A 55,684-nucleotide genomic window follows, 5' to 3' on the forward strand; every position below is an offset into this window, starting at 1 on the left:
TTGGTCCAGACGCGCCCGGCCTTGATCGCCCGGCCCATGCGGTAGGCGCGGTTGATGTCGCGGGTCCACAGGCCGGCGCCGAGGCCGAACTCGCTGTCGTTGGCAATCGCCAGGGCTTCGGCTTCGTCCTTGAAGGTGGTGATACCCACCACCGGGCCGAAGATTTCCTCCTGGAATACGCGCATTTTGTTGTGGCCCTTGAGCAGGGTCGGCTGGATGTAATAGCCGCTCGACAAGTCGCCTTCAAGACGCTCGGCCGCGCCGCCGGTGAGCAGTTCGGCACCCTCCTCCTGGGCGATCTTCAGGTACGAGAGGATCTTGTCGTATTGCTGCTCGGACGCCTGGGCGCCGACCATGGTTTCGGTGTCCAGCGGGTTGCCGCGCTTGATCTTGACGATCTTCTTCATCACCTCGGCCATGAACGGCTCGTAGATCGATTCCTGCACCAGCGCCCGGGAAGGACAGGTGCAGACTTCGCCCTGGTTGAAGAACGCCAGCACCAGGCCTTCGGCGGCTTTCTCGATGAACTGCGGCTCGGCGTTCATGATGTCTTCGAAGAAAATGTTCGGCGATTTGCCGCCCAGTTCAACGGTGCTTGGAATGATGTTCTCGGCGGCGCAATGCATGATGTGCGCACCGATCGGGGTGGAACCGGTGAAGGCGATTTTGGCGATGCGCTTGCTGGTGGCCAGCGCCTCACCGGCTTCGCGACCGAAGCCCTGGACGATGTTCAGCACGCCGGCCGGCAGCAAGTCGGCGATCAGCTCGGCGAACACCATGATCGACAGCGGCGTTTGTTCGGCGGGTTTGAGCACGATGCAGTTGCCGGCCGCCAGGGCCGGGGCGAGTTTCCAGGCGGCCATCAGCAGCGGGAAGTTCCACGGGATGATCTGCCCGACCACGCCCAGCGGTTCGTGGAAATGATAGGCGGTGGTCAGTTCGTTGATCTCGGCGGCGCCGCCTTCCTGAGCGCGGATGCAACCGGCGAAGTACCGGAAGTGGTCGGCAGCCAAAGGCACGTCGGCGTTGAGGGTTTCGCGCACGGCCTTGCCGTTGTCCCAGGTTTCGGTGACGGCGAGGATTTCCAGGTTCTGCTCGATGCGGTCGGCGATTTTCAGCAGCACCAGCGAGCGATCCTGCGCCGAGGTTTTGCCCCAGGCATCGGCGGCGGCATGGGCAGCGTCGAGGGCTTTTTCGATGTCGGCGGCGCTGGAGCGCGGGAACTCGGCAATCACTTCACCGGTGACCGGTGAGGTGTTGGTGAAGTACTCGCCGTTGATTGGGGCAACGAATTCGCCGCCGATGAAATTGCCGTAGCGCGGTTTGAAGGAAACGATAGCGCCGGCTGTTCCGGGTTGTGCGTAGATCATGGTGGGCCTCTGTCTGGGTCGATGCCTGTCGAGCCAACAGGCGATGAACCGATAGTAGAGAGCCCCGCCTGCCAGACGAATGCGCCGTTGGCAGGGGGATTCTCGTTATTTGGTAGTAGGTTTCACACAAACTAATGTGGGAGCGGGCTTGCTCGCGAAGGCGGTGTATCAGGCAATACATGTGCTGAATGTAAGGCCCTCTTCGCGAGCAAGCCCGCTCCCACAGGGGGTTAGTGTTTGGCTACGAGATCTTTAGGCAGCTTGAACGTCCAGAGCATGCCGCCCTGGTTGAAGTCCTTGACGCGCTTGGCCACTTCGCCGCCCCACAGTGGTACTGCGCCGCCCCAGCCGGAGAGCACGGAGACGTATTGTTCGCCGTCCATTTCCCAGGTGATGGGCGAGCCGAGCACGCCGGAACCGGTCTGGAATTCCCAGACTTTCTCGCCAGTCTTGGCATTGAATGCCTGCAGGAAACCTTCCGGCGTACCGGTGAACACCAGGTTGCCCTTGGTGGTCAGCACCCCGCCCCACAGCGGCGCGAAGTTCTTGTGGCGCCAGACTTCCTTGCCGGTTTTCGGGTCGATGGCGCGCAGCACGCCGATGTAGTCTTCATTCAACGGTTTGATAGTGAAACCGGCACCGAGGAACGCCGCGCCTTTCTTGTAGGCGATGCCTTCGTTCCAGATGTCCATGCCCCATTCGTTGGACGGCACATAGAACAGGCCGGTGTCGCGGTTGTAGGCCATCGGCATCCAGTTTTTCGCCCCCAGGAACGCTGGCGCGACGAACACCGAACTGCCTTTGGCCTCGGAGCCCGGCGCACCCGGACGGCTGGCGTCGTTGTAGATTGGCCGACCGTTTTTATCCAGGCCGCTGGCCCAGGTGATCTTGTCCACGAACGGGAAGCCACGGATGAATTTGCCGTTGGTGCGATCGAGCACGTAGAAGAAACCGTTACGGTCCGCCGTGGCTGCGGCTTTGATTTCCTTACCGCCTTCGTTGTAGTTGAACGACACCAATTCGTTCACGCCGTCATAGTCCCAACCGTCGTGGGGCGTGCTCTGGAAGTGCCATTTGATCGTGCCGTCATCCGGGTTCAGCGCCAGGCGCGACGACGAGTAGAGGTTGTCGCCAGGACGCAGGTGCGAGTTCCACGGCGCCGGGTTACCGGTGCCGAACAGCAGAAGGTTGGTTTCCGGGTCGTAGTAGCCGCCCAGCCAAGGGGCCGCGCCGCCGGTTTTCCATAGATCGCCCGGCCAGGTCTTGCCGGCTTCGCCGCCGGAGATGCCGTTCTCCACAGCCTTGCCGTCCTTGTAGACATAACCCATGTGGCCTTCGACGGTGGGACGAGTCCACAACAGGTCGCCGTTTTTCGGATCGTAGGCTTCGATCTTGCCCACCACCCCGAACTCGCCACCGGCCACACCGGTGATCAGTTTGCCGTTGATGACCAACGGCGCGGCGCTGATGGAATAGCCTTCCTTGTGGTCGGCGACTTTCTTGCTCCAGACGACCTTGCCGGTGTCCTTGTTCAGGGCCACGAGCTTGGCGTCGAGGGTGCCGAAAATCACCAGATCGCCATACAGCGCAACGCCACGGTTGATCACGTCGCAGCACGGACGAATGTCATCGGGCAGGCGCGCGTCGTATTGCCAGAGCTTGCGGCCGGTGCGTGCATCCACCGCGAACACCCGCGAGTAGGAGCCGGTCATGTACATCACGCCGTCCTTGATCATCGGCTGCGCTTGTTGACCGCGCTGTTTTTCCCCGCCGAACGAAAAGGCCCAGACCGGTCGCAGGTCCTTCACGTTGTCGACATTGAGGGTGTCCAGCGGGCTGTAGCGCTGACCCTGGACGCCCAGGCCGTTGGTGACGATCTGCTCCGGGTTCTTCGGGTCCTGGAGGATGTCTTGATCGGAGACTGCGGCCAATGCCTGGCCAGACAACAGCATGGCACTGAGCAGCATGCTCAAAACGAAAGGTTGGCGACGTGCGGGTTGGGTCATGACGGCTGCCTCTGCGGTTTTTGTTATACCCGGGAAATTTTCCCGGTCTGGTGCAGATTCTTGGGCGCCGCCGCCCTTGCAACAATTACCCGCAGTGCGGAGATTGCTAGTTCCTTAGTACCGGGTCGGTCGCGGATTTTGTGATCGACATCGGTCCCTGTGGGAGCGGGCTTGCTCGCGAAGGCGGTATGTCAGGCAACATCAGTGCTGAATGTGAATGCCTCTTCGCGAGCAAGCCCGCTCCCACAAGGGATCTTCGGCGCACACAACATCTGCGTTCACACCGCTCAAATGTGGGAGCGGGCTTGCTCGCGAAGGCGGTGTGTCAGGCAACATCAGTGCTGAATGTGAATGCCTCTTCGCGAGCAAGCCCGCTCCCACAAGGGATCTTCGGTGTACACAACATCTGTGCTCACACCGCTCCCACAGGGGATCTTCGGTGTACACAATATCTGCGTTCACACCGCTCAAATGTGGGAGCGGGCTTGCTCGCGAAGGCGGTGTGTCAGGCAACATCAGTGCTGGCCCGAATCCACCCGCCTCATCTGCCCCCGTTCGTAACGCGGGTACAAATGGCTGACGCTGCGGATCAGTTCATAGCGACTCAGGCTGATCCCGGCGAAACGCTCGGGGATGGGGCTGCGGATCATCTCGGCCATGTCGCTGCCATTGGCCGCGCCGTCGCGCATCAGCTGGTCCAGCCAGGTCAGGTAATCGTGCATCTGCTCGAACGGTTTTGTATCCGTGGCCACCGGCCCATGGCCGGGGACGATCAGTGTCCACGGCAATCCCTGCAGGGTCGCGATCTCGGCCAGCCACACCGACAGCCCCGGGCTGTTGGGCGTGGTCAGGGCGCGTTGATAAAACACCAGATCCCCGGCAAACAACACGCCGGTTTTCTGGTCGAGAATAGCCAGATCCGCGCCGGTGTGCCCACCCAGACTCAGTAGGCGCAAATCGTGGTTCCCAAAACTGTGCATGCCAGGCGTCAGCACCTGCGTCGGCAACACCACTTCGGTGCCGCGCATCCAGTCACCCACTAGCCGATACATGTTTTCAGCCATGGCATCACCCTGTTGCCGCAACAGTTCGGTGGTACCGGCCAAGGCGCCAATCGGCACGTCGGTGAAAGCCTGGTTGCCCAACACATGATCAGGATGGTGATGGGTCAGCAGCACCTGGATCACCGGCTTATCGGTGGTCGCCGCAATCGCGTTGCGCAGGGCCTCGCCATAGCGTTTCGACGGCCCGGTGTCGATGACCACCACACCCTTTTCCGTGACGATGAACGCGGTGTTGACGATGTTGCCGCCGTTGCTCTTGGCGAAGTTGTCGGTACTGCCTTCCAGCAGCCAGGTGCCTTCGGCGATCTGCCGGGGCTTGAGTGCGTAATCGGGATCGGCCAGGGTCGGCAGGCTCAGACTGATGAACAACAGCAGCATCCAGCGCATCACTCGCTCCTTGGGTCAGGGTATGGCCGCATCGAATTGATTGCCGCTGTTGTCGCGCAACACCAGACGCGTCTGCCCTGCTCCTTCGATGTCAAAGGCCAGATTGGGGTTTTCGCTGACCGCCGGGAACAACTCCAGACGCGCCAGCAATTGATCGTTTTGATCGCGCAGCTCGGCCTGGTTGATGAAAAACTCCGGGATGCCGCTGACCATGCCGTTGTCCATCGGATGCGCCACCTGCAAACGCACGCGACTGAACTCGCCCCGGGGATAACGGCCACCCAGCACTTCGCCGATGCGTTCCTCCCAACCCGGTTGCGTGCGCACCACGCTTGGCGCCGTACAACCGCCGCCCGCCGCATCGATCAGGGTCGAGCCGACATGCCACAGCCCATCGCGGGTCAATACCGCCGCACGCAACGGCGTGGCTTGTTCAACGCGGATGCGGATCGACAGCCATGGCAGCACACCGGTCAAGGGTTCGAAGTCGACGATTTTCGGCAGCGGATTGAGTTCGGCCCAGGCGAGGATGCGCACCACTTCGCCCTTGAACGCCCGGGCGTCGATTTCCAGCGGCACTTGTCGGGCGTCTTCGGCAAATGGCGGCGCGAGCAACTTGACCCGCTCGTCGAACACGAACGGTGCGTCGCCGAGCATCTGCTTGTGATAGAACCCCCACATCACCGACGGCACCGGGTCTTTACCCGGCTCGACATCCGCCGCGTTCGCGGCCAAGGGTAACCAGCAGGCCAACAGACAACTCGCTCGCCAGTTCACTATTGATACATCTCGGGCACGTCATACCGCAGGCCGTAACGGGCATAAATGGCTTTCACCGAGCCCTCACGAATCAACGCTTCCAGCGCCTCTTCCACGGCGTAGGCCAGTTGCCGATTGCTTTCATGCACCGCCATGCCGATCTCCCAAAGCTGTTTGCCCATGTTCGGGTAGGCGTTTTCCGCCAGCGCCACTTGCGGGTCGGCGGCCTGATGAACTTGCCAGTCGATCTCGCCGCGCATGGCCATTACCGCGTCGACTTCACCAGCCTTCATCGCGGAAAAGGCCTGGGGCACGCCCGGGTAGTGATGGGTCTTGGCGGCGAGCATGCCGTTGAACACCGAGGTCAGGTAAAACGACGGCACGCTGTCGACTTCGACGCCGATCGGGTGTTGCTGGAACACCGCGACGCTGGCCACTGAGTCCAATCGACGACGGTCATAAGCCACTTGCCATTGTTCGGTCTGGTACGGCCCGAACATCACCACATGGCCGTTTTCCAGCTCACCCAGTTCATTGCGTTTCTGTGCGTAATCGCGATCGTAGGGCACGCGCATCATCAGGTCGGCCAGTTGCTGATTGTGCAACTGGCTGGCCCGCCAGATGTAATCGCGCAGGTCGTCGTCGAGCTTTTCTCCGGCGGGTGCCCAAATCAGTTTCAGGCGTACCCCCATGGCCTTGGCCAGCGCCTGGGCGAGTTCAACATCGACCCCGCGAGCCTGACCAGCGTCTTCAAAGCTGTAGGGCGCGAAGTCCTTGTACACCGCGACTTTCAGCTCGGCGGCGGCGATCATTTCGTCATAGGTACGGACCTGCGCCTGCGCTGCCTGGCAACACAGCCACACAGCGCTGATCAACACCGCGAGCAAACGCATGGGTCACTCCTCGACATGCACGCTGTCCAGGTAGGTGCGTACCGCCCACAAGGCTTCCTGACTCAGGTAGTCGGCCATCTTCGGCATGTACACCCGGCCGTCACGCACGGCGCCATGGCGCACACGTTCGACGAACCATTCATCACCGGCCTCGCCGACGTCGAGCATGCGCAAGTCGGGAGCGATGCCGCCGGACTTGGCTTCCAGGCCATGACAGGCCGCGCAGTTCTGGTTGTAGGCCGAAGAGCCGATTTGCACGGCTTTTTCGCGTTCCGGGGAGGAACGGTAAGGGTTCGCCGCCGCCCAACCATCGGCATCGACCTGCACACCGGCATCCTTGATCGGGGTCAGTCCCTGGGTTTCGACGGCTTGGGGGACCACGTTGCCGTGGGCCCAGACGGAACCTGCGTTGATGAAACCGGCCAGCAGTCCGGCAACGAGCAAGGCGCTGCGTTTTGTTGTCATTGTTCTGCCCTCAAGATTGCACGCAAAACCTCTTTGAAGAGGCTATGGCACCCATCTTAGGAACGGCTTTGCGCCAACCCCATGCTGCTTTGGTGGCCGCGGCCTACTCCCTTGGTAGTAGGGCTTGTGGCGCAGGCCCAACCAATACGGGGCGGGCGCCGTGCAGCTTGTCGATGCCGATCAGGGTCAGGATCAGCAAAAACGGCAGGAGCAGTGCTTTGAGAATTCGCATGGTCAATCTCCCCCCTTGAGTGATGGCCGTTGCAATCCATGCTAAAACCGCGCCGCCCGGGGTGAGTTACTACCTTGGTACTGGCCCATCGGTACTTTCTGCATATTTCCCCGCCCGTCCAGGGTTCCTATGCTGACGCTACCTGTGATGGAGTGCCTTTATGCGCCAGCTCGCCCCTTACGCCTTGATCTACCTGTTGGCGATTGCCTGCGCCGCCGGGGTGGCGACCCAGACTCAGGCGGCGGATGCACCGCTGCAAGTGCAGATCGGCTACCTCGGTTATCGCCCCGATCCCGGCCCGTTGCTGTCGAATGTCATTCCCGAACCGACCGATGCCGGCCTGCGCGGCGCCGAACTGGCGATCACCGACAGCAACAGTACCGGGCGCTTTCTCAACCACAGCTACAGCCTGGTCAGCGCCAGCGTCGACAATCCGGATGCGCTGATCGAAGCGGCCAAAGCCCAATACGAACAAGGCCTGCGCCTGTTTGTGGTGAATGCACCGGCGCAGACCCTGCGCCGACTCAGCGCCGTGCTACCCGATAGCTTGCTGTTCAATGCCGGCAGCGCGGATGACAGCCTGCGCAGCACCGATTGCTTGCCGAACGTGCTGCACAGCCTGCCAAGCCGCGCGATGCTGGCCGATGCGCTGGCGCAATTTCTGGTGCTGCGCAAATGGCAGCGGGCGCTGCTGATCGTCGGCCCGACCGCGGACGATCAAGCCTATGCCGCCGCCCTGCGCCGGGCGGCCAAACGCTTCGGCCTGCAACTGGTGGCGGAGAAAGCCTGGAGCTTTGATAACGATCAGCGGCGCAGCGCCCAGGCCGACATGCCGCTGTTCACCCAGACCGCCGAGTACGACGTGGTGCTGGTGGCCGATGAACGCGGCGACTTCGGCGAGTACGTGCCCTACCAGACCTGGTATCCACGGCCGGTCGCCGGCACCCAGGGCCTGACCCCGGTGGGCTGGCACAAGACCGTGGAAACCTACGGCGCCGCGCAGTTGCAGAAACGCTTCGAAGCCGTGGCCGGGCGCTGGATGAACGACCGGGATTTCGCCGCGTGGATTGCCGTACGCAGCATCGCCAGTGCGGTGGGCAAACTGCGTCAGGCTGATGCCATGGCGATTCGTACGCTTGAGATCAGCGATCAATTGCCGCTGGACGGCTTCAAGGGTCGCAAGCTCAGTTATCGGCCGTGGAACGGTCAGTTGCGCCAGCCGATCCCCATCGTGCAACCCCGGGCGCTGGTCAGCACCTCGCCGCAAGACGGTTTCCTGCACCCCGTCAACGAAATGGACAGCCTGGGTTACGACAAAGCCGAGGTCCGCTGCCGCTTTCTCTGATCCTTTTTTTTCGACAACAACAATAAGGAATCTGCCATGCGCCGCACCCTGCTTTCCTGTGCCCTGCTTTCCTGGGCCCTGCTGCTCGCCGCCGGGCACGCCGCTGCCAGCACCGCCTGGGTCTCCAACGAAAAGGACAACAGCCTGAGCCTGATCGATATGCAGACCCTGCAAGTCACCGAGACCCTGCCCGTCGGCCAGCGCCCGCGCGGCCTGTTGCTGTCCCACGACAACACGCTGCTGTACATCTGCGCCAGTGATTCGGATCGGGTCCAGGTGATGGACATCGCCACGCGCAAGATCATCAAGGAACTGCCCTCCGGCAAAGACCCCGAGCAATTCGCCCTGCACCCCAACAATCGCTGGCTGTACGTCTCCAACGAGGACGATGCGCTGGTGACGGTGATCGACACCGAAACCTCCAAAGTACTCGGGCAGATCAACGTCGGCGTCGAGCCCGAAGGCATGGCCGTCAGCCCCGACGGCAAGTGGGCGGTGAACACCAGTGAAACCACTAACATGCTGCACTGGATCGACACCAGCACTCAGACCCTGGCCGACAACACCCTGGTCGATCAGCGGCCGCGTTTCGTCGAATTCAATCCCGATGGCTCGCAGCTCTGGGCCTCGGCGGAAATCGGCGGCACGGTGACGATTCTCGACGTCGCCAGCCGCAAGGTACTCAAGACCCTGACCTTCCAGATCAAAGGCGTGCACCCGGACAAAGTCCAGCCGGTGGGGATCAAACTCAGCGCCGACGGCAAGTACGGTTTCGTCGCCCTCGGCCCGGCCAATCATGTGGCGGTGATCGACGCCAAGACCTTCGAGATCCTTGATTACCTGTTGGTGGGCCGACGGGTCTGGCAGATGTCGTTTACCCCGGATCAACGGCAATTGCTGGCCACCAATGGCGTCAGCGGCGACGTATCGGTGATCGATGTCGACAGCCTCAAGGTCACTAAATCGGTGAAAGTCGGGCGCTATCCGTGGGGCGTGGTGGTGACACCATGAACGCCCTTGAAGTCAGCGACCTGAGTTTCGCTTACGGCGCGCGCGAGGCCTTGCGTCAGGTGAGTTTCAATCTGGCAGCGGGGCGTTTTGCGGCGCTGTTGGGACCGAACGGCGCGGGCAAGTCGACGCTGATTGCGCTGCTCACCCGCCTTTATGATGTGCAGCGCGGTGATATTCGGGTCGGCGGCTGCTCCTTGCGCACCTCGGCACGTCCGGCGCTCAAGCAATTGGGTGTGGTGTTTCAGCAAAGCACTTTGGATCTGGACCTCAGTGTTGAGCAAAACCTGCGTTATCACGCCGCGCTGCATGGCCTGTCCCGGCGCCAGACCAACCTGCGAGTCGACGCCGAACTGGCACGCCAGGCCCTGACCGAGCGCCGTCGCGAACGGGTACGCGAGCTCAATGGCGGCCATCGCCGCCGGGTGGAAATCGCCCGTGCGTTGTTGCACGAGCCAAGCCTGTTGCTGCTCGACGAGGCCAGCGTCGGCCTCGATCCGGCCAGTCGCCTGGCGCTCAACCAACACATCCGCAGCCTGTGCCGCGAGCACACCATCAGCGTGCTCTGGACCACTCATTTGCTGGATGAAGTGCAGCCCAGGGACGACTTGCTGATTCTGCACCAAGGGCGGTTGGTGGCCAGCGGACAGGCTGAGGCGTTGAGCCTGGAACATGGCGGCGACCTCGGTTCGGCCTTCACTCGACTGACGACTTCAGGAGCCGCCCAATGAACGCCTACTGGCAATGTTTCAGCGGTATCGTACTGCGCGAATGGCTGCGTTTTGTGTTGCAGCGCACGCGGTTTCTCAGCGCTTTGGTGCGGCCGTTGTTGTGGCTGCTGGTGTTCGCTGCCGGTTTTCGCGCGGCACTCGGCATCGCCATCATCGAGCCCTACGACACCTACATTCCCTATGAGGTTTACATCATCCCGGGCCTGGCCTGCATGATCCTGTTGTTCAACGGCATGCAAGGTTCGCTGTCGATGGTCTACGACCGGGAGATGGGCAGCATGCGCGTGCTGCTGACCAGCCCCCTGCCCCGGACCTTCCTGCTGTGCAGCAAATTGCTGGCGACGTCGCTGATTTCACTGTTGCAGGTGTATGCCTTTCTGGCGATTGCCTGGCTGTACGGTGTGCAACCGCCGGCCATGGGTTTGTTGCTGGCCTTGCCGGCATTGCTGCTGGTGGCGTTGATGCTCAGCGCGCTGGGCCTGTTGCTGTCCAACGCCATCCGCCAGTTGGAGAACTTTGCCGGGGTGATGAACTTCGTGATCTTCCCGCTGTTTTTCCTGTCGTCGGCGCTGTATCCGCTGTGGAAAATGCGCGAGTCCAGCGAGTGGTTGTATTGGCTGTGCGCCTTGAACCCGTTCACCCATGCAGTGGAACTGGTGCGGTTTGCGCTGTATGAACGCTTCAACCTGGTGGCGCTGGCGGTATGTACGGGGCTGACACTGATATTCACTCTGCTCGCCGTACTCACCTTCAACCCCCAGCATGCGGCCCTGCGCAAAACCAACTGACAACACAATTCCCCCTGTGGGAGCGGGCTTGCTCGCGAAGAGGCCAGTACATTCAACATCTCTGTCGACTGGCACACCGCTTTCGCGAGCAAGCCCGCTCCCACAGTTGATCTGGTGTTCACAGATTTTGTGTTCACACACTATTCAGTGTGGGAGCAAACCTTGCGCAAAACCAACTGACAACACATTCCCCTGTGGGAGCGGGCTTGCTCGCGAAGAGGCCAGTACATTCAACATCTCTGTCGACCGGCACACCGCTTTCGCGAGCAAGCCCGCTCCCACATTGGATCTTCATTGAACACAGCATTGGTGTACGACGCGGGTCCCATAAAACCAGACAAATTACTACTTTAGTACTGGTTTACCTGTCTATCGTCGCATTCACAACGCACCGCTACTGGCATGTAATGGGTTCATAACTATAAGGACTGAACCCCATGCCGCGTGCACAACGTGTTCTGCTGTGCCCTTCTCTCGCCGCACTGTCGTTGAGCCTGTTGCTGGGCGTTGCGAAGGCTGAAACAGCGCTGTTCTCCGCCGAAGGTTATCGCATCGGTCTATACCGCAGCCCAACCCCGACTCAGCTTCAGGGCGCGAGTATCATCGACACGCCTGCCCTGCAAAACCTGCTCAAGCAGACGCCCCATCCGCTGCTGATCGATGTCTACCGCCGGCAATGGCTGCAAGGCCGTTTCATCGAAGATGAGGCCCATGAAAACCTGCCCGGCAGCCATTGGCTGGCCAATACCGGTGACGGTGACCTGACGCCCCCGTGGCAGGATTATTTCGCGCGCCACCTGCAGCAATTGACGGCGGGCGACCTGACGCGACCGTTGGTCTTTTACTGCCGCTCCGATTGCTGGTTGAGCTGGAACGCGGTGAAACGCGCCGCGTCCATGGGCTATAAAACACTGTATTGGTACCGCGACGGACTGGATGCCTGGCAAGCGGCAAATCTGCCCGTGACGCAGGCAAAGCCCGAGCCCTTTCCCTGACGTGAGCGCTGCGTGTTGTTGCCACACCCGAATCAAAAATAATGAGGTGAAAGGCCATGTACAAAATTCTGATTGCCGACGATCACCCGCTGTTTCGCGAAGCCATTCATAACGTCATCAGCGACGGTTTCCCCGGCAGCGAGGTCATGGAAACCGCCGACCTCGACAGTGCCCTGGCCCTGACCCAGGAACACGACGACCTGGACCTGATCCTGCTGGACCTGAACATGCCCGGCATGCACGGCCTCAATGGCCTGATCAACCTGCGCAACGAGGCGCCAACCATTCCGGTAGTGATCGTTTCGGCCGAACAGGACAAGCAAATCGTGCTGCAAGCCATCACCTATGGCGCGGTGGGCTTCATCACCAAGTCCTCGCCTCGGGTGCAGATGACCGAAGCCATCCAGCAGATTCTCAACGGCAATGTGTACCTGCCGCCGGACATCATCCGCACGCAGAAAAGCGGCACTCATCGCCGGATGAATGACACCCCGAGCTTCCCGCCCGAATTGCTCCAGGCACTGACCCGCAAACAACTGCTGGTGCTTGAGCGCATGACCAAGGGCGAATCGAACAAACAGATCGCCTACACCCTGGAAATCGCCGAAACCACGGTCAAGGCCCACGTCTCGGCGATATTGCGCAAACTCAATGTGCACAATCGGGTGCAGGCGATTTTGAGTGCCGGGGATATTGATTTCGGGTCGTATTTACGGCGCTGAGACTCACAATCGATCGTTCCCACGCTCCGCGTGGGAATGCAGCCCGGGACGCTCCGCGTCCCAAGAGCGGACGCAGAGCGTCCATTGAGGCATTCCCACGCAGAGCGTGGGAACGATCAGACGATCACCTCAAGGCCGACCAAGCAAATGACTCATCGCCGTCTTGAGTTTCATCGGCCGCACCGGTTTGTGCATCAGGGTGTGGCCCAGTTCGCGGATCTGCTGTTTGAGTTCGTTGCTGTAGTTGGCGGTGATCATCATTGCCGGGATCGCTGAAGCGCGACGGGCGTTGATGCGGGCCACGGCGTCGACACCATTCTTCTCGTCATCCAGGTGATAGTCGGCGATCAGCAGGTCGGCTTCGTCGTGATAATTATCCACTTGCCGCGCCAGGTCCTCTTCCGACAGCGCCGTGATCACCCGGCAGCCCCAACCTTCGAGCAAGGTGCGCATCCCCGCGCAAATCGCCGCGTCGTTGTCCAGCACCCACACCCGTGCACCGCGTAGGCGCTCGAGCATCGGTTCGCTCATCAGCAGGTTCGGCAACGCCTTGGGCGCCGTGGCACTCAACGGCACTTCGACGGAAAACATCGAGCCCTTGCCCGGCCACGAACGCACATGAATCCTGTGGCCGAGAATGCGCGCGATTTTCTCGACGATCGCCAGGCCCAGCCCCAAGCCGCGATCCTGATCGGGACGCTGCACGTCACCGCGTTTGAACTCCTGAAAAATCTCCTCCAGACGGTTTTCGGCAATGCCCATGCCGCTGTCCCAGACTTCGATGGTCAGCCGCTGGTGATGACGTCGGCAACCAAGCACCACGCGCCCGCTGTAGGTGTAGCGAATGGCATTGCTCAGCAGATTACGCAGAATCCGCGCGAGCAACTGAATGTCGCTGCGCACCAACGCCGAACAGGGGATGAAATGCAGCTCGAGGCCTTCGCTGCGGGCCACTTGGGTGTATTCCGCGGCGAGGTTTTCCAGCAATTCGCTGAGGGCGAATGGCGCAATGTCGGCCTTGATCACCCCGGCATCGAGTTTGGAAATGTCCACCAGCGTGCCCAGCAGGTTTTCCACGTCTTCCAGGGAATTGCTCACGTTGCGCACCAGAGTCTCGTTGGCCACCGGCTCCCGGCGCTCCAGCAAGGCACTGGTAAACAACCGCGCGGCATTCAGCGGTTGCAGCAGATCGTGGCTGACCGCCGCAAGAAACTTGGTCTTCGACAGGTTGGCCTGCTCGGCCTCGAGCTTGGCCTCGCGCAAGCGTGACTCCACCCGGCGGCGTTCTTCGATTTCGCGCAGTAATTGGTCATTGAGGGTGGTCAGTTCGGTGGTGCGTTCACGCACCCGCAATTCAAGGTTCTGATAGGCCTGATGCAGCGCTTCGGCGGTACGGCGGCGCTCGGTGATGTCGCGGATCAACACGAAAATCCCCACCACTTCCCCGGTGGCCAGGCGATTGGGCACGTAGGAGCGCAGCATGTAGCGCTCCTGATTGTTGATATTGGTTTCGGCAAACTCGAACGTCACGCTCTCGCCGGCCAGGGCCCGGGCCACGTAGGCTTCCAGGCGTTGGTAATGCTGTTCACTGTGAACTTCGCGCAGGCTCTGCCCGAGCATCACGCCCCGGGGCCAGCAGTACCATTCTTCGTAGACTTTGTTGGTGAATTCATAGACCAGATCGGCATTCAAGTAAGCGATCAGCGCCGGCACATGGTCGGTGATCAGGCGAATCCATCGCTCGCTTTCGCTGAGCGCTTCGGCGTGCTGGTAGCGTTCGGTGATGTCGGTGAAGGTGTTGACGAAACCGCCGGTAGGCAACGGATGGGTGCGGATTTCCAGCACCCGGCCATCGTAGAGGCGCTGCTCGCATTCCTGCACGTGCCGCCCGTTCGGGTCGCGACTGGCCGGGGTCAGCAGGTTCAGTTCGCTGTCGGCAATCACTTCGGCGAACGGTCGATGAGCCGCCACCGGGGCCAGGCCGCTGAGTTCCAGGAAGCGCCGGTTCCACAGTTCCAGAATGCCCTCGGCGTTGACCATCGCCACGCCTTGGGACAGGTTGTCGACCGCCCGTTGTAACAAGTGCGACTTCTGCGCCACCGCCTGCTCGCGGCGCAGGGTTTCGCTGAGTTTGACGTCGGTAATGTCGGTGAACAGGATCACCCGCCCGCCTTCCTGAGTCGGCCGTTCGCTGACTTGCAGCCAGCGGCCGTTGTGCAGGCGATAGAGCAGGTTTTCGTCGGCATGCCCGCGGGGTTCTTCGCTGAACAGTCCGGTCGCGGTCATCAACCGTTTGACCTCGCGCAGGCGCATGCCGGCGTTGATCCGCACCCGACTGTTGCCCCAGAACGCCTTGAAGCGGCTGTTGAACAACACGATCCGCTGCTCGGCATCGAACAATACAAAGGCGTCGGAAATACTTTCGATGGCGTCGATCAAGTGTTGATGGGCGGTTTCGGCCCGCAGCCGTGCCTCACTGAGCAAATGATTGCCGGCCTTGAGTTCGGCCATGGCCTGGTTCAGGGCATCGGTGCGCTCACGCACCTGTTCGGCCAGCACCACCGAATGCTGGAACGCCGCGTAGGGGTCGTTGCCCCGGGTGATGCCGGATTCGATGCGCTCGATCAGCGCGCCATTGATGCGCTGCAGTTTGTGGTTTTCGTGGCGCAGGCTGGCGATCTGCGCCTGCAGGTCAGCGCTGTCCAGGGGAGCGGCCTCGGGCAATGGCAACCCCGGTGAAGGTCTGGTTGATGTGCATGCCATTGAACTGTTCTCCGTAGGTGTTGAAACCCATCACCCGCTGCTCCCGCAGAAACGCGCCGATCTGCTCGAGATTGCCGCCGTCTTCCAGTTCCAGACGCCTGAGAAAACAGTCGCAGCCGATGGTCAGCAACAGGTCCCCGAGACGCTCCTGCAAACCATCGAACAGGCTTTGCAGATTTGGCAGCATGGGGCCGGGGGTCATGACGGTGAGGACGATGCCGTTTTCCACCGCGCAATAGAAACTCAGGCTCAGGTCCGGATGAACCTGCTGGATCGCCCGCACGTAATACTGATCGTTGATTCGCACCGCCAACGGGTGCGCGGCAAAGATCCGATAGTCGAGGTCGGCCACGGCTACGCCGATGTGCCGGGCGTATTCCTCGGCGGCGGGTTCGGCATTCAGTTCGAACACCCGGCGCGAGGTGCTGTCGGCAGCGGTAACCACCAGTTTCTCGGCCCTGGGCAGGATGTGGTGGGTGGTGAAGACTTCGAAGTCCAGCCAGGTATTGACCAGCACCACCACCGCCGCGCCGCTGTGAAACTCGCCGCCGAAATACACGTGGGTGTGGGTCAGGTAGTTGTCGTCGCCGGCCGATCCGCCGAAATGCGGAATGTCGCCCAACGCCGCGCTCAAGGCCGCCAGAACCATTTCTTCACGGCTGGACAAGCCATCGAGCAGGGTCAGGGCAAAGCTGTTGCCCTTGATCGGTGCCAGGGTGTTGCTGCGACAGCCGCTGACCAGTCGCTCGACCATTTGCTGGGCATCGATCAGGCTGAAATGCTCCATCTCGTCGATCAGTTCGGTGGAGATGGAAAAGTGCCGATGATCGAAGCCCACCGCCGTCACGCAGCTGCGGCCATAGCCTTGGGGGGTGATCTCCCCGGCACTGGTGCAGCCCACCAGACGAATGCCGCCGAAGCTCTGTTGCAACGCCTGCCCCAGCGCCTGCAAGTCGTACTCGGCGGAACAGAAGAACAGCACGAAACCCAAGTGCGGGTGCAAGAGTTGTCGCGCCAGATCCTGAGCCGCTTGCTGGGCATCGGTGGCCTGGGACATGCCACTGACCACACCGTCGTTCTGAACCTGCTCCATCCTCGCCCCTCGCCGGTGCGCCTGTATGAGGCACGAGTGTACGAAGCCTGCGGGGGGCGGCGAATGCTACTTGGGTAGTGGGTGGGTGGTTCGATGGGATGAGAGCCGGATGGCATCTGCAAAACAGCACATTCCCCCGTAGGAGCGAGGCTTGCCCGCGAAGAGGCCGTCACATTCAACATTAATGTCGACTGACACACCGCTTTCGCGGGCAAGCCTCGCTCCTACAAAGGATTTGCGTTACCAGGTCAACACCGCCCCCACCGCAAACGTATCGGTGTCTTCATTCTGGGCCGAGGTGTCGTGGCCATTGATTTCGAACTGGTTGTACTCGGCCACCAGCTTCAGGTTGTCGTTGACGTCATGGAACAGTGCAATGCCGCGGGTCTCGTAATCGGCACCGCTGCCGACCACGCCGTTGCCGTCGTCCTCGGTCTTGCCGTAAGACAGGGCCAAGCGGTTCTTGCCCAGTTTGTAGGAGCCCTGCAACAGGTAACCATCGCTGTCGACATTGCGCAGGGTCGGTTCGCCGGCGTTGTTGGTGAAGAACGGGTTGATGCCCTTGGCCTGGAAGCCGGAGCCGGTCAGCGACAGCCCGCCCATCTTCGCCTGCACGCCGTAGCCGACGCCTTTGGAGGTGACGGACTCGACGCTGGAATCGGTGTTGTCCGAAGTCTGGTAGCTTCCGTTGAGCCAGCTGTAAATCTTCGCCCCGCCGACGTCGAACTGATAGGTGATCTCGCTCTCGGTGCGCGGGTTCTCCTGATACGCCTTGCCCGTCGCGCTGCTGTCGTTGGTGTCGACCGGGTCCATGATCCCGACCGCTACCCGTAAGCCATCCATCACCGGGGTGCGATAGGTAATCTGCGACGTCGGGAACGGGTACGGGTAGCCGCTGCCGATGTTGCCGAACGACACCCCGCCGCCGTCCACCAGGCCCAACGTATCGCTGACCTGACCATAACCGGCGAGTAATTCGTCGAGCAGGATGTTGGAGCGGGCAAACAGGCCGAAGTCCTTACCGATCAGCACCTCGCCCCACTCTGGATTGGCTACCGTGCCATAGAACTGCCGCACGTCGATGGCGGTGTCGGTGCCGTTGGTTTCGCTGTCGTTGATGGTCACCCAGAACGAGGCGCGGGCGCCGAGCTTGAGGTCATCGACCTGCTTGCCCATGTTGAAGCCCAGGTAGTTGGGCAGAAATCCCATCTTCACCCGGGCCTGGCGCCGGTCGTACTGCTCGCCGGCCCGGTCCACGTCACTGTTCACGTAGAAGGCGTTGATGTAGCCATCCGTGGAGAACGTGGTCTGGTCCTTGTCGTACAGCATGATCTCGGCCTCGGCCATTGAGCTCAGGCCAAAGGACGACAGGCTGGCGATGAAGGCCGGCAAGAAACGATGCTTGAAGTTCTTATTGTTGTGCATGACGCGCTCCGCAACGGGGGACTTGATGTCGGAGGCGATTATCGAAAGTGGACCGGCGGCGTCATACGCTGCCTTGGGGGCGGTTGTGAGCTGCTTTGGACTGGCGGGTAGCGCGCGGCAAATTCGGCGTAAGACCGCTGGTCGGCAAGGCTCGGAACTTAGGGTGTAGGCCTATGCACCCCAGGTGCCGCTTTTTGTAGGAGCCAGGCTTGCCGGCGAAGGCGTCCTTCAGTCCGCCCTCGCCGACAAGCCCGGAGGCTATCGGTCAGAAACTCGCCCTGAACAGCATGTAAACGGCAATCACCACGCAGACGCTGGCGAAGCCGATCTGCAGCCCTCGGGCCGGCACCCGCGCGCAGAGTTTTCGACCGAGGATCATCCCGACGATGCTGGCAACAATGAACGCCCCGCCCAAACCATCGATCCGCACCCCGGCATGAAATGCGCCGATCACGCCGATCACCGAGATCAGGCTGATCACCATCAACGACGTGGCGACGATGCCGCGCATCTGCACATCGGTCAGTTGCTTGAACGCCGGCACAATCAGAAAGCCGCCACCGACCCCGAGCAGCCCCGAGACCACACCGGTCACCGCGCCGAGTGCCGCCAGGGTGGCGGTGCATTTGGCGGTCCAGGAAAAACGCCCGGTCTGCTGATCGAGCATGCAGTTCTTCTGGCCCCAGTTGGCGTGGCCGTGATCGCTCGGGCCATCGTCGGGCTTTTCCCGGCGCAGCATCCGCCAGGCCACCATGACCATCAGCAGACTGAACAGAACCATCAGGATCTTTTCCGGCAACTGATGGGCGAAGTAGATGCCCACCGGCGAAAATACCGCGCCCAGCAGTGCAATCAACAACGCGGCGCGATAGCGCACCAGGCCATGGCGCAAACCGTCGATCGCACCGATCGCCGCCGCACTGCCCACCGCGAACAAGGCGACGGGCGCCGCTTGGGTCATGGTCAAACCCAGCCCCAGCACCAGGGCCGGCACCGCAAGAATACCGCCACCAGCACCGGTCAAACCCAGCACCAGACCCATGACAACGCCGAAAAAACTGGCCAGCAACATAGGGTTCTCTCAGTCAACCTTGGACAGATGGGTCAGCCATTCACGGCCCTTGAGCAGGCCATTCCAGTAGAACCACGGCAGCAAGGTCGCCTTGAGGAACCAGGCTGAACGGCGCGCCACCGTCGGGTCGAGGGGAAAGGTCGGCAACAACTTACCGGCGTAACCGAACTCGGCGAGAATCACCTTGCCCTTCTCCACCGTCAGCGGGCAGGAACCGTAGCCGTCGTACTTGAGTGGCAACGGCTGTTGCTTGCGCAGGGCCAGCAGGTTTTGCGCCACCACCACGATCTGCTTGCGCGCGGCGGCGGCAGTTTTCGCGTTGCTGGTGGAACAGACATCGCCCAACGCGAACACATCCGCATAGCGCACGTGTTGCAGGCTGTGCGGGTTCACTTCGCACCAGCCAGCGGCATCGGCCAACGGGCTTTGGCGGATGAAATCCGGCGAGACCTGAGGCGGTACGACGTGCAGCAGGTCGAAGGTTTTTTCTTGTACGGTCACGACACCTGCAGCGTCCTTGACCTCGAACCACGCGGTTTTCGATGGCCCGTCAACCTTGACCAGATTGGAATTGAAGGCCAGCCGGGCGTTGTACTTTTCGATGTACTTCATGAGCGGCGGCACGAATGTCGCCACACCGAACAACGCAGCGCCGGCCAGATTGAACTCGACGTCGAATTTGTTCAGAACGCCGGTTTTACGCCAGTGATCGCAGGACAAGTACAAGGCTTTCTGCGGCGCACCGGCGCATTTGATCGGTACCGCTGGCTGAGTGAAGATCGCTTTACCGCCGCGCAATCCCCGGACCAGTTCCCAGGTGTAGGCCGCGTGCCGATAGCTGTAATTGGAGGTCACGCCGTTCTGGCCGAGGGTGTCCTGCAAGCCTTCGATTTTCTCCCAGGCCAGGCGCAAACCGGGGCAGACCACGAGGTTCTGGTAACTGACGGTGCGGCCATCGTCGAGGGTCAGCTGTTTGCTGTCGGGGGCGATGTCAGTCACGCACGCCTGCAACCAGGTGGCCTGGCGCGGCATCACTGAGGACATCGGGCGCGCGGTGTTTTTCACCGAGTAAGCACCACCGCCGACCAGCGTCCACGCCGGTTGGTAGTAATGCTGGCTGTCGGGTTCGATGACGGTGATGTTTAAACCAGGATCGCGTTTCAGCAGGCTGGCAACCAAACCAATGCCGGCGGTCCCGCCGCCTATTACCACGATGTCGGCACTGATGGATGGGCCCCAGTGTTGATCGTTCATCATTCATTCCTTGTTATTGCACGCATGGCGCCGGGTTCAGCTCTAATGCCGGACATGTAGGAGCCAGGCTTGCCGGCGAAAGCGTCCTTCAGAGCGCCTTCGCCGGCAAGCCTGGCTCCTACAAAAGGCGGCTCAGCCCCAGCTTTTCAGCACCGCTCCGCAGTACAGGCCGGACAGCGTTTTCATCACCTGAATCACTTCGTGACTGGCTAAACCATAGAATATGTACTTGCCTTCACGACGGGTGGCGACCAATCCCTCGTCGCGCAGGATGCCCAGCTGTTGGGACAGTGTGGGCTGGCGCACGCCGGTCATTTTCTCCAGTTCGCCGACATTGCGCTCGCCCTGGGTCAATTGGCAGAGAATCAGCAGGCGGTCCTCGTTGGCCAAAGCCTTGAGCAGCGCGCAAGCTTTGGAGGCCGAGGCCCGGAGTTGGGCGACTTCACATTCGGTCAGACTGGATTGCATTTGCAGGATGCCTTCGACGTCACTTAAGCTGCGGACATTATGTTTAAACATAAAGTGTTGCAACCGGTTATTGTCCTCCCGCCCCTTTCCACAGGTTCGTCCCCATGTCTGCGTTGATTGAAGCCTTCCTCGACCCCGCCTCGTCGACTTACAGCTACGTGATCTACGAGCACGATGGCGGGCACTGCGCGATTGTCGACCCAGTGCTGGATTACGACCCCGCCGCCGGGCGCACCGCGACCGTCCAGGCCGACAAAATCATCGCCTTCGTGCGCGAACATCAGTTGCAGGTGCAATGGCTGCTGGAAACCCACGCCCATGCCGATCACCTGTCGGCGGCGCCGTATCTGCGTCGGGAATTGGGGGGCAAGATTGCGATCGGTGAGTCGATCAGCAAGGTTCAGGGGGTGTTCAAGACGCTGTTCAACCTTGAACCGGGATTTAGCGTCGATGGTTCACAGTTCGATCACCTGTTCGCGCCGGGCGAGTCATTCCGGGTCGGCAATCTCAAGGCCACAGCCCTGCATGTGCCCGGCCATACCCCGGCGGACATGGCCTATTTGATCGACGGCGATATGATTCTGGTGGGCGATACGTTGTTCATGCCGGACGTCGGCACCGCGCGTTGCGACTTCCCTGGCGGCAACGCCAACCAGATGTTTGCCTCGATCCACAAACTGCTGGCCTTCCCCGCCAGCGTTCGCCTCTACGTCTGCCACGATTACCCGCCCCCGGGCCGCGCCCCGCAATGCCAGAGCACGGTTGGCGAGCAGCGCAAAAGCAACATCCATATTCACGATGGCATTGATGAGGCCGCCTTCGTCGCCATGCGCACCCAGCGCGATGCCGGATTGTGCATGCCGACGCTGTTGCTGCCGGCGATTCAGGTGAATGTGCGGGCGGGGAATTTGCCGCCGGCGGAAGAGAATGGCGTGACTTACCTGAAGATTCCCCTGAATCAACTCTAGTCCCGTAGCAGCTGTCGAGCACCGCGAGGCAGCGTTCGGCGGCGCAGCCGTCGCAAAACCTGCAACCGCGTTCTTTCCGGGAAACCGCGTTGGGTGGGTTACGACGGCTTCGCCGCCGAACGCTGCCTCGCGGTGCTCGACAGCTGCTACAACTGCGATCTTCAATTGGCCAGGGTCAACCCATTCGCCGGCAACGGCAACGCCGTCTTATACCGCACCTGCTTGAGCGCAAAGCTCGAACGGATGTTCGCCACCCCCGGTACCTTGGTCAAAAAGTCCATCATGAAGCGCTCCAACGACTGAATGGTCGGCACCAGTACGCGGATCAGGTAATCCGGGTCGCCGGCCATCAAATAGCACTCCATCACTTCCGGGCGATCCGAGATCGCCTCTTCGAAATGCTGCAACGCCTCCTCCACCTGTTTCTCCAGGCTGACGTGAATGAACACATTCACATGCAGCCCCAGCAGGTCGGCATCGAGCAGGGTCACTTGCTCACGAATCAGCCCTAATTCTTCCATCGCCTTGACCCGATTGAAGCAGGGCGTCGGCGACAGGTTCACCGAGCGCGCGAGGTCGGCGTTGGTGATGCGCGCGTTCTCCTGAAGGCTGTTGAGAATGCCGATGTCGGTACGGTCCAGTTTGCGCATGAGACAAAACCACCTGCTTTTTATGTTTATGCAGAATTTTTATCCTCAAATGACCTCAAGCGCAACGAAACAGAGAGAAATATTCTTCTGGGCCCGGCCTATGATTGTTGTAGGACAAGATTTCTTTTATCGAAGAATGACTGCCAGCTCACTACAAGAAATTCACAAGATCGAGCGTAGAAGCCATGAACCAAGCGTACGAACCGCTGCGCCTGCACGTTCCCGAACCTTCGGGCCGCCCCGGCTGCAAAACCGACTTCTCCTACCTGCATCTGACTGACGCAGGCTTGGTGCGCAAACCCCCAATCGACGTTGAACCGGCCGACACGGCTGATCTGGCCAAAGGCCTGATTCGCGTGCTCGACGACCAAGGCAATGCCCTCGGCCCATGGGCTGAAGGCGTGCCAGTCGAGATCCTGCGTAAAGGCATGCGCGCCATGCTCAAGACGCGGATTTTCGACAACCGCATGGTGGTCGCCCAGCGTCAGAAAAAAATGTCGTTCTACATGCAAAGCCTTGGCGAAGAAGCCATCGGCAGCGCCCAGGCCCTGGCCTTGAACATCGACGACATGTGCTTCCCCACCTACCGTCAACAAAGCATCCTCATGGCCCGCGACGTGCCGCTGGTCGACCTGATCTGCCAACTGCTGTCCAACGAGCGCGATCCGCTCAAGGGCCGTCAACTGCCGATCATGTACTCGGTCAAGGACGCCGGTTTCTTCACCATTTCCGGCAACCTCGCCACCCAATTCGTACAAGGCGTGGGCTGGGGCATGGCCTCGGCGATCAAGGGCGATACCAAAATCGCCTCGGCCTGGATCGGCGACGGTGCTACCGCTGAATCGGACTTCCACACCGCCCTCACCTTCGCCCACGTCTACCGTGCGCCGGTGATCCTCAACGTGGTCAACAACCAGTGGGCGATCTCGACGTTCCAGGCGATTGCCGGTGGTGAAGCCACTACTTTCGCCGGACGCGGCGTCGGTTGCGGCATTGCCTCCCTGCGGGTCGATGGCAACGATTTTGTCGCGGTGTACGCCGCCTCTGCCTGGGCCGCCGAACGTGCGCGCCGCAACCTCGGCCCGACCATGATCGAATGGGTCACCTACCGCGCCGGCCCGCACTCGACGTCCGATGATCCATCCAAATACCGTCCTGCCGACGACTGGAGCCACTTCCCGTTGGGCGACCCGATTGCGCGCCTCAAGCAGCACCTGATCAAAATCGGTCAGTGGTCCGAAGAGGAACACGTCGCGGTCAGCGCCGAGCTGGAAGCCGAAGTGATCGCCGCGCAGAAAGAAGCCGAGCAGTACGGCACCCTCGCCGGCGGCCAGATTCCGAGCGCCGCGACCATGTTCGAAGACGTCTACAAAGAGATGCCGGAGCACTTGAAGCGCCAGCGTCAAGAGTTGGGGATCTGACATGAACGATCACAACAATAAAATCGAGTTGGAAACCGCCATGACCACGACCACCATGACCATGATCCAGGCCCTGCGCTCGGCCATGGATGTGATGCTTGAGCGTGACGACAACGTCGTGGTGTTCGGCCAGGACGTGGGCTACTTCGGCGGCGTGTTCCGTTGCACCGAAGGGCTGCAGAACAAGTACGGCACCTCCCGGGTATTCGATGCACCGATCTCCGAAAGCGGGATCGTTGGCGTCGCCGTGGGCATGGGCGCTTACGGTTTGCGGCCGGTGGCCGAGATCCAGTTCGCCGATTACGTCTACCCGGCGTCGGACCAGATCATTTCCGAAGCGGCACGCTTGCGCTATCGCTCGGCCGGCGAGTTCACTGCGCCGATGACCCTGCGCATGCCCTGCGGCGGCGGCATCTACGGCGGCCAGACCCACAGCCAGAGCATCGAGGCGATGTTCACTCAGGTCTGCGGTTTGCGCACCGTCATGCCGTCCAACCCTTACGACGCCAAAGGCCTGCTGATCGCCTCCATCGAAAACGATGACCCGGTGATCTTCCTCGAGCCAAAACGCCTGTACAACGGCCCGTTCGACGGCCACCACGACCGTCCGGTAACCCCGTGGTCGAAACACCCCGCCGCGCAAGTGCCGGACGGTTACTACACCGTGCCGCTGGATGTCGCCGCCATCGCGCGGCCCGGCAAAGACGTGACCATCCTGACCTACGGCACCACCGTTTATGTGTCGCAAGTGGCGGCTGAAGAAACCGGTATCGACGCCGAAGTCATCGACCTGCGCAGCCTGTGGCCGCTGGACCTGGAAACCATCGTCAAGTCGGTGAAGAAAACCGGCCGTTGCGTGATCGTTCACGAAGCGACCCGCACCTGCGGTTTCGGCGCCGAACTGGTCGCCTTGGTGCAAGAGCATTGCTTCCACTACCTGGAAGCGCCGATCGAACGCGTCACCGGTTGGGACACTCCCTACCCGCACGCGCAAGAGTGGGCGTATTTCCCTGGGCCGTCCCGCGTGGGCGCGGCTTTGCATCGGGTTATGGAGGTCTGAATGGGCACGCACGTTATTAAAATGCCGGACATTGGCGAAGGCATTGCAGAAGTTGAGCTGTCTCAGTGGCACGTCAAGGTCGGCGATATGGTCGTCGAAGATCAGGTGCTGGCCGATGTCATGACCGATAAGGCGATGGTCGACATCCCGTCCCCGGTGCATGGCAAGGTGATTGCGCTGGGCGGCCAGCCTGGCGAAGTCATGGCAGTCGGCAGCATTCTGATCAGCATCGAAGTCGAAGGCGCGGGCAACGTTAAAGAGTCGGCTCAGCCAGTAGCGGTTAAAGAAGCACCCGTTGCAGCGCCTAAAGTTGAAGCGGTTGTTGAAAGCAAACCGGTGGCGGCACCTCGCTCGGCCGCCGCGTGCCAAGGGCCAATGGTCGCCCGTGAGGCCGATGAACGTCCGCTGGCCTCCCCGGCCGTGCGCAAACATGCGCTGGACCTTGGCATTCAATTGCGTCTGGTGCGTGGCAGCGGCCCTGCCGGCCGTGTGCTGCACGAAGACCTCGAAGCCTGGCTGGCTCAGGGTCAATCGAACGCATCCACCGCCACCGCCGCTTACGCCCAGCGCAACGACGAAGAGCAAATCCCGGTGATCGGCATGCGTCGCAAGATCGCCCAGCGCATGCAAGACGCCACTCAGCGTGCTGCCCACTTCAGTTACGTCGAGGAAATCGACGTCACTGCCGTGGAAGAACTGCGCGCACACCTGAACGAAAAACACGGCGCAACCCGCGGCAAGCTGACCTTGCTGCCGTTCCTGGTCCGCGCGCTGGTCGTGGCTCTGCGCGACTTCCCGCAGATCAACGCCCGTTACGACGACGAAGCGCAAGTCATCACCCGCCTCGGCGCGGTGCATGTGGGTGTCGCCACCCAAGCCGACATCGGTTTGATGGTGCCGGTTGTGCGCCATGCCGAAACCCGCAGCCTGTGGGACAGCGCCGCGGAAATCTCGCGTCTGGCCACCGCTGCGCGCACTGGCAAAGCCAGCCGCGATGAGCTGTCCGGTTCGACCATCACCCTGACCAGCCTCGGCGCTCTGGGTGGCATCGTTAGCACCCCGGTGTTGAACCTGCCGGAAGTGGCAATCGTCGGCGTGAACAAAATCGTCGAACGGCCGATGGTCGTCAAAGGCCAGATCGTGATCCGCAAGATGATGAACCTCTCCAGCTCCTTCGATCACCGCGTGGTCGATGGCATGGACGCGGCGCAATTCATCCAGGCCATCCGTGGCTTGCTCGAACAACCCGCCACGCTTTTTGTTGAGTAGGCATTTGTGGAGAAAGTCATGCAACAGACTTTGAACACCACGCTGCTGATCATCGGCGGCGGCCCTGGCGGTTATGTGACGGCGATCCGTGCCGGTCAGTTGGGCATTTCGACCATTCTGGTGGAAGGCGAATCGTTGGGCGGCACCTGCCTGAACATCGGCTGCATTCCATCGAAGGCATTGATTCACGTCGCCGAACAGTTCCATCAGACGCAGCACCACAGCCAACACTCGGCGCTGGGCATCAGCGTATCGGCGCCGACCCTGGACATCAGCAAGAGCGTCGAGTGGAAAGACGGTATTGTTGATCGTCTGACCACCGGCGTTTCGGCGCTGTTGAAGAAGCACAAGGTCCAGGTCATTCAAGGCTGGGCCAAAGTGATCGACGGCAAAACCGTCGAAGTCGGCGACACGCGCATTCAGTGCGAGCACCTGGTGCTGGCCACCGGTTCGAAAAGCGTGAACCTGCCGATGCTGCCGATTGGCGGGCCGGTTATCTCTTCTACCGAAGCCCTCGCGCCGACGTCCGTACCGAAACGGCTGGTCGTCGTCGGTGGCGGTTACATCGGTCTGGAGCTGGGGATTGCTTACCGCAAGCTCGGCGCCGAGGTCAGTGTGGTCGAGGCGCAGGATCGCATCTTGCCGGCCTACGACGCCGAACTGACCCATCCGGTGCATGAAGCACTCAAGCAACTCGGCGTGAAGCTTTACTTGAAGCACAGCGTTGAAGGTTTTGATTCACAAGGAAATACCCTGCAAGTTCGTGACCCGAACGGTGACACATTGACCCTGGAAACCGATCAGGTACTGGTGGCCGTTGGTCGCAAACCCAACACTCAAGGCTGGAACCTCGAAGCCTTGAACCTGGACATGAACGGTTCGGCGATCAAGATCGACAACCGGTGCCAGACCAGCATGCGTAACGTCTACGCCATCGGCGACTTGAGCGGCGAACCGATGCTCGCGCATCGGGCCATGGCTCAGGGTGAAATGGTTGCCGAGCTGATCAGCGGTAAACACCGCGAATTCAACCCGACCGCCATCGCCGCCGTGTGCTTCACCGACCCGGAACTGGTGGTGGTCGGCAAGACCCCGGATGAAGCCAAGGCTGCGGGGCTGGACTGCATCGTGTCCAGCTTCCCGTTCGCCGCCAATGGCCGGGCGATGACGCTGGAGTCGAAAAGCGGCTTCGTGCGGGTCGTGGCGCGCCGCGACAATCATGTGATTGTTGGTTGGCAGGCGGTGGGTGTGGGCGTGTCGGAGTTGTCGACGGCGTTTGGCCAGAGCCTGGAAATGGGCGCTCGTCTGGAAGACATCGCCGGCACCATCCACGCGCATCCGACGCTCGGTGAGGCGGTGCAGGAAGCGGCGTTGCGTGCGTTGGGGCATGCCCTACACCTATAAACCGGACCTGTAAACCGAACCTGTAGGAGCGAGGCTTGCCCGCGAACAAGGCACCACGGTGTATCTGAACCACCGCGTTATCGTTCTTCGCGGGCAAGCCTCGCTCCTACAGGGAACGATCAAAGGAACGAATTGCGGGCTGCGAAATGGGCCCGGAATGAAGTATTGTTGTCCCCATCCAGAAAAATGTCAGAAGCCTTGAACCGTTTCGGCGGTTGTTAAGTGATAGAGGGTGTCATGGGTAACGAAAGCATCAATTGGGACAAGCTGGGTTTTGACTACATCAAGACAGACAAGCGCTATCTGTCGCACTGGCGTAATGGCGAGTGGGACAAAGGCACCCTGACCGAAGACAACGTGCTGCACATCAGCGAAGGCTCCACTGCCCTTCACTATGGCCAGCAGTGCTTCGAAGGCCTGAAGGCCTACCGCTGCAAGGACGGTTCGATCAACCTGTTCCGCCCGGACCAGAACGCCGCACGCATGCAACGCAGCTGCGCGCGCCTGCTGATGCCGCACGTGTCCACCGAACAGTTTGTCGAAGCGTGCAAGGAAGTGGTACGCGCCAACGAGCGTTTCATCCCGCCTTACGGCACCGGCGGCGCGCTGTACCTGCGCCCGTTCGTGATCGGCGTGGGTGACAACATCGGTGTGCGTACCGCGCCCGAGTTCATCTTCTCTATCTTCTGCATCCCGGTCGGCGCTTACTTCAAGGGCGGTTTGACCCCGCACAACTTCCTGATCTCCAGCTACGACCGTGCCGCCCCACAAGGCACCGGTGCGGCCAAGGTCGGTGGCAACTACGCCGCCAGCCTGATGCCGGGTTCCCAGGCCAAGAAGGCGCACTTCGCCGACTGCATCTATCTGGACCCGCTGACCCACACCAAAATCGAAGAAGTCGGCTCGGCCAACTTCTTCGGGATCACCCACGACAACAAGTTCGTCACCCCGAATTCCCCTTCGGTGTTGCCGGGTATCACTCGTCTGTCGTTGATCGAGCTGGCCAAGACCCGTCTGGGCCTGGAAGTGGTCGAAGGTGACGTGTTCATCGACAAGCTGTCCGACTTCAAGGAAGCCGGCGCTTGCGGTACTGCCGCAGTGATCACCCCGATCGGCGGTATCAGCTACAACGACAAACTGCACGTGTTCCACAGCGAAACCGAAGTCGGCCCGATCACCCAGAAGCTCTACAAAGAGCTGACCGGTGTACAGACCGGCGACGTCGAAGCGCCAGCGGGCTGGATCGTCAAGGTTTGATTTGACACGACTGTCCGTTTGAACAAAAAAGCCCGGCCATCCTATCGAAGGCCGGGCTTTTTTTCGCCCGCGAATCGTGGAAAAGGTCACTAGACTTGCCACCTCCAACGGCCATCAACGGGTGCCATCAAAACCATGGGAAAACTCTGGCGAAAGTATCTGGCCTTGCTGGACACCGACTTCACCACGCAAGTGTTCGACAACATCAAGAACCTGCTGGTGTGTGCGCTGATGTTTGCGGCGGGCACCAACGCGCTGCACAGCGATCAGTACCTGTTTATGGGGTTTCTCACCTCAAGCCTCGCCGGCTGGGGATTGATCCTGCTGTCAGCGGTGCTGATGCTGCTTAATGTCAGCGACGGCCTGCGTCGGCTGTCCAGGTTGCCGTATCACACGGCGTTTCAGATCATTCTGTTTCTGGTCTACCTGGTGCTGGCGGTGCGGGTGGTGGAGATTGTCTGGAATTTCAGGGCGTAGCGGTTACAGCACCAGGTGTTTGCCACTGCAGCTCATCTTGAGCAATGCGGGCAAACATCCACTCCACAAACACCCGTGTCTGCGCCGTCACGTCCGGTGCAACGCCGTAGTAGTAACGAGGCAACGGCAGACGCAACTCGGGCAACGGGCAGATCAGGCGTCCGCTCGAGAGGTGAGTGCCCAGCAATGAGGTTGGGCACAGGGCGATACCCTGTCCATCCACGGCAGCCTGAAGCGCCAGGTGCATGTGATCAAACTGCCGGGTTACCTGAGTGGCTGACTGGCCTTGACCAAAGTGCATGGCCCAATTGTGCCAGTCTTCGCGACGCGCCTTGACGGTCAGTAACGTGTGCCGGCTCAGCGAAGTGAGGTCTTCAAGTGGCAGGCGCTCAATCAGCGATGGCGCCGCGACCAACAATAGTTCGTCTTCGAACAGCGGTCGCGCTTCAATCGCCGGTGCCCAGTCGTCACGGCCACGGCGAATGACGACATCGAACCCGTCGCGTGCCTGATCGGGTGCCTGGGTTTGAGTGATCACCTGCGGCTTGATGCCTGGGTGCTGCGCAACAAAATCCGCCAGCCTGGGCGTCAGCCAAAGCACGGCAAAGGACGGACGGACATTGATCTTAACGGTAGGCAGCGAGGCATGTTGCTTGAGCGCAGCGGCAGCGTTGGCGATCTGCGACAGCCCGGCGCTGACCTGCTCATAAAAGCGCTGGCCGGCCGGCGTCAGCACCGATTGACGGATGCGCCGCTCGAACAGCAGCACGCCCAGGTACTCCTCAAGCAATTTGATGTGCCGGCTGACGGCACTGTGGCTGACATGCAGCTCTTCGGCCGCCAGCCTGAAGCTCTGATGACGAGCAGCAACGGCGAAGGCGCGAACAGCATTAAGCGGCGGTAGTTGATTTTTCATGGGTCTAATTTAGTCACCTATGCGCTTTAATTAAAGCGTTTGTCACGCTCGTTTCGTCACGCCAATCTGCCAACACGCAGCCAGCGCCACCGACGGAGCAAGACATGAACAGCTACGGACTCTTTGTACTTTTCGCCACCCTGACCATTTTGAGCCCGGGGCCAGGCGTGGTCCTGACCCTGTCGAACGCGGTGCGACACGGTTGGACGGGGGCCGTGCCGGGCATTCTGGGGATCGCGTCGGGGGCGTTTGTCGTCGCCGCCATCAGCGCCACCAGTGTTGGCCTGATACTCAGCACCTCCGCGAACGCCTTCACGGCGTTGAAATACGCAGGGGCCGCCTATTTGTTGTACCTGGGCTACAAAAGCTGGCGCTCGGATCGTTTCAGTACGCTGCTTGAAACGCGCCCCTCAAGCCCTGGCTATCGCTTCCTTGAAGCGGCTTCGATGCAGCTGTTGAACCCCAAGGCGGTGTTTTTCTTTCTGGCGGTGTTCCCGCAATTCATCGACACCTCGGCGCACTTCTACACCCAGTTCATCAAACTGGTCGCTTCCTACGGTGTGCTGGTGATTCTGGTGCATGGCAGCTATGCCTTGCTCGCCAATGCCGCCAAAGGCTGGTTGTCGAGCCCGAAGGGTTCCTGGCTGGCGGCGAAAGTCTCGGGCGTGACCTTCGCCGGCTTTGGCGTGCTCATGGCCTCGTCCAGTCGCTAAGCCGCAGGGCTGGCGATCGCGCGGCGCCTGGTCTCGGTGGACGCAGGTTGTGCTGTCGCAGCCTGAACCGGCAGCTCAACGGCGAACCGGCTACTGAGTTCCTTACGCCCCAGCGCCGTCAACGCCAGAGCCCGACTGTCCAGGTCCTGCGTCACCCATTTGCGTTTGATCGCCGTTTGCAGCAACGCCGCACCCAAGGCACCGCCCAGGTGCGGCCGACGCATGCTCCAGTCCAGGCACGGGCAGGCGAAGCGGCGGCGCAAGGTGCCGAGGTCTTTGACGTCGATGCCCAATCCTTCGAATAACGCCTCACCGCTGTCGCTCAGTTGATAAACCTGCTCATCGATTTCCAGCAACCACCCCGCGTCGATCATCCGGTCATGCAGCAACACTGCCAGCGTGCCGGCCATGTGGTCGTAGCAGGTGCGGGCGAATTGCAGGCGATCCGGGGTGCGGGGGTTGAACGTCGGCGCGGCGTTCTGGCCGATCACCATCAGCGCTTCCAGCGCCTGGGCCACGCGCTTGTCCGCGAGACTGTAATAGCGGTGACGGCCTTGAACGTGCAAACGCACCAGCGCCAGTTCCTTGAGCTTGGCCAGGTGAGCACTGGCGGTCGAGGCACTGACTTCGGCAATCGTCGCCAGCTCGGTGCTGGTGCGGGCGTGGCCGTCCATCAGCGAACAGAGGATTTTCGTTCGGGCAGGTTCCGCGATGGCGGCAGCCACTTGCGAGACGCCGACGTCGTGTTGTTCTGCGTTCATATTTCGCTCCCGGACGAATCAAGGCCCTTTCGGACTGGAGATAGTAGCAACACTTTCCAACCACCGATAAGGCTGCGCCCCATGGACCCGATCATCGCTGCGACTCACGCCGATCCCTACCCTTACTACGCGCAACTGCGCGCCGAGGGTGGGCTGGTTTTTCATCAAGGACTGAAACTGTGGGTGGCCAGCAGCGCCCGAGCCGTTGCCGCCGTGCTGGCGCATCCGCACTGTCATGTGCGGCCATCTCATGAGCCGGTGCCCCAGGCGATTGCTCAAGGCATGGCCGGCAAGGTGTTCGGTCAGTTGATGCGAATGAATGAAGGCGAGCGGCAGCGTTGCCCGAGGGCGGCGATTGAGCCGGGGCTGGCGTTGATGGACGTGAATGAGGTCAATGCGTTGGTCGGCGCTCGATTGATTACCCCGGGCCCCGACGGGTTGTACGCAGCGATGTTTCGCGGGCCGGTCTGCGTGGTCGCGGCGTTGCTCGGCTTTTCTCCGGCTCAGGGCCGGGCCATCAGCGAGCTGACCGCAGACTTCGTCGCCTGCCTGTCGCCGCTCAGCGATCAGGCACAACTGGACACCGCCCATGTCGCGGCGGAACAGCTGAAGGGTTATTTCATCGAGCTTCTGGACGACCCGAGCAACCGAAGCGCCCTGCTCGCGGGTATCCGGCAGCGTTTCGCGGCGACATCAACCGACGCTGAAACCTTGATCGCCAACCTGATCGGCCTGTTCTCCCAGACCCATGAAGCCACTGCCGGGCTGATCGGTAATGCGCTATTGGCGTTGAGGCGAAACCCGCAGTTGGATTCGGCTCAAGTTGACGAGCTGATCGCTGAAGTTCAGCGCTTCGACCCGTCGGTGCAAAACACCCGCCGCTTCGTCGCCGCGCCGTGTGAAATTGACGGCGTGAGCCTGAACACCGGCGACGTTATCCTGGTGCTGCTGGCCTCGGCCAATCGCGATCCGCAGCTTAATGATGATCCCGACGTGTTTTTGCTCGATCGCCCGAACCGTCGCGGTTTCACTTTCGGCGCGGGCCGTCATCAATGTCCGGGACAGGTGTTGGCCTTAAGCATTGCCCGTGCGACGCTGGCTGAGATCCTGGCGATGCAACCTGCTTTGGACCGGTTGACCTGGCACTACCGCCCTTCCCTTAACGGGCGCATTCCGCTCTTTGCCTGAAAGACACTTCAAGCGTTGCGATGCTCGACCGTCAGGTGAGACAACTCATGAACCGGCGCCAGACGTTCGCGAATGGCGTCGGCATTGACACCTGCCACGGCCACGACGCTGACAATCGCGGCCCGCGCCTGGGGGCCGACTTGCCAGACGTGAAGGTCACTGATGCGAACATCGCCCGTCGACTCGAGCAGCACCCGAATTTCGGCGGCGACGTGCTCATCGGTGGTGTCGAGTAACACGGCGGCACTGTCACGCATCAAGCCATAGGCCCATCTCGCGATCACAATGGCGCCGACGATCCCCATCACCGGGTCCAGCCAGACCCAGCCCAGGTAGCGCCCGGCCAACAATGCCACGATGGCCAGCACCGAGGTCAACGCATCGGCCAGTACATGCAAATACGCCGAATGCAGGTTGTTGTCGTGATGATGAGCGTGGGCATGACTGTGATCGTGATGATCATGGCCGTGATGGCCATGGTTGCCCGACAGCATAAAGGCACTGACGATATTCACTGCCAACCCCACCACCGCAATCACCGTCGCTTCGGTGAAAGCCACAGTGGTCGGTTGAAACAGTCGCACGATGGACTCGCCAGCGATGCCGATCGACACCAGGCCCAGCACTATGGCCGAAGCAAAACCCGCCAGATCCCCGACCTTACCGGTACCAAAACTGAAGCGCGAATTGTTGGCATGTCGTCGAGCAAAGCCGTAGGCCGCCGCCGCAATGCCCAGGGCCCCGGCGTGAGTCGCCATATGAAAGCCATCCGCCAGCAGCGCCATGGAGCCGGTGATGTAACCGGCGGCAATTTCGCCAATCATCATCACGAACGTCAGCGCCACCACCCACAACGTGCGACGGGCGTTGTCATCGTGGGCGGCCCCTAGAAACAGGTGGTCGTGGGTAAAGCGCGAAGCCTGAGGTTTCAGTGTCATGGTTCGGGCCTCTATTTCGAGTAACGGCGGATGGCTTGCAACAAGTCCTCAACGCCTTCGGCGCGTGCTTCATCGCTGAGCCCGGGACGCGCCACATGTTCACGGGCGTGGGCGTCGATGAACTGGTCCATCAGACCATTGACCGCACCGCGGATCGCCGCGACCAGATGTAGGGTTTTGGCGCACTCGGCGTCGGATTCCAGCGCCCGCTCCACCGCCTGAACCTGGCCGGCAATACGCCGGACGCGGTTGAGCAGGTCGTCTTTGTGTTCGTGGATGTGCGACATACGTATACCCCCTACCCCTATTTAGGCGGGCATGGTTACCGATATGGTCGGGGTTGGCAAGTCAGGTTGACCGCGTCATGGCTCATCGCGAGCAGGCTCGCTCCCACATTTGATCGCTGCCGGACACAGCATTTGTGTTCGACACAAATCCCCTGTGGGAGCAGCTTGCCCGGGTAGAAACCGGGGACATCCTTTACAGGTGTGGGAACGATCATAAAACCGCGCCGATCCCAATGTAGGAGCTGCCGCAGGCTGCGATCTTTTGGGGCCGCCAACGCTTATCTGACTGGCATCAAGGCAAGCCCCCCACCACAAAAACCAAAAAACCCGCCATCTCTGTAAGAAGAAATGGCGGGGTCTGTCGTTTCAGCTCACTCGCATCGAGCGAGCCCATTTGTAACAACAGGCGGAGTTTCAGACCCGTCCTACAGCCACAAAATACGATTCTGAGGTAGCGTCCGCATCGTTTTCAAAGGATGAAACAAGGACGCTCATGGCTCGAAAAACAGATATACCTCGGGTTCAAAACCCACCGTCAGGCGACGGGCACCACATCACCAGCCGCTACATGACCGCCACTGAACTGGCAGAGCGCGACGCCAGACAAGAATCCTATGACGACATGTTGGCCCGACAGCAGGCATATGAAGACCGTTTTGTCAGGCAGCCTCAACAGCTGGGTCACCCCAGCTCCATGGGTAGCGTGTTCGCCAAAAGCTGCAACCTCCCCGACGGCGTAATCAACCACGACAGCCCAGCCGGGTTTGTCCCTGTCGAGAAACTGACCGAGTACGGAAAATTCTCCCTGCTGGGTGGCCGCGAAAGGGATGCAGCGGGAAACATCCCTCTCAAAAAATATCAGTGGCAGCGCATTACCTGCTGCACTGGGAACGCTTCTTCTGGGCGGAGTTGGTACTGCTGGAACCGGGATGGGTGCTGCTGGCGCAGGCATAGTGACGGCTGGTGTTGCTGCTGGCGCCTTGGCCGGAATGGTTGCATTGCTGTGGCCGTCGAGCTTGGGCGACAGCTCCCTGTACACAGAAGAACAGCTCAAATCACTCAAGGAAGGCCGAACACGGGTTCGACTGCATGTCGAGCAACAAGCTGATGGCACCTTGAAGGGTTATGGGTACAACACCCAAAAGCGCCGTGACTGGGAAATGATTCCTGTAGTCCGGTTCAAGAGTCAGGGTTCTCAGCAGGTGGCTGACTTTGGAGATGGGATAACCCTGATATGGACGCCAGCTGTTGACCCATCCAGCACCTCAGGGATTCCCCCGCTAGAGACGGCACCACAAGCGCCTCAGATCTGGATTTATCCGCCTACCGAACAGGCAGACAACATCATCGTCAACCCGATCTACCCGCCTGAGTACAAGGACTGCATTCTTGTTTTCCCGGCTGATTCCGGTGTGCAGCCGTTGTATGTTGTGGTTTCAAGATCTGCTGGCGGCGGTGATATAAAGTACCATCGGCCGCCGTTGGCATTGCCTGCATTTCCAGATGCCCTTCCTGTTAAATCAAAAAGCAGTGTTCAGGGCGGGGGGAGTAAGCGCAGCCGGTGGAAAGACCGAAAGGGGCGAATATATGAATGGGACAGTAAGACAGGCGCAATAGAGAAGTATGACAGTCAAGGTAAGCATCTTGGCGAGTTCAACCACGAAACTGGTGAACAGATAGACCCCGCAAAACCCGGTAGAACTACCCCAAAATAAATTAAGAGGCTATTTATGTTTTTATGGATTAGTGGGTTTTTAAAAGGTGATGACGAAGATGATTCCTTAAAATACGACCTTACAGTTCGACCTGAGTTTGAAGTCGCGGTAATGGGTGTTCTTGGGTGGAAAAGTCTTAATGAAAGCGCGGATGGAGAGTGGTTACTAACCGGCGAGCAAATCCAACAAATTGCTATAGCTCTCAATGAGCAGTTACCGACCGAACTGGATCTCTTCATAGGGGTGCGGGAGTAGGTACAACTGAGGTGGGAGTTAGAAAGTGAGCCCTCTCTACCAAGATCCATCAATGAGCCACGAGGAAGCGACGAGGCTTCTAGCTAGCGGCGTAGAAACTAGCGTTGCCACCGCACTGGTTTCTATCGGGCTGAATGAGCAAGACAGGATTTGGGCTCAGAACACCTGCCTGAAATACCTCGAGAGTGAATCCGAATCGGTTGCAGCAGCAGCTATCATCGCGCTCGGTCACATAGCCCGCAGACAGGGTTATCTGGATTTGGGTGCTGTACTCCCCGCTCTTGAAAAGGTGAAGGAAAAATTCCCCTCACTGCAAGGGACTGTGGCGGACACCCTTGATGATATTGAGGTATTCACCTGACTCACCATTTAGCAAAAGAACACTTTTCCCGCGAGCCGAACACTGTGGCGAGGGGGCTTGCCCCCGTTCGGGTGCGCAGCAGCCGCAAAACTGGCGAGCGGAGATTTACCTGATGCACCGCATGCACAGGTTTTGGGGTCGCTGCGCAACCCAACGGGGGCAAGCCCCCTCACCACAACAAGCCCCCTCGCCATAGCAAAAACCCGCTGTCTCCTCACAGAGACAGCGGGTTTTGTCATTCAGCCCACACGCCAATCAATCATCCCGCGTCAGCACTTCCAGCAATTCAATCTCGAAAATCAGATTCGAATTCGGCGTAATCGCCCCCATCGACCGCTCGCCATAGGCCAGGTGCACCGGCACCAGCAGCTTGCGCTTACCGCCGACCTGCATGCCCATGATTCCCTGGTCCCAGCCCTTGATCACCCGCCCCGTGCCAATCACGCACTGGAAAGGTTTGCCCCGGCTGTAGGAGGAATCGAATTCGGTACCGTCTTCCAGCCAACCTCGATATTGGGTGGTGATCAGCGCGCCTTTGACGGCGGCTTTGCCGTCGCCCACTTCAAGGTCGATTACCTGCAATTCATCATTCATGACATTCACTCTATCTGTGCGCATGCCCGAACGGGCTTGATGGGCGCCGTTTTCCCAGAAACGTGGGCTATTGGCAAGCCGGGTCGACTAACCCGTTCACTCCTTGCGGTGGCCAAAAGGAATGCCGTTAAAGGTGTGCGTGCAACAAGAACAGTAAGGGGTCATGTACTCAGCCGTCAGTTCAGGATTGACAATCTGCAAACAGCCTTGATCATCGACATACAAACCGCTGAAATAGCTCGACTCCCCCAGCCGCACCTGCTCCTGCCTGTCCTTTTCATGCAGGGCAACCATCCAGAACACAGGCTCAGGTCGATCCAGGCGAGCCACCGCCTCGCTGAAAACCTCATCCCATTGCCGACCGACGCGGGACAGCAGGAACCGGAACAATGGTGTGTAATCGAACCCGTGCCGACGAGTTCCATGCATCGAACCGCGTGACGACTCATTGTGGATTTCGGCTTTGGTATGGCGCTGATACCGGTACTCACCCGAGTATTCATTCAACCGAACTCCCCAGGTACGAGTGTTGATCTTGCGGTAGAGGGGTTTCTTTTCCAACACGTAGCTCCTGACATCCAGTCACTCAAACACCCTATGCGTTTTACTCGAACGGTGGACAATATCAATCCGTCCGCCGTGGCTGATTGTTTCAGACGGCTTGAAGTGGCACTGATATCGCGGACCTGGCGATGTATGAGGCCAAGCGCAGTGGGAATAATCAGTATCGGTTGGGGAACATCAGCCCAATACGCGCTCACAGCGAATAGCCTTGGGTAAACGCCGAGTCTCTGGGTCGGCAACATTGATCCGCTTCATGCATCAATACATACCAACTATGCAATTAACATATCGATGTCCCTGCTCCACTATCCACCCCAATAAGAACCGTGCACCGCGTCCAGGCAGTGCACGTCATAAAAGCGGTGGAGTACACGTCAATGACAGCATCAATCCATTCCGGTCGCTCCCGGGCCAGTGCGATTTTCCGGGTGACCTCGGGCAACTTCCTCGAACAATTCGATTTCTTCCTTTTCGGCTTCTATGCCACGCAGATCGCTGCCGTGTTTTTCCCGGCCAGCAGCGAGTTCGCGTCCCTGATGATGACGTTTGCGGTGTTCGGCGCCGGCTTTCTGATGCGTCCGTTGGGCGCCGTGATACTGGGCGCCTACATCGATGATGTGGGGCGCCGCAAGGGGCTGATCGTCACCCTGTCGATCATGGCCAGCGGTACGATTCTGATTGTGCTGGTGCCCGGATACGAAACCATCGGGCTGTTCGCCCCGGCCATCGTGCTGATCGGCCGATTGTTGCAAGGCTTCTCGGCCGGTGCGGAACTGGGCGGTGTATCGGTGTACCTCGCGGAGATCGCCACTCCCGGCAACAAAGGTTTCTTCACCAGTTGGCAATCAGCGAGCCAGCAAGTGGCTATCATCATCGCGGCGGCTTTGGGCTATGGCCTGAACCAATGGATGGCGCCGACGATGATTGCCGATTGGGGCTGGCGGATTCCGTTTTTCGTCGGTTGCATGATCGTGCCGTTCATCTTCTTCCTGCGCCGCAACCTGGAAGAAACCGAAGAGTTCGCCGCCCGCAAACATCGGCCAGGCATGGGCGATGTGTTCCGTACCCTGGCGCAGAACTGGGGCATCGTGTTCGCCGGAATGATGATGGTCGCCCTGACCACGACCGCGTTCTACCTGATCACCGTGTACGCGCCGACCTTCGGTAAAACCGTGCTGCACCTGAGCACCTCCGATGCGCTGCTAGTGACCTTGCTGGTGGGCGTTTCGAATTTTTTCTGGCTGCCGATTGGCGGCGCGCTTTCGGATCGCATCGGTCGTCGCCCGGTACTGATCGCCATGGCGCTGCTGACGTTGGCCACGGCCTACCCAGCGCTGACCTATCTGGTGCAAGCACCGAGTTTCATCAACATGCTGTTGGTGCTGCTGTGGCTGTCGTTCATTTATGGCTTGTACAACGGCGCGATGATTGCCGCGCTGACGGAAATCATGCCGGTCGAGGTTCGGGTCGCAGGTTTCTCTTTGGCTTATAGCCTGGCGACGGCGGTGTTCGGCGGTTTCACACCGGCCATATCGACCTTCCTGATCCAGTACACCGGCGATAAGGCTGCGCCCGGTTACTGGATGAGTTTCGCCGCGCTCTGTGCCCTGTGCGCGACGCTGTTCCTCTATCGCCGTGCCTCTGGCCGCCTGCAATCGGCTGTGTCGTGAACCACCCAACCTCTAACTGCGAGAGCTATTTGATGAAAAGGTTTTTCAACTTCACCGCCCTGGCCCTGATGGCCAGTCTCGGTCTGAGTGCGATCGTCCAGGCCGAAGAAATCCGTGTGATGACGTCCGGTGGTTTCACAGCGGCCTACAAAATCCTAGGTCCGAAATTCGCCGAGTCTAGCGGCAACACCCTGGACACCGCCCTCGGTCCATCCATGGGAAAAGCCCCGGAAGCGATTCCCAATCGTCTGGCCCGCGGTGAGAAAGCCGACGTGGTCATCATGGTCGGTTATGCCCTCGACGACCTGATCAAGCAAGGCAAAATCGATCCCGCTTCACGGGTCGAACTGGCGGACTCGCGGATCGGCCTGGTGGTGCGTGAGGGTGCGCTGAAGCCGGACATCAGCTCGGTGGAAGGCCTGAAAAAAGCCTTGCTCGACGCCAAGTCAGTCGCCTACTCCGACAGTGCCAGCGGCGTGTATATCGAGGATCAACTGTTCAAGCGTCTGGGCATCGAAAACCAGCTCAAACCCAAATCGAAGATGATCCCGAAAATCCCGGTGGGCTCGGTGGTTGCCACCGGCGATTATCAACTGGGCTTCCAGCAGGTCAGCGAATTGCTACCGGTGCTTGGGGTGAGTTTTGTGGCGAAAATTCCGGAATCGGTGCAATCGGTCACCCGTTTCGCCGCCGGTATTCCGGTCGATGCGCAACACCCGGCCGAGGCCAAGGCGTTGCTTGAGTACCTGGCCTCCACCGCAGCCCAGCCGGACGTAAAAGCTACGGGGCTGGACTCAGTCAGCCACTGACCGAAGGTTGCTGGATTTTCATTTCCACCACCAGCCGCTCTAACGCCAATGCCGCCGGGGTTAACGTACGGCCCCGGCGCTTGATCAAACCAATACTGCGCATCACCTGTGGATCGGTCAGCGGTACCCTCGTCAGGATCGGGTGATCCGCCGCCGGCATCGCCATCAACGGCACCGCAGCCACACCCAACCCAGCCTCCACCAGACCGATCATGGTCGTCACATGACGGGTTTCGCAGATGCTCGGCCGTTGCGGCACCACGCCAGTCAGCGCTTGATCCAGCAAAAAGCGATTACCCGAAGTCTTATCCAGTGAGATGTAATCCTGCTGATAAAACTCATCCCACGTCACGCTGCTGCGTCCCGCCAGGGGGTGATCTCGTCTGCACGCCACCACATAACCTTCTTGCACCAATGGCTCGAAATCGACTTCGGCCTCCAGGGTGCCCATGAAGCTCAGGCCGAAGTCCGCTTCACCGTTGACCACGGCGCTCAATACCTCGTGAGCGCTGGAATCGAGCACCTTGACCTTGATCCGCGGAAATTGCCGGTGGTAGTGGGCGATCACGCGCGGCATGAAGTAGTACGCCGCCGACGGCACACAGGCGACGGTGACATGCCCGAGCCGGGTCGAGGCGACTTCGCTGATGCCCAGTAGCGCCACGTCCAGGTCATCCAGCAGGCGCTCGACGCTGGGCATGAAGCCACGCCCGGCCTGAGTCAGGCTGACCCGACGAGTAGTGCGCTCGAACAATTTCACGCCCAGAGCGTCTTCGAGCTTTTCGATCCGCCGGCTGAGGGCTGGTTGGGAGATGCGTACGGTGTCCGCGGCCTTGCGAAAGCTGCCCTGCTCCACCACAGCGCGAAAGGCTTGCAGATCGTTAAGGTCGAAGTTGATGGCCATGGTACGCACTCGGGAACGAACAGATTGATCAGCTTATCCTATGAATGTCACTAATTGATGCTAAATGTAACGACATCTTGGGTGCTTTTTCGCGATACCGGTGTGTCGGCCCAAACGTTTTCGTTCATGGCTGACGCATCCGGCTCCAGCCTTTATCCTTATCGCCCCCGCCGTATCGAGTTTTTGGAGTTTCACATGCCCCACGAAGGCAACCTGTTACAAGCCGCTGTCGTCTTTTTGTTCGCGGCGGTGCTCACCGTCCCCTTGGCCAAGCGCCTGCAACTGGGGGCGGTGCTCGGCTATCTGTTTGCCGGGGTGATCATCGGGCCATCGGTACTGGGCTTGATCGGCAATCCGCAAAGCGTCAGCCATATTTCCGAACTCGGGGTGGTGTTGCTGCTGTTCATCATCGGCCTTGAGCTGTCGCCGCGACGTTTGTGGGTGATGCGCAAATCGGTGTTCGGCGTGGGCCTGGCGCAGGTGCTGCTGACCGGTTCGGTGATTGGTGTGCTGGCGTTGTTTGTGTTCGGCCAATCGCTGAATAGCGCGATCGTGTTGGGCCTGGGCCTGGCGTTGTCGTCCACAGCGTTTGGCTTGCAAAGCCTGGCCGAGCGCAAGGAACTGACCAGCCCCCATGGGCGACTGGCGTTCGCGATTTTGCTGTTCCAGGACATCGCCGCGATCCCGCTGATCGCGATGGTGCCGCTGCTGGCCGGTGGCGATCACACCTCCAGCGCCGCCGAAGATTTGAACCATGGTTTACGGGTGTTGGGCAGCATCGCAGTGGTGGTGATTGGCGGACGGTACTTGCTGCGCCCGGTGTTCCGGGTGGTGGCCAAAACCGGTCTGCCAGAGGTGTCCACCGCCACCGCGTTGCTGGTAGTGATCGGCACGGCGTGGTTGATGGACCTGGTCGGCGTGTCCATGGCACTCGGCGCGTTCCTCGCCGGTTTGCTGCTGGCGGATTCTGAATACCGCCACGAACTGGAAGCGCAGATCGAGCCGTTCAAGGGCCTGCTGCTGGGGCTGTTTTTTATCAGCGTCGGTATGGGCGCCAACTTGAGTCTGCTGCTGAGCGCGCCGGTCGTGGTGCTGGGTCTGACCCTGTTGCTGATCGCTATCAAGTTGCCGCTGCTGTTCGTTGTCGGTCGACTGGCTGGAGGTTTGGGCAAGGTCAGTGCGATTCGCCTCGGCATCGTGCTGGCGGCCGGTGGCGAGTTCGCATTTGTGGTGTTCAAGATCGGTCGTGATCAGGGGCTGTTCGAGCCACGCCTGTACGATTTGCTGGTGCTGACGATTACCTTGTCCATGGCCGTGACACCGCTGTTGTTGCTGTTGTGCGCCCGACTGGTCAGCCCCAAGGTTCAGCCTGTGGAGGTGCCGCAGAAGTTCCGCGAAATCGACGCCGACACGCCCCGTGTCGTCATCGCCGGCATGGGCCGTATGGGGCAGATCGTGGCGCGGATTCTGCGGGCGCAGAACATCAAGTTCATTGCCCTCGACACATCGGTGGAAACCATCGAACTGTCCCGCAGCTTCGGCGGTGTGCCGGTGTTCTACGGCGACCCGATGCGCCCGGAAATCCTCAGCGCGGCCAAGGTCGAGCAAGCGGAGTTTTTCGTGATTGCCACCGATGATCCCGACACCAACATCAAGACGGCCGAGGTGGTGCACAAGCTCTATCCGCACATCAAAATCATCGCCCGCGCCCGTAACCGTCAGCATGTGCACCGGTTGGTGGATGTCGGAGCGCAGGCGGTGCGGGAAACCTATTACTCCAGCCTGGAAATGACCCGGCGGACCTTGGTCGGACTGGGTCTGACACAGGCCCAGGCGGATGCGCGGATCAAGCGCTTTACCCATCACGATGAACAGGTGCTGGAAGCCCAGCATGCGGTGTATGACGATGCGGCCAAAGTGATGCAGACCGCCCAGGAAGCGCGGGCGGAATTGGCAAAACTGTTTGAGTCGGATCAGTTGGAAGAGGAAGCGGGTAAGGTTTGAGGTGATTGTGCGGGCCTCTTCGCGAGCAAGCCCACTCCCACATGGGGTCTATGTCAGCCGCAAATCTTGTGGCTGACTCGGTCAATGTGGGAGCGGGCTTGCTCGCGAAGAACGATAACGCGGTATTCCAGGCAAACCCGAATTATCGCTGACGCTCATTGACACCCACACCAGAGCCCCCCGGCAGCATGCGCGTGAGCGTGTTGTCGCGGACCCAGTAGTGATGAAACAAACCCGCAGCCGCGTGCAAACCAATCAACCAGTAGCCAGTGCTGCCGAGCCATTCATGCCAATGCTTGAGTTGCTTGGCCAGATCGGGATCAACCGCAATCGGCGCCGGCAAGAAAAAGCCGAAATACGGCATCGGCTTGCCCCCGGCGGCCAGCATCAACCAGGCCAATAGCGGCGTAGCGATCATCAGCCCATACAGCGCCAGGTGCATGAGGTGCGAGACGCCCGTCTGCCAGGTGGGCGGGGCCGGGGTAATCGGTGGCCGGGGCGTGAGGCGCCCGAGCAGGCGAATCCAGACCAGCGCAAAAATGCTCAACCCGATTACGCCGTGCAGCCCCAGAAACAGGCCCCTCAAGGCATGTCCACGGGGCAACAATCCTTTGATCTCGATGCAACCATAAACGCCGATGAACAGCGCCAGCATCAGCCAGTGCAAGGTGATCGAGAGTTTTCCATACCGGTGTACTGCTGAATCTCGGGTCATACGGGGCCTCGTGAAGATCGGTGGCGGCTGCCGACTCATTTCGTACAGCCTGGATCCGGTTTCGTCGAACCGACCGGCGCCACCCTGCCCGTCCAGTCTTAAGACAATCTGAAGGGCCACCTTCAGACTCCGTTAAGAATTGCCTTTGATACTCCTCCCAAACTTACTCAGGGAGGCGTTCTTGCCCATGCCCGATTTCGACTGGAACATCCCTCTGCCCCTGCACTTCGGCCAAGCCGAAACCCCGCAGATGAGTCTGGCCAGAGCTTTGCCGGACGATCCCCAGCGTCCGGTTTTCGAAGCCTTTATCCAGCAGCGTTTTCGAAAGGCCCATGGCGCCGACATCCGCCAATTCATGCCGCAGCTGTTCGGCATGAGCGATGTGTCAGGCACGCTTTGTGCGGTGGCTGGCGTACGACTGGCCGGTGCCGAACCCTTGTTTCTGGAACGTTATCTGGACGAGGCGATTGATCCGCTGATCAGCGACGCTGCCGGTCAACCCGTGGACCGGGCCGGCATCGTCGAGGTCGGTAACCTCGCCGCCAGCGATACCGGCAGTGCGCGCCTGAGCATCATCGCCATTACCTACCTGTTGGCCATGGGCGGGCTGGAATGGGTGGCGTTCACCGGCAACATCGGGCTGGTGAACAGTTTTCATCGCCTGGGCTTGAAGCCGGTGACGCTCTGCGCCGCCGATCCTGCGCGGCTGGGCGATGACCGTCACCTCTGGGGCAGTTATTACGAGAGTCAGCCATGGGTGCATGTCGGCAACATCCGCGCCGGTTTCATCCATTTGCGCAATATCGGTCTGTTCAATCGCCTGGGGTTGCCGACGTCCCTGGAGGAGTCCAGCCATGTCGCCTGAAATGGAGCGGTTCAAGCAGACCCTGCGCAGTCATGCCGAGCGCAAGACCAACGCCATCGCCTTGTGGGGCGATCAGTTGAAACTGGACTACGCCACGCTGTACGCCGAGGTCATGTATCGCCAACAGCGTCTGCGCGATGAGCACGTCAAAGTGGTCGCGCTGGCCCTGGACAATGGCACCGAAGCGATGCTCTGGGACCTGGCCGTCCTGTTCGAAGGCCTGACCTGTCTGACGTTGCCGCCCTTCTTCAGCCCGGCACAACGCAGTCATTGCCTGGAACAGAGCCAGGCGACACTGGTGATTGCCGAACCGGAACTGGAAGCCGAACTGCAGGCGGCCGGCTACGAGAAGACCGGCGAATTCTGGCGTCGCCCCTTCAGCGGCCCGAACCTGATACCCGAAGGCACCGCCAAACTGACCTTTACCTCAGGCACCACCGGCACGCCCAAAGGCGTGTGCCTGAGCGCCGAGAGCCTTTTGCGGGTGGCCCGTGAACTGGATCAGGCCAGCAAACCCACCGATCCACGGCATCACCTGGCGCTGCTGCCCCTGGCGATTCTGCTGGAAAACCTCGGCTGTTACGCCGCGCTGTATGCCGGTGCGACCTTGAGCGTACCGAGCCAGAAAACCCTGGGCATTCAAGGTGCCAGCGGTGTCGATGTGCCGCGGCTGTTGGGTTGTCTGGCCGCCCGAAAACCGGAAAGTCTGATCCTGGTGCCGCAGTTGCTGCTGATGCTGGTCAGCGCTGCCGAGCAAAAAGCATTCAACCCCCAATCGTTGCGTTTTGCCGCGGTCGGTGGAGCACGGGTTTCCAAAGAGTTACTGCATCGCGCCCAGCGCATCGGCATTCCGGTCTACGAGGGTTACGGGTTGTCGGAATGCTCGTCGGTGGTGTGCCTCAATCGCCCGGGCGCGCGCCGCCCTGGTAGCGTTGGCCGGCCCCTGCCCCATGTCGAGATTCGCCTGGCCGATGATGGTGAAGTGCTGGTCAAGGGCTCGACCCTGCTCGGCTACTTGGGGCAAGCACCCTTGCGCGATGATTGGTGGCCGACCGGCGATCTCGGCGAGTTCGACCCGGAAGGTTTTCTCTACCTCAACGGGCGCAAGAAGCATCAGTTCGTCACCAGTTTCGGCCGCAACGTCAATCCGGAATGGGTCGAGGCCGAACTCACTCAGCGTCGCCACATCGCTCAGGCGTTCGTCCTCGGCGAAGCGATGCCGAGCAACCACGCCCTGCTCTGGCCCCATCGGCCTGACTGCACCGATGAAGAGCTGGCCGCCGCCGTGGCCCAGGCCAACGAGGCCTTGCCCGATTACGCCCAGGTTCATCACTGGACCCGTCTCGATCAACCATTCACCGCCGCCAATGGCTTGCTGACCGCCAATGGCCGACCGCGCCGCGACGCCATCGTCGAGCGTTACCGGGCGCAGCTCACTGACTTCATTTTTTCCGAGGATTCCGCATCATGAGTTTTTTCGACACCCTGCAAGAAGCCACCCAGCAGGAACGCCACGAGTTGTTCAACCTGCCGATCATCCGCGATGCCCTTGAGGGTAAGGTCAGCCTGGAGAGCTACCGCGCCTTCCTCGCCCAGGCCTACTACCACGTGCGCCATACCGTGCCGTTGATGATGGCGTGCGGCGCACGTCTGCCGCAGCGGCTGGAATGGCTACGCAAAGCGGTGTGCGAGTACATCGACGAGGAGTACGGCCACGAACAGTGGGTACTCGACGACATCGCGGCCTGTGGCGGTGATAAAGAGGCGGTGCGTGACGGTCGTCCATCGCTGCCGATCGAGTTGATGGTCAGCTTCCTCTACGACCTGATTGCCCGGGACAACCCGGTGGGCCTGTTCGGCATGGTCAACGTGCTGGAAGGCACCAGCATTGCCCTGGCCACCCACGCGGCCGGCAGCATCCGCGAGCGCCTGGCGCTGCCGGAAACCGCCTTCAGCTACCTGAGTTCCCACGGTTCGCTGGATATCGAACACATGCAGACCTACCGCCGGCTGATGAACACACTCCAAGACCCGGCGGATCAAGCCGCGGTGATTCATGCCTCGAAGGTCGTTTACACGCTCTATACCGACATGTTCCGCGGCCTGCCCCGCGATGGGGAGAACCTGCATGCAGCTGCATGAAGCCCGTGTGGTTTTGACCGGAGCCAGCGGCGGTATCGGCCTGGCCATCGCCAGCGCCCTGTGTGCCAGTGGCGCGCGGGTATTGGCCGTGTCCCGGCACCGGGAGGCGCTGGAGCCCTTGCTCGAACGCTACCCGCTGCACCTGTGTTGGGTCGGCGCTGACCTGACCGTCCCCGGCGACCGACAAAAAGTGCTGGCTGCGGGCGAAGCCATCGGTGGCATCAACCTGCTGGTCAACGCCGCCGGGGTCAACCACTTCGCCATGCTCGAACAGCTCGATGACAGCGAGATCAATGCGATGCTGGCGGTGAACATCAGTGCGCCGATCTGCCTGACCAAGCTTTTGCTGCCGCTGCTCAAGCAAGCCGAGAGCGCCATGGTGGTGAACGTCGGCTCGACCTACGGCTCCATCGGCTACCCCGGTTACGCCAGCTATTGCGCCACCAAGTTTGCCCTGCGCGGGTTCTCCGAAGCCCTGCGCCGGGAGCTGGCCGACACCCGGATCAGCGTGCTTTACGTTGCCCCTCGGGCGACCCACACCAGCATGAACAGCCCGGCGGCCCAGGCGCTGAACGATGCGCTCAAAGCCAATGTCGACGATCCGCAAACTGTCGCTTCGGCGGTCATCCACGCGATTGCCGGTGACCGGCGCGATTTGTACCTGGGCTGGCCTGAACGCTTTTTCGTTCGCCTGAACAGTCTGTTGCCGCATCTGGTGGACCGTGGCTTGCGCAAGCAGTTGCCGTTGATCCGTCGCCTCAGTCAGAAGCCCGATAACGAGAGTCTCAAACCATGAAAAAAATCGTCACTTGCCTGCTGTTCGGGGTGTTGAGCCAAAGCGTCTGGGCGCTGGACGCCGCCGATCAGCAGCGCCTCAATGGCATTCAGCAAAGCTGGGCGCACATTCAATACGAATTGCCCGCCGAACAGCGCACCGTGGCCTTCGAAAAACTCGCGACCCAAGCCTCGGCGTTTACCCAGGAACGCCAATCCCTGGCCGAAGCGTGGATCTGGTCCGGCATTGTCACCAGCAGTTGGGCCGGAGCCCAGGGTGGCCTCGGCGCCTTGAGCAAGGTCAAGGCCGCCAAAGTTGACCTGGAAAAAGCCCTCGCTATTGATCCCAAGGCCTTGCAAGGCTCGGCCTATACCAGCCTTGCCGCGCTGTATGATCGTGTGCCCGGTTGGCCCCTCGGTTTCGGCGATGCCGACAAGGCCGAACAACTGTTAAAGCAGGCCTTGCAGCTGAATCCCGCCGGCATCGACAGTCTGTACTTCTGGGGCGATCACCTTTACCGTCAAAAGCGCTATGGTGAAGCCAGGGACGCACTGCAAAAAGCCCTGCAAGCGGCCCCCCGCCCAGGCCGGGAAAGCGCCGATGCCGGGCGCCGCAAAGAGATCGAAGCGTTACTGGTGGACGTGAACAAAAAACTCAACTGACAGGAGTCCGCGTGCGTTTATTACTGATCGAGGATGACGTGGCCCTCGGCGAGGGCATTCATCAGGCCCTGGGCCGTGAGGGTTACACCGTCGACTGGCTGCAAGACGGCAGCAGTGCCTTGCATTCGCTGCTCAGCGAGACGTTTGACCTGGCCGTGCTCGATCTCGGCCTGCCGCGCATGGACGGTTTGCAAGTGCTGCGTCGCCTGCGTGAAAGCGGCTCCAACCTGCCGGTACTGATCCTCACCGCCCGGGATGCCACCGAAGACCGCATCGCCGGGCTGGATGCCGGGGCCGACGATTACCTGATCAAGCCCTTCGACCTGGCCGAACTCAAGGCTCGCCTGCGGGCCTTGTTGCGACGCAGCGCCGGTCGCGCTCAAGTGCTGATCGAACACGCCGGCATCAGCCTGAACCCCGGTACCCAGCAAGTCAGCTATCAAGGCGAACCGGTGGCGCTGACGCCCAAGGAGTATCAACTGCTCCACGAGTTGCTCTCGCCTCCGGGCCGGGTCATGACCCGCGATCACCTGATGCAACTGCTTTACGGCTGGAACGAAGAAGCCGAAAGCAACACTCTGGAAGTGCATATCCATCACCTGCGCAAGAAGTTCTCCACGGACCTGATCCGCACCATTCGCGGTGTCGGGTACCTGGTGGAGGAGCGTGGATGACTTCGATCCGGCGTCGCACCCTGACGCTGATCATCGGCCTGATGCTGACGGGTCTGGCGATCATCAGCGTGCTCAACCTGCACGACAGCAATCACGAAATTGCCGAAGTCTACGACGCCCAACTGGCCCAGAACGCCCGGCTGTTGCAGGGTGTGATGCGCATGCCGCTGGCCAGCAATGAACACACCGAACTGTATCAAGCGTTCAACAAGGCCTTGAGTGAAGCGGTGCCGAGAGTCGATGGTCATCCCTATGAAAGCAAAATTGCCTTTCAGGTGTGGAATCGCAAGGGCGAAGTACTGGTGCACACCGCCAGTGCGCCCTCCTTCACGGCGCCGCCGACGAAATCCGGTTTCAGCGATGTGGTGGATCTGCACAACCGCCATTGGCGGGTGTTCATGCTCGAAGACAAACAGAATGACCTGCGCATCTGGGTCGGTGAACGGGACGACGTGCGTGCGGACCTGGTAGACCGGATCGTGCGTCATACCCTGTGGCCCAATGTGTTGGGCAGCCTGATATTGGCGGCCATGGTCTGGCTGGCTATTGGCTGGGGGCTCAAACCCCTGGCCAATATGGCGCAAACGTTGCGGGCACGGCACAGCGGTTCTCTGGAGCCGTTGCAACTGACCCCGTTGCCCAGCGAACTGGAACCGATGCAGGCAGCGCTCAACCGCATGCTCGCACAAATTCAAGAGGTGCTTGGCCGCGAACGGCGCTTCATCGCCGACGCCGCTCACGAATTACGCACGCCGCTGGCCGTGCTGCGGGTGCATGCGCAAAACCTGCAGGAAGCCGGCACGGAACAGGAGCGTCGTGAGTCCCTGGCGTTTCTGATTGCCGGGGTCGACCGCACCAGTCGCCTGGTCAATCAGCTGCTGACCATGGCCCGTCTCGAACCCAAGGCCGTGGCGCCGGTGGAGCAAAGCATCGACCTGAGCGAAACGGTGCGCGCCAGTCTGGCCCAACTCACGCCCTGGTTATTGAGCAAGAACCTGGAGCTGGCCTTCGATGTCGCTGACCAGCCTTTTGAAGTGCTTGCCGACGCTGCCGCCATCGACATCGCCCTGAACAATCTGGTCACCAACGCCGCGAATTTTTCGCCGGAGCATGGCGTCATCACGGTGCAATTGAGCCGGGACGACGGGTTCTACAACTTGAGCGTCCAGGACCAGGGGCCAGGCATCGACGAAGCGGATCGCGCACGGTTGTTCGAACGTTTTTACAGCCGCGGAAATACCGGAGGCGCGGGGTTGGGACTGACCATCGTCAGCACCATTGCGACGCGGCTGGGTGGGCGGATTACCTTGGTCAATCTACCGGAAGGAGGGTTGCGGGCGACCCTGTCGATTCCTGATGGCCAGAACCACAGCTCTGTGCAACGGACCAACCGCGAGCTGCCGCCCAATGGCTGAGTGACTACAGCCGTACGCCTAAACACAATCCCTTGTAGGAGCGAGGCTTGCCCGCGAAGGCGTCAGGTCTGGCACACCACGTCATCGTTCTTCGCGGGCACGCCTCGCTCCTACATCTATGGGGAGTGGAGTTCATATTTCTAAGGTGTATTGATTTTATCCAGCACCCGGTTCGCCGTGATCTCCGCGACCATGATGCTGTTCGAAATGCCCAGCAGGGCGTAGCGCGATTCACCCTCCAGATGATCCACCAACTGATGGACCATCACATCGACCGAGGCCAGCGTCTCGACCAAAAAAACCGCCAGGGTTTCGGTAGTCGCCTCTGGGTCCACGGCAAACAGCTTGCTGGGTTTACGCGCGATGGCTTTGATGTCGGCATTCGATGGTAAGTGGAAGTCGAGGGCGCGTTCGGCGGCCTCGTTGAGTTTGTTTGAATTGGGTTCGTACGGGGATATCGGATCGGTGTCCGGCGGATTGGGCGTAGGTTTAATCATGGTGAAACTCCTAATTGTTCATTAGGAGCTACCAACATCACTTGCAGATGATGGGTGGCAGCTATGTGCGGGTCTGCAAGACCGGGAAACCAGGAACCCGGCAGATCCGAAGATCTCCCGCACAAAGCCGCCATTTCGAGGACATAAACAAGCGTCCTTGGCAGGGCTATGCGACTGGTATTCCGGCGAGCTTGCAGACCCGATCACTGATGGGCAGTGACGGGAATCAAGTTACCGACGGCCCCCTAGACGCACAAGCTGGCGGATTCTGTCTTACGTGTAGGGGGTGGCGCAAGACGTTGTAGCCTTAGGATGGTAACGGCAAGCTTCATTTAAACGATCGCGATTTCTCTTGTTTAAATGGACTGTGAGCGAGATGCAGCCTCACTCGCGGCGGATGCCTCTGTAGGAGCGAGGCTTGCCCGCGAAGGCGTAAGGTCTGGCACACCGCGTTATCGTTCTTCGCGGGCAAGCCTCGCTCCTACAGGGGAATGGAGCCTTGCAGCAGATGTTGCTCGCGCTCACACAACTCCACCACGTAATCCCACAGCACCCGCAATCGCACCGATTTGTGCAGCTCGCGCCGCGTACTGATCCAGTAACTGCGCTGGATGCTTTCATCCGGCAACAACGGCACCAGTTGGGGATCGGCGCTGGCCATGTAACACGGCAGCACGGCGATCCCCAGGCCCGAGCGGGCGGCCTGTTGCTGGGCGATGACGCTGGTGCTGTGAAAGACCACCTGGGGGTTGCGGCAGAAGCTGTTGAGGAACATCAGCTCCTGACTGAACAGCAAGTCGTCGACGTAGCCGATCCACGCATGGCGACCGAGGTCTTCGCGGCTGCGCAGCGGTGGCGAACGGTCCAGATAGGCCTGGCTGGCGTAGAGCGCCAGTCGGTAATCGGTGAGTTTTCGGGTGACCAGCATGTCGGCGGCCGGGCGTTCCAGGTGGATGCTGATCTCGGCTTCACGGTTGAGAATGCTGACGAAGCGCGGCACCGCCACCAGCTCCACTTCCAGCCCCGGATAGCGTTCGAACAGCCCGTTCATGCGGCTGGCCAAGAACATGATGCCCAACCCCTCAGTCACTCCGACACGGATCTTGCCCAGCGGCGCGGATGACTGGGTGATTTCTTCCTGAGCCAGCAGCGCGACGTTTTCCATGGCCTCGGCGTGTTTGAGCAGTGCTTCGCCGGCCGGGGTCAGTTCGTAGCCCTGGGCATGCTGGACGAACAGCGCAGTGCCGAGGCTTTTTTCGATGGCTTCGATGTGCCGGGCCACGGTGGCGTGGGTGGTGTTCAAACGGCGAGCGGCGGTCAGCAAGCGGCCGCTACGCTGCAATTCGAGAAAAAACCGCAGGTCATTCCAGTCGAACATGAACCATCCTTGACGTTATGCCGTTAACGGCGCTGTTTAAAAACGCACAGCAGCTGCGCAAAAACTAACATTCTTTTAACGAAAGCTAACAACTAGGATGACCGACAACAAGAACAACAATAGAGGTCAGGGATGCAGACTTCCCTTGATGAATACGACTACATCGTGGTCGGCGCCGGGCCGGCCGGTTGTTTGCTGGCCAATCGACTGTCGGCCAACCCACAGCATCGCGTGCTGCTGCTCGAAGCCGGCGGCCGCGACAACTACCCGTGGATTCACATTCCCGTCGGTTACCTGTTCTGCATCGGCAACCCGCGCACCGATTGGTGCTTCAAGACCGAAACGCAACCGGGCCTGCAAGGCCGCGCCCTGAGCTACCCGCGCGGCAAGGTGCTCGGCGGCTGTTCCTCAATCAACGGCATGATCTACATGCGCGGCCAGGCTGGCGATTACGACGGCTGGGCGGCCGAGGGCAATGTTGGCTGGAGCTGGCAAGACGTACTGCCCCTGTTCAAACAAAGCGAAAACCATTTTGCCGGCGACTCGGAATTTCACGGTGCTGCCGGGCAATGGCGAGTCGAGCGGCAGCGTCTGTCGTGGCCGATCCTCGATGCGTTTCGCACGGCGGCCGAGCAAAGCGGCATCGCCAGCGTCGATGACTTCAATCAGGGCGACAACGAAGGCTGCGGCTACTTCCAGGTCAATCAAAAAGCCGGAGTGCGCTGGAACGCGGCCAAGGCGTTTCTCAAACCGATCCGCCAGCGCGCCAATCTCACGGTGCTGACCGACGTCGAAGTGGACCGCGTGCTGCTGGAAAACGGCCGTGCCTCGGCGGTCAGCGCACGTTGGCAAGACCAGGCGAAAACCTTCAAGGCGCGCAAGGAAATTGTCCTGTGTGCCGGTGCCGTCGGTTCACCCGGCATCCTTCAGCGTTCCGGTATCGGCCCTCGCCCACTGCTGCAAAAACTGGGCATCGGCGTTGCCCATGAACTGCCCGGCGTGGGCGGCAACCTGCAAGATCACCTGCAACTGCGGCTGATCTACAAACTGGAAAACGCCCGCACCCTGAATCAAATTGCCGGCACGCTGTGGGGCAAGATGGGCATGGGCCTGCGTTATCTGTATGACCGCAGCGGCCCGCTGTCCATGGCGCCGAGCCAACTTGGTGCCTTCGCCCGTTCGGGACCGGAACAGACCTCGGCGAACCTCGAATACCACGTGCAGCCGTTGTCGCTGGAGCGTTTCGGCGAGCCGCTGCACGCCTTCCCCGCGTTCACCGCGTCGGTTTGCGATCTGCGCCCGCAAAGCCGTGGCCGAATCGACATTCGCTCCGCCGACCCACGGGAAGCGCCGCTGATTCAGCCCAACTACCTGAGCCATCCCGAAGACTTGCGAGTGGCAGCCAATGCCATCCGCCTGACCCGCCGCATCGTCTCCGCGCCCGCCTTGCAAGCGTTCAAACCGGTCGAGTATCTGCCCGGCGACAGCTTGCAGAGCGAAGAACAATTGCACGAAGCCGCCGCCCGGATTGGCACGACGATTTTCCACCCGGTGGGCACCTGCCGGATGGGTAACGATGCCCACGCGGTGGTCGACGCCGAGTTGCGCGTCCACGGTATTCCGGGCCTGCGCATCGCCGACGCCTCGATCATGCCGCGCATCACCTCGGGCAATACCTGTTCGCCGACGTTGATGATCGCTGAGAAGGCTGCGCAGTTGATCCTCAATCCCGACACAAGGAGCATCAACCTGCAGAAGCCAACTGTAGGAGCGAGGCTTGCCCGCGAAGAACGATGACGCGGTGTGTCAGGTCTGACGCCTTCGCGAGCAAGCTTCGCTCCTACAAAGATCGACGTACACCCCGCTTTATGGATAAACGCGGCACCCGCCCACAAGGCTGGCGCCGACAGTGGAACAACAAAAACAATCACTGTGAGGGATACCGATATGTCAGAACATGTTCAGCCCATGGAAGCCGTCCGCAGCGCCGGCACCAGTCAGGAAACCCAGAAAGTCATCTTCGCCTCGTCCCTCGGGACGGTGTTCGAGTGGTACGACTTTTTCCTCTATGGCGCCCTCGCGGCGGTCATCAGCAAACAGTTCTTCGCCGGGGTCAACGACACCACGGCGTTCATCTTCGCGCTCATGGCCTTCGCCGCCGGCTTCATCGTGCGGCCGTTCGGTGCGCTGGTGTTCGGACGCTTGGGAGACATGATCGGGCGCAAATACACGTTCCTCGCGACCATCGTTCTGATGGGGCTGGCGACCTTCTGCGTGGGCTTGCTGCCGACCTACGCGAGCATCGGCATTGCCGCGCCGATCATCCTCGTGGTGCTGCGTATGCTTCAGGGTCTGGCACTGGGCGGAGAGTACGGCGGCGCTGCCACTTACGTCGCCGAACACGCACCGATGGGCAAACGCGGTTTCCACACCAGCTGGATTCAGTCCACCGCCACCCTCGGCTTGCTGCTGTCGCTGCTGGTGGTGCTCGGCTGCCGCTACTTCACCGGCGACCAGTTCGAAGTCTGGGGCTGGCGCATTCCGTTTCTGTTTTCCATCGTGCTGCTGGGCATCTCGACCTGGATTCGCTTGAGCCTGCATGAGTCGCCTGCGTTCGTGAAAATGAAAGAAGAAGGCAAGCTCTGCAAGTCGCCGCTGCGCGATTCCTTCGGCAAATGGGACAACCTCAAAGTGGTGCTGATTGCGCTGTTCAGCATCAACGCCGGGCAAGCGGTGACTTTCTACGCGGCGCAGTTCTATGTGCTGTTCTTCCTCACCCAGTTCCTGAAAATGGACCCGGCCCTGGCCAACAGTTTGCTGATCGTCAGCGTGATCATCGGCGCACCGTTCTTCATTTTTTTCGGCTGGCTGTCGGACAAGGTCGGGCGCAAACCGGTGCTGATGATCGGCCTGTTGCTGGCCACTGCGCTGTACTTTCCGATCTTCAAGACCCTGGCCCACTACGCCAACCCGGCCATCGACCAGGCCAGCCGCCAGGCACCGATCACCGTGCTGGCCGACCCGGCCACCTGCACGTTCCAGTTCGACCCGGTGGGCAAGGCTAAATTTGATAGCCCGTGCGACAAGGTCAAAACCTTCCTGGTCAAACAGGGCCTGCCCTACAACAGCGAAGCGGCACCGGCCGGCAGCACCGTGCAGGTGAGCATTGGCGAGGTGAAAATCGATGGCTACGATGAAGCCGCCCTGCGCGGCGCAGTAACCCTGGCCGGGTATCCGTCACAAGCCGACACCCAGCTGATCAACAAACCGATGATCGTGGTGCTGATCGTCGCGCTGATCATCATCTCCGCCATGTGCTACGGCCCGCTGGCGGCGCTGATGGTCGAACTGTTCCCGACCCGCATCCGCTACACCTCCATGTCCCTGCCCTACCACATCGGCAACGGCTGGTTTGGTGGTTTCCTGCCGACGGTGTCGTTTGCGCTGGTGGTGTACACCGGGGATATTTTCTATGGGCTGTGGTACCCGGTGGTGATTACCGGGGTGAGCCTGGTGGTGGGGATGATCTGTTTGCG

53 protein-coding genes and 1 pseudogene (2 of these 54 only partly in view) are annotated in these 55,684 nt (G+C 60.5%); 30 read left to right on the forward strand and 24 right to left on the reverse strand.

The genetic code is table 11. The annotated features are described in order from the left end of the window. From ACIPLA_RS05750 to ACIPLA_RS05780, 7 genes are all read right to left on the reverse strand, one after another. Positions 1-1,370: the 5' portion of an aldehyde dehydrogenase family protein gene (locus ACIPLA_RS05750; RefSeq protein ID WP_123495211.1), read on the reverse strand. 151 nt of this gene lie to the left of the window's left edge; only the first 1,370 of its 1,521 coding nucleotides appear in the window; the start codon lies at positions 1,368-1,370; its stop codon lies beyond the left edge, outside the window. Positions 1,371-1,600: 230 nt separating this feature from the next. After that, the gene (locus ACIPLA_RS05755; RefSeq protein WP_401172214.1) at positions 1,601-3,376 is read right to left on the reverse strand and encodes a PQQ-dependent methanol/ethanol family dehydrogenase; all 1,776 of its coding nucleotides are present in this window, start codon (positions 3,374-3,376) and stop codon (positions 1,601-1,603) included. 515 nt (positions 3,377-3,891) lie between these two features. Continuing rightward, positions 3,892-4,827, reverse strand: a complete 936-nt coding sequence (locus ACIPLA_RS05760) for a quinoprotein relay system zinc metallohydrolase 1 (protein ID WP_218396381.1) — start codon at positions 4,825-4,827, stop codon at positions 3,892-3,894. A gap of 15 nt (positions 4,828-4,842) precedes the next feature. After that, positions 4,843-5,604: a quinoprotein dehydrogenase-associated SoxYZ-like carrier gene (locus ACIPLA_RS05765; protein ID WP_218396383.1), complete on the reverse strand. Its 762-nt coding sequence runs from the start codon at positions 5,602-5,604 to the stop codon at positions 4,843-4,845. Beyond that, positions 5,604-6,479: an ABC transporter substrate-binding protein gene (locus ACIPLA_RS05770; protein WP_123495217.1), complete on the reverse strand. Its 876-nt coding sequence runs from the start codon at positions 6,477-6,479 to the stop codon at positions 5,604-5,606. Before ACIPLA_RS05770 ends, ACIPLA_RS05765 begins: the two co-directional genes overlap by 1 nt. Positions 6,480-6,482: 3 nt before the next feature. After that, positions 6,483-6,944: a cytochrome c-550 PedF gene (pedF, locus tag ACIPLA_RS05775; RefSeq protein WP_192343615.1), complete on the reverse strand. Its 462-nt coding sequence runs from the start codon at positions 6,942-6,944 to the stop codon at positions 6,483-6,485. Between the two features lie 103 nt (positions 6,945-7,047). After that, complete coding sequence (locus ACIPLA_RS05780) at positions 7,048-7,176, reverse strand: hypothetical protein (protein WP_256348746.1); 129 nt, start codon at positions 7,174-7,176, stop codon at positions 7,048-7,050. Between the two features lie 160 nt (positions 7,177-7,336). On the opposite strand from ACIPLA_RS05780, the gene ACIPLA_RS05785 reads away from it, so the two are divergent. From ACIPLA_RS05785 to ACIPLA_RS05810, 6 genes are all read left to right on the forward strand, one after another. Then, a complete protein-coding gene (locus ACIPLA_RS05785; RefSeq protein WP_401172220.1) occupies positions 7,337-8,521 on the forward strand; it encodes an ABC transporter substrate-binding protein in 1,185 nt (394 codons plus the stop codon). A gap of 36 nt (positions 8,522-8,557) precedes the next feature. Next, positions 8,558-9,532, forward strand: coding sequence for a YVTN family beta-propeller repeat protein (locus tag ACIPLA_RS05790; RefSeq protein ID WP_218396387.1), 975 nt, complete (start codon positions 8,558-8,560; stop codon positions 9,530-9,532). Beyond that, positions 9,529-10,260: an ATP-binding cassette domain-containing protein gene (locus ACIPLA_RS05795; RefSeq protein ID WP_218396389.1), complete on the forward strand. Its 732-nt coding sequence runs from the start codon at positions 9,529-9,531 to the stop codon at positions 10,258-10,260. Before ACIPLA_RS05790 ends, ACIPLA_RS05795 begins: the two co-directional genes overlap by 4 nt. Beyond that, on the forward strand, positions 10,257-11,048 hold the full coding sequence (locus ACIPLA_RS05800; protein ID WP_401172225.1) for an ABC transporter permease: 792 nt from the start codon (positions 10,257-10,259) through the stop codon (positions 11,046-11,048). Before ACIPLA_RS05795 ends, ACIPLA_RS05800 begins: the two co-directional genes overlap by 4 nt. A gap of 437 nt (positions 11,049-11,485) precedes the next feature. Beyond that, complete coding sequence (locus ACIPLA_RS05805; protein WP_401172228.1) at positions 11,486-12,043, forward strand: PQQ-dependent catabolism-associated CXXCW motif protein; 558 nt, start codon at positions 11,486-11,488, stop codon at positions 12,041-12,043. Positions 12,044-12,099: 56 nt separating this feature from the next. Then, positions 12,100-12,765: a response regulator transcription factor gene (locus ACIPLA_RS05810; protein WP_008005351.1), complete on the forward strand. Its 666-nt coding sequence runs from the start codon at positions 12,100-12,102 to the stop codon at positions 12,763-12,765. 129 nt (positions 12,766-12,894) lie between these two features. Here the strand turns inward: ACIPLA_RS05810 and nahK are convergent, their stop codons facing one another. The 6 genes from nahK to ACIPLA_RS05840 all read right to left on the reverse strand — a co-directional run bounded on the left by nahK (position 12,895) and on the right by ACIPLA_RS05840 (position 20,840). Beyond that, on the reverse strand, positions 12,895-15,489 hold the full coding sequence (gene nahK / locus ACIPLA_RS05815) for a hybrid sensor histidine kinase/response regulator NahK/ErcS' (RefSeq protein WP_401172416.1): 2,595 nt from the start codon (positions 15,487-15,489) through the stop codon (positions 12,895-12,897). Next, positions 15,458-16,621 (reverse strand): nitric oxide-sensing protein NosP, encoded by a 1,164-nt coding sequence (nosP, locus tag ACIPLA_RS05820; RefSeq protein WP_401172232.1) that lies wholly within the window; start codon positions 16,619-16,621, stop codon positions 15,458-15,460. Before nosP ends, nahK begins: the two co-directional genes overlap by 32 nt. Positions 16,622-16,861: 240 nt before the next feature. After that, positions 16,862-18,046, reverse strand: coding sequence for a porin (locus tag ACIPLA_RS05825; protein ID WP_401172235.1), 1,185 nt, complete (start codon positions 18,044-18,046; stop codon positions 16,862-16,864). 265 nt (positions 18,047-18,311) lie between these two features. Then, complete coding sequence (locus ACIPLA_RS05830; RefSeq protein ID WP_401172238.1) at positions 18,312-19,118, reverse strand: sulfite exporter TauE/SafE family protein; 807 nt, start codon at positions 19,116-19,118, stop codon at positions 18,312-18,314. A gap of 9 nt (positions 19,119-19,127) precedes the next feature. After that, positions 19,128-20,372: an FAD-dependent oxidoreductase gene (locus ACIPLA_RS05835; RefSeq protein ID WP_401172241.1), complete on the reverse strand. Its 1,245-nt coding sequence runs from the start codon at positions 20,370-20,372 to the stop codon at positions 19,128-19,130. 132 nt (positions 20,373-20,504) lie between these two features. Next, positions 20,505-20,840 carry a helix-turn-helix transcriptional regulator gene (locus tag ACIPLA_RS05840; protein WP_026331709.1) on the reverse strand — a complete coding sequence of 112 codons (336 nt, stop codon included), beginning with the start codon at positions 20,838-20,840 and terminating at the stop codon, positions 20,505-20,507. 104 nt (positions 20,841-20,944) lie between these two features. Here ACIPLA_RS05840 and ACIPLA_RS05845 point away from each other — a divergent pair, with 104 nt between their 5' ends. Further along, positions 20,945-21,808 carry an MBL fold metallo-hydrolase gene (locus ACIPLA_RS05845; RefSeq protein ID WP_218396401.1) on the forward strand — a complete coding sequence of 288 codons (864 nt, stop codon included), beginning with the start codon at positions 20,945-20,947 and terminating at the stop codon, positions 21,806-21,808. 161 nt (positions 21,809-21,969) lie between these two features. Here ACIPLA_RS05845 and bkdR read toward each other — a convergent pair whose 3' ends face one another. Beyond that, complete coding sequence (bkdR, locus tag ACIPLA_RS05850) at positions 21,970-22,458, reverse strand: Bkd operon transcriptional regulator BkdR (RefSeq protein ID WP_017339472.1); 489 nt, start codon at positions 22,456-22,458, stop codon at positions 21,970-21,972. 185 nt (positions 22,459-22,643) lie between these two features. On the opposite strand from bkdR, the gene ACIPLA_RS05855 reads away from it, so the two are divergent. From ACIPLA_RS05855 to ACIPLA_RS05880, 6 genes are all read left to right on the forward strand, one after another. Next, positions 22,644-23,879, forward strand: coding sequence for a 3-methyl-2-oxobutanoate dehydrogenase (2-methylpropanoyl-transferring) subunit alpha (locus ACIPLA_RS05855; RefSeq protein WP_007895123.1), 1,236 nt, complete (start codon positions 22,644-22,646; stop codon positions 23,877-23,879). 1 nt (position 23,880) lies between these two features. Continuing rightward, the gene (locus ACIPLA_RS05860; protein WP_048394689.1) at positions 23,881-24,939 is read left to right on the forward strand and encodes an alpha-ketoacid dehydrogenase subunit beta; all 1,059 of its coding nucleotides are present in this window, start codon (positions 23,881-23,883) and stop codon (positions 24,937-24,939) included. Next, positions 24,940-26,208: a dihydrolipoamide acetyltransferase family protein gene (locus tag ACIPLA_RS05865; RefSeq protein WP_401172248.1), complete on the forward strand. Its 1,269-nt coding sequence runs from the start codon at positions 24,940-24,942 to the stop codon at positions 26,206-26,208. An 18-nt stretch (positions 26,209-26,226) separates the two neighbouring features. Then, positions 26,227-27,612, forward strand: a complete 1,386-nt coding sequence (gene lpdA, locus ACIPLA_RS05870) for a dihydrolipoyl dehydrogenase (protein ID WP_218396405.1) — start codon at positions 26,227-26,229, stop codon at positions 27,610-27,612. Between the two features lie 237 nt (positions 27,613-27,849). Then, positions 27,850-28,869 carry a branched-chain amino acid aminotransferase gene (locus ACIPLA_RS05875; RefSeq protein WP_192343602.1) on the forward strand — a complete coding sequence of 340 codons (1,020 nt, stop codon included), beginning with the start codon at positions 27,850-27,852 and terminating at the stop codon, positions 28,867-28,869. Between the two features lie 135 nt (positions 28,870-29,004). Next, on the forward strand, positions 29,005-29,346 hold the full coding sequence (locus ACIPLA_RS05880; protein ID WP_008071311.1) for a hypothetical protein: 342 nt from the start codon (positions 29,005-29,007) through the stop codon (positions 29,344-29,346). Here the strand turns inward: ACIPLA_RS05880 and ACIPLA_RS05885 are convergent. Beyond that, positions 29,336-30,262, reverse strand: coding sequence for a LysR substrate-binding domain-containing protein (locus ACIPLA_RS05885; RefSeq protein WP_192343601.1), 927 nt, complete (start codon positions 30,260-30,262; stop codon positions 29,336-29,338). The genes ACIPLA_RS05880 and ACIPLA_RS05885 overlap by 11 nt on opposite strands. Positions 30,263-30,366: 104 nt before the next feature. Between ACIPLA_RS05885 and ACIPLA_RS05890 the strand changes: the two genes are divergently transcribed. Beyond that, entirely contained in the window at positions 30,367-30,975 is a 609-nt protein-coding gene (locus ACIPLA_RS05890; protein ID WP_123495256.1) for a LysE family translocator, read from the forward strand. On the opposite strand, the gene ACIPLA_RS05895 is transcribed toward ACIPLA_RS05890, so the two are convergent. Continuing rightward, on the reverse strand, positions 30,972-31,736 hold the full coding sequence (locus tag ACIPLA_RS05895) for an ArsR/SmtB family transcription factor (protein ID WP_401172255.1): 765 nt from the start codon (positions 31,734-31,736) through the stop codon (positions 30,972-30,974). The genes ACIPLA_RS05890 and ACIPLA_RS05895 overlap by 4 nt on opposite strands. Positions 31,737-31,817: 81 nt before the next feature. Between ACIPLA_RS05895 and ACIPLA_RS05900 the strand changes: the two genes are divergently transcribed. Beyond that, entirely contained in the window at positions 31,818-32,924 is a 1,107-nt protein-coding gene (locus ACIPLA_RS05900; protein WP_401172258.1) for a cytochrome P450, read from the forward strand. 8 nt (positions 32,925-32,932) lie between these two features. Here the strand turns inward: ACIPLA_RS05900 and dmeF are convergent, their stop codons facing one another. Continuing rightward, positions 32,933-33,862, reverse strand: a complete 930-nt coding sequence (gene dmeF / locus ACIPLA_RS05905; RefSeq protein WP_401172261.1) for a CDF family Co(II)/Ni(II) efflux transporter DmeF — start codon at positions 33,860-33,862, stop codon at positions 32,933-32,935. An 11-nt stretch (positions 33,863-33,873) separates the two neighbouring features. Beyond that, a complete protein-coding gene (locus tag ACIPLA_RS05910) occupies positions 33,874-34,149 on the reverse strand; it encodes a metal/formaldehyde-sensitive transcriptional repressor (RefSeq protein WP_019648873.1) in 276 nt (91 codons plus the stop codon). A 493-nt stretch (positions 34,150-34,642) separates the two neighbouring features. Here ACIPLA_RS05910 and ACIPLA_RS05915 point away from each other — a divergent pair. The 3 genes and pseudogenes from ACIPLA_RS05915 (at position 34,643) to ACIPLA_RS05925 (ending at position 36,480) form a co-directional block, all read left to right on the forward strand. After that, positions 34,643-35,864, forward strand: a pseudogene (locus ACIPLA_RS05915) (S-type pyocin domain-containing protein). A 15-nt stretch (positions 35,865-35,879) separates the two neighbouring features. Next, entirely contained in the window at positions 35,880-36,119 is a 240-nt protein-coding gene (locus tag ACIPLA_RS05920) for a pyocin S6 family toxin immunity protein (protein WP_401172265.1), read from the forward strand. Positions 36,120-36,171: 52 nt separating this feature from the next. Beyond that, complete coding sequence (locus ACIPLA_RS05925) at positions 36,172-36,480, forward strand: hypothetical protein (RefSeq protein ID WP_218396421.1); 309 nt, start codon at positions 36,172-36,174, stop codon at positions 36,478-36,480. A 255-nt stretch (positions 36,481-36,735) separates the two neighbouring features. Here the strand turns inward: ACIPLA_RS05925 and ACIPLA_RS05930 are convergent, their stop codons facing one another. Then, entirely contained in the window at positions 36,736-37,074 is a 339-nt protein-coding gene (locus ACIPLA_RS05930) for an FKBP-type peptidyl-prolyl cis-trans isomerase (RefSeq protein ID WP_218396423.1), read from the reverse strand. Between the two features lie 96 nt (positions 37,075-37,170). Next, positions 37,171-37,635 (reverse strand): hypothetical protein, encoded by a 465-nt coding sequence (locus ACIPLA_RS05935; RefSeq protein ID WP_218396426.1) that lies wholly within the window; start codon positions 37,633-37,635, stop codon positions 37,171-37,173. A gap of 380 nt (positions 37,636-38,015) precedes the next feature. Between ACIPLA_RS05935 and ACIPLA_RS05940 the strand changes: the two genes are divergently transcribed. After that, on the forward strand, positions 38,016-39,308 hold the full coding sequence (locus tag ACIPLA_RS05940; protein ID WP_401172270.1) for an MFS transporter: 1,293 nt from the start codon (positions 38,016-38,018) through the stop codon (positions 39,306-39,308). Positions 39,309-39,340: 32 nt separating this feature from the next. Further along, positions 39,341-40,117, forward strand: a complete 777-nt coding sequence (locus ACIPLA_RS05945) for a substrate-binding domain-containing protein (RefSeq protein WP_401172273.1) — start codon at positions 39,341-39,343, stop codon at positions 40,115-40,117. Here the strand turns inward: ACIPLA_RS05945 and ACIPLA_RS05950 are convergent. Then, positions 40,107-41,021: a LysR family transcriptional regulator gene (locus ACIPLA_RS05950; protein ID WP_401172276.1), complete on the reverse strand. Its 915-nt coding sequence runs from the start codon at positions 41,019-41,021 to the stop codon at positions 40,107-40,109. The genes ACIPLA_RS05945 and ACIPLA_RS05950 overlap by 11 nt on opposite strands. 195 nt (positions 41,022-41,216) lie before the next feature. Here ACIPLA_RS05950 and ACIPLA_RS05955 point away from each other — a divergent pair, with 195 nt between their 5' ends. Further along, positions 41,217-43,025, forward strand: a complete 1,809-nt coding sequence (locus ACIPLA_RS05955) for a monovalent cation:proton antiporter-2 (CPA2) family protein (RefSeq protein ID WP_401172419.1) — start codon at positions 41,217-41,219, stop codon at positions 43,023-43,025. A 142-nt stretch (positions 43,026-43,167) separates the two neighbouring features. Here ACIPLA_RS05955 and ACIPLA_RS05960 read toward each other — a convergent pair whose 3' ends face one another. Then, positions 43,168-43,740 (reverse strand): cytochrome b, encoded by a 573-nt coding sequence (locus ACIPLA_RS05960; RefSeq protein WP_401172279.1) that lies wholly within the window; start codon positions 43,738-43,740, stop codon positions 43,168-43,170. 187 nt (positions 43,741-43,927) lie between these two features. Here ACIPLA_RS05960 and ACIPLA_RS05965 point away from each other — a divergent pair, with 187 nt between their 5' ends. The 7 genes from ACIPLA_RS05965 to ACIPLA_RS05995 are packed head-to-tail and all read left to right on the forward strand — an operon-like array spanning position 43,928 to position 50,273. After that, positions 43,928-44,605 (forward strand): thermostable hemolysin, encoded by a 678-nt coding sequence (locus ACIPLA_RS05965; RefSeq protein ID WP_218396438.1) that lies wholly within the window; start codon positions 43,928-43,930, stop codon positions 44,603-44,605. Continuing rightward, positions 44,595-46,076 carry an AMP-binding protein gene (locus ACIPLA_RS05970; RefSeq protein WP_401172283.1) on the forward strand — a complete coding sequence of 494 codons (1,482 nt, stop codon included), beginning with the start codon at positions 44,595-44,597 and terminating at the stop codon, positions 46,074-46,076. The genes ACIPLA_RS05965 and ACIPLA_RS05970 overlap by 11 nt, the downstream gene beginning before the upstream one ends. Then, positions 46,073-46,747, forward strand: a complete 675-nt coding sequence (locus ACIPLA_RS05975) for a TenA family transcriptional regulator (RefSeq protein ID WP_063343388.1) — start codon at positions 46,073-46,075, stop codon at positions 46,745-46,747. The genes ACIPLA_RS05970 and ACIPLA_RS05975 overlap by 4 nt, the downstream gene beginning before the upstream one ends. Then, a complete protein-coding gene (locus tag ACIPLA_RS05980; RefSeq protein WP_218396443.1) occupies positions 46,734-47,543 on the forward strand; it encodes an SDR family oxidoreductase in 810 nt (269 codons plus the stop codon). Before ACIPLA_RS05975 ends, ACIPLA_RS05980 begins: the two co-directional genes overlap by 14 nt. Further along, the gene (locus ACIPLA_RS05985; protein WP_218396445.1) at positions 47,540-48,184 is read left to right on the forward strand and encodes a tetratricopeptide repeat protein; all 645 of its coding nucleotides are present in this window, start codon (positions 47,540-47,542) and stop codon (positions 48,182-48,184) included. The genes ACIPLA_RS05980 and ACIPLA_RS05985 overlap by 4 nt, the downstream gene beginning before the upstream one ends. 11 nt (positions 48,185-48,195) lie before the next feature. Then, positions 48,196-48,858 carry a response regulator gene (locus ACIPLA_RS05990; RefSeq protein ID WP_218396448.1) on the forward strand — a complete coding sequence of 221 codons (663 nt, stop codon included), beginning with the start codon at positions 48,196-48,198 and terminating at the stop codon, positions 48,856-48,858. Continuing rightward, positions 48,855-50,273, forward strand: coding sequence for an ATP-binding protein (locus ACIPLA_RS05995; protein ID WP_401172289.1), 1,419 nt, complete (start codon positions 48,855-48,857; stop codon positions 50,271-50,273). The genes ACIPLA_RS05990 and ACIPLA_RS05995 overlap by 4 nt, the downstream gene beginning before the upstream one ends. 140 nt (positions 50,274-50,413) lie before the next feature. Here ACIPLA_RS05995 and ACIPLA_RS06000 read toward each other — a convergent pair whose 3' ends face one another. Continuing rightward, the gene (locus tag ACIPLA_RS06000; protein WP_401172292.1) at positions 50,414-50,770 is read right to left on the reverse strand and encodes a DUF6124 family protein; all 357 of its coding nucleotides are present in this window, start codon (positions 50,768-50,770) and stop codon (positions 50,414-50,416) included. Between the two features lie 481 nt (positions 50,771-51,251). After that, the gene (locus tag ACIPLA_RS06005) at positions 51,252-52,148 is read right to left on the reverse strand and encodes a LysR family transcriptional regulator (RefSeq protein WP_007895089.1); all 897 of its coding nucleotides are present in this window, start codon (positions 52,146-52,148) and stop codon (positions 51,252-51,254) included. 132 nt (positions 52,149-52,280) lie between these two features. Here ACIPLA_RS06005 and ACIPLA_RS06010 point away from each other — a divergent pair, with 132 nt between their 5' ends. Continuing rightward, a complete protein-coding gene (locus ACIPLA_RS06010; protein WP_401172297.1) occupies positions 52,281-53,945 on the forward strand; it encodes a GMC family oxidoreductase in 1,665 nt (554 codons plus the stop codon). Between the two features lie 150 nt (positions 53,946-54,095). Continuing rightward, a protein-coding gene (locus tag ACIPLA_RS06015; RefSeq protein ID WP_401172300.1) for an MFS transporter crosses the window boundary here: on the forward strand, positions 54,096-55,684 show its 5' portion. It continues 34 nt past the right edge of the window; 1,589 of the gene's 1,623 nt are visible here — the first part of the coding sequence; the start codon lies at positions 54,096-54,098; its stop codon lies off the right edge, out of view.

Source organism: Pseudomonas sp. NPDC086112 (assembly GCF_044746425.1).
GTDB lineage: Bacteria > Pseudomonadota > Gammaproteobacteria > Pseudomonadales > Pseudomonadaceae > Aquipseudomonas.

What these genes read in the sequence shown, in the direction of transcription:
- ACIPLA_RS05880 (WP_008071311.1), top strand. Translation starts at nt 29,005, where the DNA reads ATGGGAAAACTCTGGCGAAAGTATCTGGCCTTGCTGGACACCGACTTC.
- ACIPLA_RS05795 (WP_218396389.1), top strand. Translation starts at nt 9,529, where the DNA reads ATGAACGCCCTTGAAGTCAGCGACCTGAGTTTCGCTTACGGCGCGCGC.
- ACIPLA_RS05845 (WP_218396401.1), top strand. Translation starts at nt 20,945, where the DNA reads ATGTCTGCGTTGATTGAAGCCTTCCTCGACCCCGCCTCGTCGACTTAC.
- ACIPLA_RS05920 (WP_401172265.1), top strand. Translation starts at nt 35,880, where the DNA reads ATGTTTTTATGGATTAGTGGGTTTTTAAAAGGTGATGACGAAGATGAT.
- ACIPLA_RS05830 (WP_401172238.1), bottom strand. Translation starts at nt 19,118, where the DNA reads ATGTTGCTGGCCAGTTTTTTCGGCGTTGTCATGGGTCTGGTGCTGGGT.
- lpdA (WP_218396405.1), top strand. Translation starts at nt 26,227, where the DNA reads ATGCAACAGACTTTGAACACCACGCTGCTGATCATCGGCGGCGGCCCT.
- ACIPLA_RS05860 (WP_048394689.1), top strand. Translation starts at nt 23,881, where the DNA reads ATGAACGATCACAACAATAAAATCGAGTTGGAAACCGCCATGACCACG.
- ACIPLA_RS05910 (WP_019648873.1), bottom strand. Translation starts at nt 34,149, where the DNA reads ATGTCGCACATCCACGAACACAAAGACGACCTGCTCAACCGCGTCCGG.
- ACIPLA_RS05975 (WP_063343388.1), top strand. Translation starts at nt 46,073, where the DNA reads ATGAGTTTTTTCGACACCCTGCAAGAAGCCACCCAGCAGGAACGCCAC.
- ACIPLA_RS06010 (WP_401172297.1), top strand. Translation starts at nt 52,281, where the DNA reads ATGCAGACTTCCCTTGATGAATACGACTACATCGTGGTCGGCGCCGGG.
- ACIPLA_RS05800 (WP_401172225.1), top strand. Translation starts at nt 10,257, where the DNA reads ATGAACGCCTACTGGCAATGTTTCAGCGGTATCGTACTGCGCGAATGG.
- ACIPLA_RS05840 (WP_026331709.1), bottom strand. Translation starts at nt 20,840, where the DNA reads ATGCAATCCAGTCTGACCGAATGTGAAGTCGCCCAACTCCGGGCCTCG.
- nosP (WP_401172232.1), bottom strand. Translation starts at nt 16,621, where the DNA reads ATGGAGCAGGTTCAGAACGACGGTGTGGTCAGTGGCATGTCCCAGGCC.
- ACIPLA_RS06000 (WP_401172292.1), bottom strand. Translation starts at nt 50,770, where the DNA reads ATGATTAAACCTACGCCCAATCCGCCGGACACCGATCCGATATCCCCG.
- ACIPLA_RS05760 (WP_218396381.1), bottom strand. Translation starts at nt 4,827, where the DNA reads ATGCGCTGGATGCTGCTGTTGTTCATCAGTCTGAGCCTGCCGACCCTG.
- ACIPLA_RS05885 (WP_192343601.1), bottom strand. Translation starts at nt 30,262, where the DNA reads ATGAAAAATCAACTACCGCCGCTTAATGCTGTTCGCGCCTTCGCCGTT.
- ACIPLA_RS05865 (WP_401172248.1), top strand. Translation starts at nt 24,940, where the DNA reads ATGGGCACGCACGTTATTAAAATGCCGGACATTGGCGAAGGCATTGCA.
- ACIPLA_RS05810 (WP_008005351.1), top strand. Translation starts at nt 12,100, where the DNA reads ATGTACAAAATTCTGATTGCCGACGATCACCCGCTGTTTCGCGAAGCC.
- ACIPLA_RS05780 (WP_256348746.1), bottom strand. Translation starts at nt 7,176, where the DNA reads ATGCGAATTCTCAAAGCACTGCTCCTGCCGTTTTTGCTGATCCTGACC.
- ACIPLA_RS05985 (WP_218396445.1), top strand. Translation starts at nt 47,540, where the DNA reads ATGAAAAAAATCGTCACTTGCCTGCTGTTCGGGGTGTTGAGCCAAAGC.
- ACIPLA_RS05940 (WP_401172270.1), top strand. Translation starts at nt 38,016, where the DNA reads ATGACAGCATCAATCCATTCCGGTCGCTCCCGGGCCAGTGCGATTTTC.
- ACIPLA_RS05755 (WP_401172214.1), bottom strand. Translation starts at nt 3,376, where the DNA reads ATGACCCAACCCGCACGTCGCCAACCTTTCGTTTTGAGCATGCTGCTC.
- ACIPLA_RS05995 (WP_401172289.1), top strand. Translation starts at nt 48,855, where the DNA reads ATGACTTCGATCCGGCGTCGCACCCTGACGCTGATCATCGGCCTGATG.
- dmeF (WP_401172261.1), bottom strand. Translation starts at nt 33,862, where the DNA reads ATGACACTGAAACCTCAGGCTTCGCGCTTTACCCACGACCACCTGTTT.
- ACIPLA_RS05785 (WP_401172220.1), top strand. Translation starts at nt 7,337, where the DNA reads ATGCGCCAGCTCGCCCCTTACGCCTTGATCTACCTGTTGGCGATTGCC.
- bkdR (WP_017339472.1), bottom strand. Translation starts at nt 22,458, where the DNA reads ATGCGCAAACTGGACCGTACCGACATCGGCATTCTCAACAGCCTTCAG.
- ACIPLA_RS05950 (WP_401172276.1), bottom strand. Translation starts at nt 41,021, where the DNA reads ATGGCCATCAACTTCGACCTTAACGATCTGCAAGCCTTTCGCGCTGTG.
- ACIPLA_RS05945 (WP_401172273.1), top strand. Translation starts at nt 39,341, where the DNA reads ATGAAAAGGTTTTTCAACTTCACCGCCCTGGCCCTGATGGCCAGTCTC.
- ACIPLA_RS05790 (WP_218396387.1), top strand. Translation starts at nt 8,558, where the DNA reads ATGCGCCGCACCCTGCTTTCCTGTGCCCTGCTTTCCTGGGCCCTGCTG.
- ACIPLA_RS05805 (WP_401172228.1), top strand. Translation starts at nt 11,486, where the DNA reads ATGCCGCGTGCACAACGTGTTCTGCTGTGCCCTTCTCTCGCCGCACTG.
- ACIPLA_RS05770 (WP_123495217.1), bottom strand. Translation starts at nt 6,479, where the DNA reads ATGCGTTTGCTCGCGGTGTTGATCAGCGCTGTGTGGCTGTGTTGCCAG.
- ACIPLA_RS05895 (WP_401172255.1), bottom strand. Translation starts at nt 31,736, where the DNA reads ATGAACGCAGAACAACACGACGTCGGCGTCTCGCAAGTGGCTGCCGCC.
- ACIPLA_RS05890 (WP_123495256.1), top strand. Translation starts at nt 30,367, where the DNA reads ATGAACAGCTACGGACTCTTTGTACTTTTCGCCACCCTGACCATTTTG.
- pedF (WP_192343615.1), bottom strand. Translation starts at nt 6,944, where the DNA reads ATGACAACAAAACGCAGCGCCTTGCTCGTTGCCGGACTGCTGGCCGGT.
- ACIPLA_RS05875 (WP_192343602.1), top strand. Translation starts at nt 27,850, where the DNA reads ATGGGTAACGAAAGCATCAATTGGGACAAGCTGGGTTTTGACTACATC.
- ACIPLA_RS05855 (WP_007895123.1), top strand. Translation starts at nt 22,644, where the DNA reads ATGAACCAAGCGTACGAACCGCTGCGCCTGCACGTTCCCGAACCTTCG.
- ACIPLA_RS05825 (WP_401172235.1), bottom strand. Translation starts at nt 18,046, where the DNA reads ATGCACAACAATAAGAACTTCAAGCATCGTTTCTTGCCGGCCTTCATC.
- ACIPLA_RS05980 (WP_218396443.1), top strand. Translation starts at nt 46,734, where the DNA reads ATGCAGCTGCATGAAGCCCGTGTGGTTTTGACCGGAGCCAGCGGCGGT.
- ACIPLA_RS05955 (WP_401172419.1), top strand. Translation starts at nt 41,217, where the DNA reads ATGCCCCACGAAGGCAACCTGTTACAAGCCGCTGTCGTCTTTTTGTTC.
- ACIPLA_RS05965 (WP_218396438.1), top strand. Translation starts at nt 43,928, where the DNA reads ATGCCCGATTTCGACTGGAACATCCCTCTGCCCCTGCACTTCGGCCAA.
- ACIPLA_RS05970 (WP_401172283.1), top strand. Translation starts at nt 44,595, where the DNA reads ATGTCGCCTGAAATGGAGCGGTTCAAGCAGACCCTGCGCAGTCATGCC.
- ACIPLA_RS06005 (WP_007895089.1), bottom strand. Translation starts at nt 52,148, where the DNA reads ATGTTCGACTGGAATGACCTGCGGTTTTTTCTCGAATTGCAGCGTAGC.
- ACIPLA_RS05930 (WP_218396423.1), bottom strand. Translation starts at nt 37,074, where the DNA reads ATGAATGATGAATTGCAGGTAATCGACCTTGAAGTGGGCGACGGCAAA.
- ACIPLA_RS05925 (WP_218396421.1), top strand. Translation starts at nt 36,172, where the DNA reads ATGAGCCACGAGGAAGCGACGAGGCTTCTAGCTAGCGGCGTAGAAACT.
- ACIPLA_RS05960 (WP_401172279.1), bottom strand. Translation starts at nt 43,740, where the DNA reads ATGACCCGAGATTCAGCAGTACACCGGTATGGAAAACTCTCGATCACC.
- ACIPLA_RS05835 (WP_401172241.1), bottom strand. Translation starts at nt 20,372, where the DNA reads ATGAACGATCAACACTGGGGCCCATCCATCAGTGCCGACATCGTGGTA.
- ACIPLA_RS05900 (WP_401172258.1), top strand. Translation starts at nt 31,818, where the DNA reads ATGGACCCGATCATCGCTGCGACTCACGCCGATCCCTACCCTTACTAC.